This is a genomic window from Bradyrhizobium sp. CSS354 (assembly GCF_029051725.1).
Taxonomy (GTDB): domain Bacteria; phylum Pseudomonadota; class Alphaproteobacteria; order Rhizobiales; family Xanthobacteraceae; genus Bradyrhizobium.
Window position 1 is genome coordinate 1 of sequence record NZ_JAACFU010000007.1, and the last position, 57,671, is coordinate 57,671.

At 63.7% G+C, this 57,671-nt stretch carries 45 protein-coding genes (1 of these 45 running past the window's edge); 20 read left to right on the forward strand and 25 right to left on the reverse strand.

The window, feature by feature from the left end:
• Positions 1–50: 50 nt before the first annotated feature.
• The 6 genes from hemA to GWG67_RS18345 all read right to left on the reverse strand — a co-directional run bounded on the left by hemA (position 51) and on the right by GWG67_RS18345 (position 6,850).
• The gene (gene hemA / locus GWG67_RS18320) at positions 51–1,280 is read right to left on the reverse strand and encodes a 5-aminolevulinate synthase (RefSeq protein WP_018458160.1); all 1,230 of its coding nucleotides are present in this window, start codon (positions 1,278–1,280) and stop codon (positions 51–53) included.
• 189 nt (positions 1,281–1,469) lie between these two features.
• Positions 1,470–2,087, reverse strand: a complete 618-nt coding sequence (locus GWG67_RS18325) for a HEAT repeat domain-containing protein (protein WP_275170714.1) — start codon at positions 2,085–2,087, stop codon at positions 1,470–1,472.
• Between the two features lie 16 nt (positions 2,088–2,103).
• Complete coding sequence (locus GWG67_RS18330) at positions 2,104–3,165, reverse strand: MBL fold metallo-hydrolase (protein ID WP_275170716.1); 1,062 nt, start codon at positions 3,163–3,165, stop codon at positions 2,104–2,106.
• Between the two features lie 95 nt (positions 3,166–3,260).
• Entirely contained in the window at positions 3,261–5,414 is a 2,154-nt protein-coding gene (locus GWG67_RS18335; RefSeq protein ID WP_275170718.1) for a methyl-accepting chemotaxis protein, read from the reverse strand.
• A gap of 165 nt (positions 5,415–5,579) precedes the next feature.
• Positions 5,580–6,305, reverse strand: a complete 726-nt coding sequence (locus GWG67_RS18340) for an outer membrane protein (protein ID WP_275170719.1) — start codon at positions 6,303–6,305, stop codon at positions 5,580–5,582.
• 224 nt (positions 6,306–6,529) lie between these two features.
• On the reverse strand, positions 6,530–6,850 hold the full coding sequence (locus GWG67_RS18345) for a hypothetical protein (protein ID WP_275170721.1): 321 nt from the start codon (positions 6,848–6,850) through the stop codon (positions 6,530–6,532).
• 133 nt (positions 6,851–6,983) lie between these two features.
• Between GWG67_RS18345 and GWG67_RS18350 the strand changes: the two genes are divergently transcribed.
• Both GWG67_RS18350 and GWG67_RS18355 read left to right on the forward strand, forming a co-directional pair.
• Positions 6,984–7,331: a hypothetical protein gene (locus tag GWG67_RS18350; protein ID WP_275170723.1), complete on the forward strand. Its 348-nt coding sequence runs from the start codon at positions 6,984–6,986 to the stop codon at positions 7,329–7,331.
• Between the two features lie 121 nt (positions 7,332–7,452).
• Positions 7,453–7,740, forward strand: coding sequence for a hypothetical protein (locus GWG67_RS18355; protein WP_275170725.1), 288 nt, complete (start codon positions 7,453–7,455; stop codon positions 7,738–7,740).
• Positions 7,741–7,872: 132 nt separating this feature from the next.
• On the opposite strand, the gene GWG67_RS18360 is transcribed toward GWG67_RS18355, so the two are convergent.
• Positions 7,873–8,082 carry a hypothetical protein gene (locus GWG67_RS18360; RefSeq protein ID WP_007605116.1) on the reverse strand — a complete coding sequence of 70 codons (210 nt, stop codon included), beginning with the start codon at positions 8,080–8,082 and terminating at the stop codon, positions 7,873–7,875.
• Positions 8,079–8,243, reverse strand: a complete 165-nt coding sequence (locus GWG67_RS18365) for a hypothetical protein (RefSeq protein WP_275170726.1) — start codon at positions 8,241–8,243, stop codon at positions 8,079–8,081. Before GWG67_RS18365 ends, GWG67_RS18360 begins: the two co-directional genes overlap by 4 nt.
• A gap of 346 nt (positions 8,244–8,589) precedes the next feature.
• On the opposite strand from GWG67_RS18365, the gene GWG67_RS18370 reads away from it, so the two are divergent.
• A complete protein-coding gene (locus GWG67_RS18370; protein ID WP_275170728.1) occupies positions 8,590–8,859 on the forward strand; it encodes a hypothetical protein in 270 nt (89 codons plus the stop codon).
• Positions 8,860–8,874: 15 nt separating this feature from the next.
• Here GWG67_RS18370 and GWG67_RS18375 read toward each other — a convergent pair whose 3' ends face one another.
• From GWG67_RS18375 to GWG67_RS18395, 5 genes are all read right to left on the reverse strand, one after another.
• Entirely contained in the window at positions 8,875–10,494 is a 1,620-nt protein-coding gene (locus GWG67_RS18375; protein WP_275170730.1) for an ABC transporter ATP-binding protein, read from the reverse strand.
• A gap of 2 nt (positions 10,495–10,496) precedes the next feature.
• Positions 10,497–11,336: an ABC transporter permease gene (locus GWG67_RS18380; protein WP_018458168.1), complete on the reverse strand. Its 840-nt coding sequence runs from the start codon at positions 11,334–11,336 to the stop codon at positions 10,497–10,499.
• Positions 11,333–12,304: an ABC transporter permease gene (locus GWG67_RS18385; protein WP_275170732.1), complete on the reverse strand. Its 972-nt coding sequence runs from the start codon at positions 12,302–12,304 to the stop codon at positions 11,333–11,335. The genes GWG67_RS18380 and GWG67_RS18385 overlap by 4 nt, the downstream gene beginning before the upstream one ends.
• A 203-nt stretch (positions 12,305–12,507) precedes the next feature.
• Entirely contained in the window at positions 12,508–14,058 is a 1,551-nt protein-coding gene (locus tag GWG67_RS18390) for an ABC transporter substrate-binding protein (protein WP_275170734.1), read from the reverse strand.
• Positions 14,059–14,277: 219 nt separating this feature from the next.
• On the reverse strand, positions 14,278–14,589 hold the full coding sequence (locus tag GWG67_RS18395; protein WP_275170736.1) for a hypothetical protein: 312 nt from the start codon (positions 14,587–14,589) through the stop codon (positions 14,278–14,280).
• A gap of 178 nt (positions 14,590–14,767) precedes the next feature.
• On the opposite strand from GWG67_RS18395, the gene irrA reads away from it, so the two are divergent.
• A complete protein-coding gene (gene irrA / locus GWG67_RS18400) occupies positions 14,768–15,250 on the forward strand; it encodes an iron response transcriptional regulator IrrA (protein ID WP_275170738.1) in 483 nt (160 codons plus the stop codon).
• Between the two features lie 7 nt (positions 15,251–15,257).
• Here irrA and GWG67_RS18405 read toward each other — a convergent pair whose 3' ends face one another.
• Positions 15,258–16,808 carry a winged helix-turn-helix domain-containing tetratricopeptide repeat protein gene (locus GWG67_RS18405; protein WP_275170740.1) on the reverse strand — a complete coding sequence of 517 codons (1,551 nt, stop codon included), beginning with the start codon at positions 16,806–16,808 and terminating at the stop codon, positions 15,258–15,260.
• Positions 16,809–16,942: 134 nt separating this feature from the next.
• On the opposite strand from GWG67_RS18405, the gene mddA reads away from it, so the two are divergent.
• Entirely contained in the window at positions 16,943–17,728 is a 786-nt protein-coding gene (gene mddA / locus GWG67_RS18410) for a methanethiol S-methyltransferase (protein ID WP_007605132.1), read from the forward strand.
• Between the two features lie 229 nt (positions 17,729–17,957).
• Positions 17,958–18,380: a GFA family protein gene (locus GWG67_RS18415; protein ID WP_275170742.1), complete on the forward strand. Its 423-nt coding sequence runs from the start codon at positions 17,958–17,960 to the stop codon at positions 18,378–18,380.
• Positions 18,381–18,423: 43 nt separating this feature from the next.
• On the opposite strand, the gene GWG67_RS18420 is transcribed toward GWG67_RS18415, so the two are convergent.
• The gene (locus tag GWG67_RS18420; protein ID WP_275170744.1) at positions 18,424–19,983 is read right to left on the reverse strand and encodes a winged helix-turn-helix domain-containing protein; all 1,560 of its coding nucleotides are present in this window, start codon (positions 19,981–19,983) and stop codon (positions 18,424–18,426) included.
• 432 nt (positions 19,984–20,415) lie between these two features.
• Between GWG67_RS18420 and pcaB the strand changes: the two genes are divergently transcribed.
• Entirely contained in the window at positions 20,416–21,777 is a 1,362-nt protein-coding gene (gene pcaB / locus GWG67_RS18425) for a 3-carboxy-cis,cis-muconate cycloisomerase (RefSeq protein ID WP_275170746.1), read from the forward strand.
• A gap of 113 nt (positions 21,778–21,890) precedes the next feature.
• A complete protein-coding gene (locus GWG67_RS18430) occupies positions 21,891–23,147 on the forward strand; it encodes an aminopeptidase (protein WP_275170748.1) in 1,257 nt (418 codons plus the stop codon).
• On the opposite strand, the gene GWG67_RS18435 is transcribed toward GWG67_RS18430, so the two are convergent.
• The gene (locus GWG67_RS18435) at positions 23,148–23,702 is read right to left on the reverse strand and encodes a hypothetical protein (protein WP_275170750.1); all 555 of its coding nucleotides are present in this window, start codon (positions 23,700–23,702) and stop codon (positions 23,148–23,150) included. It abuts the gene before it with no gap.
• A 235-nt stretch (positions 23,703–23,937) separates the two neighbouring features.
• Here GWG67_RS18435 and GWG67_RS18440 point away from each other — a divergent pair, with 235 nt between their 5' ends.
• Positions 23,938–24,393, forward strand: a complete 456-nt coding sequence (locus GWG67_RS18440; RefSeq protein WP_275170752.1) for a cupin domain-containing protein — start codon at positions 23,938–23,940, stop codon at positions 24,391–24,393.
• A gap of 80 nt (positions 24,394–24,473) precedes the next feature.
• On the opposite strand, the gene GWG67_RS18445 is transcribed toward GWG67_RS18440, so the two are convergent.
• On the reverse strand, positions 24,474–25,526 hold the full coding sequence (locus GWG67_RS18445; protein WP_275170754.1) for an amidohydrolase: 1,053 nt from the start codon (positions 25,524–25,526) through the stop codon (positions 24,474–24,476).
• Positions 25,527–25,640: 114 nt separating this feature from the next.
• Positions 25,641–26,600, reverse strand: coding sequence for a Bug family tripartite tricarboxylate transporter substrate binding protein (locus tag GWG67_RS18450; protein ID WP_275170756.1), 960 nt, complete (start codon positions 26,598–26,600; stop codon positions 25,641–25,643).
• A 126-nt stretch (positions 26,601–26,726) separates the two neighbouring features.
• On the opposite strand from GWG67_RS18450, the gene GWG67_RS18455 reads away from it, so the two are divergent.
• Positions 26,727–27,680, forward strand: a complete 954-nt coding sequence (locus GWG67_RS18455; protein ID WP_275170757.1) for a LysR family transcriptional regulator — start codon at positions 26,727–26,729, stop codon at positions 27,678–27,680.
• Here GWG67_RS18455 and GWG67_RS18460 read toward each other — a convergent pair.
• From GWG67_RS18460 to GWG67_RS18475, 4 genes are all read right to left on the reverse strand, one after another.
• Complete coding sequence (locus tag GWG67_RS18460) at positions 27,643–28,194, reverse strand: hypothetical protein (RefSeq protein ID WP_275170759.1); 552 nt, start codon at positions 28,192–28,194, stop codon at positions 27,643–27,645. The two genes, GWG67_RS18455 and GWG67_RS18460, sit on opposite strands and share 38 nt — an antisense overlap.
• A gap of 65 nt (positions 28,195–28,259) precedes the next feature.
• Entirely contained in the window at positions 28,260–29,072 is an 813-nt protein-coding gene (locus GWG67_RS18465; protein ID WP_275170761.1) for an MBL fold metallo-hydrolase, read from the reverse strand.
• Positions 29,073–29,181: 109 nt separating this feature from the next.
• Positions 29,182–30,708, reverse strand: coding sequence for a permease (locus tag GWG67_RS18470; protein ID WP_275170763.1), 1,527 nt, complete (start codon positions 30,706–30,708; stop codon positions 29,182–29,184).
• Positions 30,705–31,454 (reverse strand): ABC transporter ATP-binding protein, encoded by a 750-nt coding sequence (locus GWG67_RS18475; protein WP_275170765.1) that lies wholly within the window; start codon positions 31,452–31,454, stop codon positions 30,705–30,707. Before GWG67_RS18475 ends, GWG67_RS18470 begins: the two co-directional genes overlap by 4 nt.
• A gap of 263 nt (positions 31,455–31,717) precedes the next feature.
• Here GWG67_RS18475 and GWG67_RS18480 point away from each other — a divergent pair, with 263 nt between their 5' ends.
• The 6 genes from GWG67_RS18480 (at position 31,718) to GWG67_RS18505 (ending at position 38,546) form a co-directional block, all read left to right on the forward strand.
• Positions 31,718–32,593 carry a branched-chain amino acid ABC transporter permease gene (locus GWG67_RS18480; RefSeq protein WP_007605146.1) on the forward strand — a complete coding sequence of 292 codons (876 nt, stop codon included), beginning with the start codon at positions 31,718–31,720 and terminating at the stop codon, positions 32,591–32,593.
• Positions 32,594–32,597: 4 nt separating this feature from the next.
• A complete protein-coding gene (locus GWG67_RS18485; protein ID WP_275170767.1) occupies positions 32,598–33,749 on the forward strand; it encodes a branched-chain amino acid ABC transporter permease in 1,152 nt (383 codons plus the stop codon).
• Entirely contained in the window at positions 33,746–34,504 is a 759-nt protein-coding gene (locus GWG67_RS18490; protein ID WP_275170769.1) for an ABC transporter ATP-binding protein, read from the forward strand. Before GWG67_RS18485 ends, GWG67_RS18490 begins: the two co-directional genes overlap by 4 nt.
• Before the next feature lie 4 nt (positions 34,505–34,508).
• Positions 34,509–35,297 carry an ABC transporter ATP-binding protein gene (locus tag GWG67_RS18495; RefSeq protein WP_275171082.1) on the forward strand — a complete coding sequence of 263 codons (789 nt, stop codon included), beginning with the start codon at positions 34,509–34,511 and terminating at the stop codon, positions 35,295–35,297.
• A 131-nt stretch (positions 35,298–35,428) separates the two neighbouring features.
• Entirely contained in the window at positions 35,429–37,267 is a 1,839-nt protein-coding gene (locus GWG67_RS18500) for a long-chain fatty acid--CoA ligase (RefSeq protein WP_275170771.1), read from the forward strand.
• A gap of 79 nt (positions 37,268–37,346) precedes the next feature.
• Complete coding sequence (locus tag GWG67_RS18505; protein ID WP_275170773.1) at positions 37,347–38,546, forward strand: ABC transporter substrate-binding protein; 1,200 nt, start codon at positions 37,347–37,349, stop codon at positions 38,544–38,546.
• Positions 38,547–38,652: 106 nt separating this feature from the next.
• On the opposite strand, the gene GWG67_RS18510 is transcribed toward GWG67_RS18505, so the two are convergent.
• Together GWG67_RS18510 and GWG67_RS18515 are read right to left on the reverse strand one after the other, a co-directional pair.
• Positions 38,653–39,777, reverse strand: a complete 1,125-nt coding sequence (locus GWG67_RS18510; RefSeq protein WP_275170775.1) for a hypothetical protein — start codon at positions 39,775–39,777, stop codon at positions 38,653–38,655.
• A gap of 178 nt (positions 39,778–39,955) precedes the next feature.
• Positions 39,956–40,687, reverse strand: a complete 732-nt coding sequence (locus GWG67_RS18515) for a transglutaminase-like cysteine peptidase (RefSeq protein ID WP_275170777.1) — start codon at positions 40,685–40,687, stop codon at positions 39,956–39,958.
• 727 nt (positions 40,688–41,414) lie between these two features.
• On the opposite strand from GWG67_RS18515, the gene GWG67_RS18520 reads away from it, so the two are divergent.
• Both GWG67_RS18520 and GWG67_RS18525 read left to right on the forward strand, forming a co-directional pair.
• Positions 41,415–50,522 carry a hypothetical protein gene (locus GWG67_RS18520; RefSeq protein WP_342761048.1) on the forward strand — a complete coding sequence of 3,036 codons (9,108 nt, stop codon included), beginning with the start codon at positions 41,415–41,417 and terminating at the stop codon, positions 50,520–50,522.
• 139 nt (positions 50,523–50,661) lie between these two features.
• Positions 50,662–52,893, forward strand: a complete 2,232-nt coding sequence (locus GWG67_RS18525; protein ID WP_275170782.1) for a CHASE2 domain-containing protein — start codon at positions 50,662–50,664, stop codon at positions 52,891–52,893.
• A 275-nt stretch (positions 52,894–53,168) separates the two neighbouring features.
• Here GWG67_RS18525 and GWG67_RS18530 read toward each other — a convergent pair whose 3' ends face one another.
• The gene (locus GWG67_RS18530) at positions 53,169–54,764 is read right to left on the reverse strand and encodes an ABC transporter substrate-binding protein (protein ID WP_275170783.1); all 1,596 of its coding nucleotides are present in this window, start codon (positions 54,762–54,764) and stop codon (positions 53,169–53,171) included.
• Positions 54,765–54,975: 211 nt separating this feature from the next.
• Between GWG67_RS18530 and GWG67_RS18535 the strand changes: the two genes are divergently transcribed.
• Both GWG67_RS18535 and GWG67_RS18540 read left to right on the forward strand, forming a co-directional pair.
• Complete coding sequence (locus GWG67_RS18535) at positions 54,976–56,634, forward strand: ABC transporter substrate-binding protein (protein WP_275170785.1); 1,659 nt, start codon at positions 54,976–54,978, stop codon at positions 56,632–56,634.
• A 195-nt stretch (positions 56,635–56,829) separates the two neighbouring features.
• A protein-coding gene (locus GWG67_RS18540) for an ABC transporter permease (protein WP_247362906.1) crosses the window boundary here: on the forward strand, positions 56,830–57,671 show its 5' portion. 112 nt of this gene lie beyond the right edge of the window; the window shows 842 of its 954 coding nt (coding positions 1–842); the start codon lies at positions 56,830–56,832; its stop codon lies off the right edge, out of view.

The following is a 57,671-nucleotide window of genomic DNA, read 5'->3' on the forward strand; positions in this document are numbered from 1 at the left end:
GGGTAGCTCCGGGGACGGTGAAACTTAGATCGAAGAGAAGGCGAAGAAGCCTACTCCGCCGCCAGCGACTTCTCGCGGAGCGGCAGACCGAGGCGGTCCCACACTTGCAGCAGGGCTTCGGCGAGCTGATCGATCAGGCCGTCGTCGTGATAGGGCGAGGGGGTGATGCGCAGGCGTTCGGAGCCCTTGGCGACCGTCGGATAGTTGATCGGCTGGATGTAGATGCCGTGCTGTTCGAGCAGGAGGTCGGAGGCCTGCTTGCACTTTTCGGCATCGCCGATGAACAACGGGACGATGTGGGTGTCGCTCGACATCACCGGCAGGCCGGCGGCGTTGAGGATCGCCTTGACCCGGGCGGCGCGGTCCTGGTGACGCTCACGCTCCCAGCTCGAGGTCTTCAGATGCTTGATGGCGGCGGTCGCGGCCGAGCAGATCGCCGGCGGCAGCGCGGTGGTGAAGATGAAGCCCGGCGCATAGGAGCGCACGGCGTCGATGATCTGGCCGTTGGCGGCGATGTAGCCGCCGAGGCAGCCGAACGCCTTGGCGAGCGTGCCTTCGAGAATGTCGATGCGATGCATCACGCCATCGCGCTCGGCGATGCCGCCGCCGCGCGGGCCGTACATGCCGACGGCGTGGACCTCGTCGACATAGGTCATCGCGCCGTACTTCTCGGCGAGGTCGCAGATCTTGGCGAGCGGGGCGATGTCGCCGTCCATCGAATAAAGGCTCTCGCAGGCGATCAGCTTGGGCCGGCTCGGGCCCGCAGCCTTCAACAGCGCTTCGAGATCGGCGAGGTCGTTGTGGCGGAACACGACCCGCTCGCAGCCGGACTGGCGGATGCCCTCGATCATCGAATTGTGGTTGAGCTCGTCGGACAGGATCAGGCAGTTCGGAATGAGTTTCGCGATGGTCGCGATGCCGGTCTGGTTCGAGACGTAGCCGGACGTGAAGAGCAGCGAGGCTTCCTTGCCGTGGAGATCGGCGAGCTCGGCCTCGAGCTGCACCAGCGGATGATGCGTGCCGGCGATGTTGCGGGTGCCGCCTGCGCCGGTGCCGACGCGGGTCGCGGTCTCGACCATCGCGCCCACCACCTTCGGGTGCTGGCCCATGCCGAGATAATCGTTGGAGCACCAGATCACGACGTCGCGCTTGCCCTTGGGCGAGTGCCAGAGCGCATGCGGGAACCGGCCGGCAATGCGCTCGAGATCGGCGAACACGCGGTAGCGCCGCTCGGTGTGGAGACGATCAAGGGCGGAATTGAAGAACTGGGCGTAATCCATCGTCAAACCTGCAGCGGAACCGACCAAAGACCCGCATATCCTTAGAGCTATTCCAGCTCCAATGTCTATGCGCTATCCCACATTAGGACCTGCGGGCATTTGGGCAAAATGCCCTATCGTGCGATTTGAAACTTGATCCGGATCAAGTTCGCGCGAGATGCGATGTTGCTCTGCACCCTTGCGCCCGGGCTATCTGCGCGCCCCGATCGCCTGATGTGCGTGCGCGGCGGACTTGCGCACATGTCCGTCGTCGTCGTTCAGCAGCGGGGTCAGCGCGGGTAGGACGTCCGGATCGCCGAAAGTCTCGGCGATCTCGCAGGCCCACAATCGATGCCGGGGAAGCTCATCCCTGGAAAAAGCATCGAACAGCAGCCGCCAATTGCCCGCGGCGGCGCCTCGCCGCAAGGTCCGCGAGGCTTCCTTCCGAACTCCGATTTCCGGATCGCGCCTGTAGAGATCAAAGATCGAATGGAAATCCGCCTCATGCCAGATCGCCGCGAGAGCGCGAAGCGCGCACTCCCGCGTCGATGCTTCGGGCGCCCTCAAAAGGGGCAGCACGAGATCATGAGCTTCGGCAAGCTTCCATTGCTCGACGATGCCGCAGGCGGTGCGCCTGACGTAATCTGACGTGTCGGAAAAGGCAGCGGCAATAATCGTGCGGAGTTCATGCCCCCGCTTGTGTTGTCCGATGACCTCGATTGCGGTTCGCCGCACAAAGGCATCGCTCGCCGTTGACAGTGTCCGAAGCTCGCCCAGCGCTTCGTCGTCGTCCCGTGCTAGCAGGTTGCGGATGGCCTCATGGGTCATCGGCGGCCCCTGAAACTCACGTCGTCCTGAACTGAAGCACGCCGTCTTTCATCTCCGCCGTCAGCCGGCCCTCGACGATCATGTAGTTGACGTGGGCGACCAGTTCGCCGGCGGCGAAACCCATCTGGTGTTCGTCCAGCACGTGCTTGTTGAACACCACGGGCACCAATGCGCGCGAGGTCTGCGGTACCTTGCGGCAGGCTTCCGCGATCAGGCGGCAGCGCTCCTCGTGGTGATCGGCGAGCTGCTTGATGCGGGTCTTCAGCCCGTAGAACGGCACGCCGTGGCCCGGCAGTACCAGCACGTCATAGGGGAGAGTCGTGGTGAGGCTGGCGAGCGAGGCCAGATATTCGCCGAGCGAGTTCTGGTCGGGTTCGACCGCCCACACGCTGACGTTCGGCGAGATCTTGCTCAGTACCTGGTCGGCCGAGAGGAACAGCTTGTCGTCGGCGCAATACAGCATCACCTGGTCGAGCGCGTGACCGCCGCCGGTGATCACCTTGAAGCGGCGCGTGCCGATCACGACGTCCTCGCCATGCGAGATGCGGCGATAGGACGGCGGCAGCACCGAGACGCGCTTGAGATAGTCCTGGCCGCGGCCGAGCAGTTTTTCGGTGAGCGACTCGTCCATGCCGTGGCGGCGGAAGAACAGCCGCTGCGCCTCCTGCCGCTCCTCGGTGCCGCGGTTCTGGTGATAGACCGATTGCAGATATTCGACCTGCGACATCACCAGCGGGCAGTTGAACCGCTCGACGATCCACCCGGCCAGACCGACATGATCGGGATGGGAATGGGTCACGATCAGGCGCGTGATGTTGACACCCTTCAGCGGCCCGTCGAACAGCTTCGTCCAGGCTTCGATCGTCTCCTCATTGCCGAAGCCGGCATCGATCATGGCATAGCCATCGCCGTCGGCGAGCAGATAGATGTTCACATGGTTGAGGCGGAACGGCAGCTTCAGCCGCGCCCACAACACGCCGGGCTTCACCTCGACGACCTCTTCGGGGCCGGGATGCTGTTCCCAGGGATAGCGCAGGGCGTCGGCGGAGGACTGCACGGTGTCGGTCTTTGCGTTCATGCTACCGGCTTAAACCCACCTCTCCCGCCACGCCAGCCGAAAAAGAACGCTGGCGGGGCCCGCATAGCGGTCATTCCGGGTTACGGAACGGCGGCTTACGCTGCCCGCATGTTGTTGAGGAACGCGTCGATCTCTCCGCGCAGCATGTCGGCTTCGCGGCGGAGCGCGTCGGAGGCGCCGAGCACTTCGTTCGCCGCCGCGCCGGCTTCCGCCGAAGCCGTGGAGACGCCGACGATGTTGCTGGAGACCTCGCTGGTGCCGCCGGCTGCGTGCTGGATGTTGCGGGCGATCTCGCGTGTCGCCGCGCCCTGTTCCTCGACCGCGGCGGCGATCGTCGTGGTGACGTCGTTGATCTCGCCGATGATACGGCCGATGCCCTGGATGGCGCCGACCGCCGAAGTCGTCACTGACTGCATGCTGGCGATCTGGCTGCGGATCTCCTCCGTCGCCTTGGCGGTCTGGCTCGCGAGGCTCTTCACCTCGGAGGCGACCACCGCGAAGCCGCGACCGGCTTCGCCCGCGCGCGCGGCCTCGATGGTGGCGTTGAGCGCGAGCAGATTGGTCTGCGAGGCGATGGTCTGGATCAGGTCGACCACCACGCTGATGCGGCTCGCGCTGTCGGCGAGGCTCTGCACCGTGGCGTCAGTCGCGCCGGCTTCGTCGACCGCCTTCCTGGCGATCGCGGCCGAGGTGACGACCTGCTTGCTGATCTCCTCGATCGAGGACGAGAGCTGCTCGGTGCCTGACGACACGGTCTGCACGTTGACCGAGGTCTCTTCGGCTGCGGATGCAACTGCGTTCACCAGCGCATTGGACTGGTCTGCCGTGTTCGACATGCTCTGCGCGGTCGATTGCATCGAATTGGCTGACTGCGCGAGATTGTCGAGTGCGGAGCGGACCGCGCCCTCGAAGTCTGCAATCTTCGCCTCCATCTGCGCCGCACGCTCGGCCTTGGCAACGCGATCCCTGTCCTGCTCGCTCGCAAGCGCCCGGGCTTCGATCATGCTGTCGCGGAACACCGTCAGCGTTTCCTTCATCGCGCCGATCTCGTCGTTCTGCCGGGAGCGGACGATCTCGGTGTCGAGGTCGCCTGCCGAGAGCAACTGCATGGCGCGTTGAAGCTCGCGAATGCGACGCAGGATGTTGCGGCCGACATAGAGCCAGACGAACAGCGCCGAGCCGACCAGCATCAGTGCGCCGAGCGCCAGCATCGCGGTGGTCGCGAGCGAGATCTCATGCCGCGCCTGGAAGGTCGACGCGTTGGTCTCCTTCTGCACACCCTCGACCAGCTGCTGCACGCTGATGCCGAGGCCGACATTGAGCTTGCGGGTCTCGTCCAGGATGGTCTGGCCGTAGTCGATGGCGTCGAGCTCCTTCTGGCGGATCTTGAACACGCCCGTCTTGCCCTCACCGAAGGCGAACAGCTTTTGCACGGTGTCGCGCACCGCTTGCATCGAGGCCATGTTCGGCAGGTCCTCGAGGTTAGACTTGACGCGGTCGCGCGTCGCCTTGAACTCCTTCTCGATCGCCTCCAGCGTATCGCTGTTGTTGGCCGACAGCGCCGCCATCATGTCGGCGGCCATCAGATTGCCGTTGGCGGAGATGGTCGCGACCTGGGAGACTGTGCGGGCGGCTTCGGTGGCATCGTCGGCGGAAACTTCCGCCGCGCCGAGGATCGCGTTCAGGCGCGTTTGCGCATCCAGCATGGCAGGACCGGCCGCACCGACGAATGTGAGCTGCGCCTTGCGGAGTGCTTCATATTGCTTGTCATGCAGCGCGCCGGTATCGAGCCGCTCGCGCGCGGCCGACACCAGGCTCTGGGTCGCCTCGTCGATGCTCTTGGCGGTGTCGCGCAACGCGGTTGCGATCTGCTTGTCGGCGCCGAGCTCGATGATTTCGCCGAGCTTGGCCATGGCGAGTTGCTGGATCTCCTGCACCTTCTTGGTACGTTCGTTCAGCGCCTCATCGGACGGCGACGCCAGGAGGCCCGGCCCCTGCGCCGCGAGCGTTGCGCTTTGCGATGCGAGTTGAAGGCTGGCGGAAAGGCGCGGGATGTCGCGGCCGCTCAGGTCCATCATGGTGCTGCCGAGATGGTTGAAGACGAAGCCGGCGCCGGCTGCAATCACGAGGCCCATGCCCGCGATGACTGCGAAAGCCGTGAACAGGCTGCCGCGCACGCCCCATGTCGGCATTTTGAAACGAGGCCGGATACGACCAAGCAGACGGCCAAGGCCCAGACGGATCGCCATCGAAATTCCCCCACGCGTGATCTTTATGCTTTCGCCGCGCAGTATCCTCGGGCCAGGTTAAAAAATCGCAAGTTGCTCAATCGGTTGAGCGCGTTCCGCACAGCGAAAAAAGAAGGGCCGGCAACGATGCCGGCCCTTCCATCACGATAAGGTCTTGGTAACCGTTCAGTAGCGCGCAACCGCCGAGTTGGCCCAGTTGAAGCGGTAGTTGACGCCCGCCTTGATGGTGTGGTCGTCGGTGGTGAAGTTGCCGGTTCCCGCCAGCGGGCCCGCGGTGAAGTGCGCGTCGCCGAAATTGTAGTACTGGTACTCGGCCTTGGCCGACCAGTTCGGCGCGAACATGTATTCGAGGCCGGCGCCGACGGTGTAGCCGTTGCGGTGGTCACCGCTGATGATGAAGCCGGTCGGCACGCCGCCGACGGTCACCTTCTCGTTGTTGTCCGAATAGGCGTAGCCGCCCTTCACGTAGAGCAGGCCCGGACCCCAGGTGTAGCCGACGCGGCCGGTGATCGAGCCGAGACCGCGCTGGTCGTTGGTGTAGGCGACGCCGCCCGGGAACACCGCGCCGACGCTGCCGGAGAGCCAGGAATACTGGCCTTCGACGCCGACCACGAAGTTCGGGTTGAACTGCCAGTCCGCACCGGCCTGCAGGCCGCCGAGGAAACGGCCGTTGCCGTTATTGCCGGTGGAGAGGCCGCTGAAATTGTTGTCGCTGGAGAACGCGCCGCCGACATGGCCGCCGATATAGAAGCCGGTCCAGTTGTAGATCGGCGCGGCATAGGCGGGCGCGGGCGTCTTGTAGTAGTTGCGGTTACCGAGATCGGCACCGACCGCCGGCGCGGCAGCGCCCACCACGAGCAGCGCGACGGTCGCAAACAGAATCTTCTTCATCGTCCAAACTCCAGCACTTAGGTCCCCGGCAGGCGCGCTTTCCGCGCCGTCGTTGGTTTTGCAGATAGCTCGCTTTTGACGAAAATGCTGTCACATCCGTGGCACAGCGGCAGCCAACCCTAACTTATTGGGCGGTAAATGATTTTCGTGCTTAATGTCGGCTTAAGAAGTGGTGAAGGAAGGCTTAACTCGGCGCTATCAGGGTAACTTGCGCGCGCATCCCATTAACCAAGACGGCGCCGCGCCTCATCGCGCATCTGTTCGCGGAATGCAGCGCGCTTTGCGGGCCGGTCTTCCTCGCGAACGTCATGACGATCGAAGACGTCGAACTTCTCCAGGATCGGATAGCGCTCGCTCGCCATCGCGAGCACGCGCAGCACCTTGGTCGCGGACGGTGTCGGGCCGCTCACTTCCCAGCGCCGGATGGTGTCGGCGCCGCCCTTCTCCGGCAATCCGCAAAGCCGGGCCATGTCGGCCGCGGTGAGCTTGCGGTCGAGGACATCCGAGAGATCGTTGCGGAGTTGCTTCAGTTCGGGACCGGTCATGTCGCCTCAATACGCGAAGTCGATGAGGTGAATGCACTAGCGCTGATTCGGGTCCATCCGAAGGCGAGGCGCGCGTAGCGGGCCAGCATGCTAGTCTCGCGCCCGCCGGGCTCAGCCAGGAAAGGATAACCGCATGCCGGTGTTCAAGCTGCCTCTGTCGGGGGACGTCGTGCAATCCATCAACCCGATCACGTCGTTCTTCAGTCCGGCCAACGGCCAGTTCGGTCTCGTGAACATCACGGTGGGCCAATCCTCGGCGCCCGATGTCGAGAAGGACCTGCTGTCGGATGTCGGCAGTTACGGCAAGCAGATCGGCCAGGTCGCGGATGCGCTGCTCGTGGTCATTGAGCATCTGGAAGCGCTCGGTGACAGCGCACTCGGCGACGACAAGGCCATCGCGGCTTTCAAGGAGCTGATGCACTCGGTCGCGACCGTCAAGGAGCGCCACAACCGCAAAGCCTGTCGTCCGCGGCGGCGCTGATCATGCCGTGCGACCGCTCCGCGGCACCTTCGCCCGCGCACGGAGTTATGAACGGGTGCCTATGGAAATCCGCCGTTGAATGAACAGATGCCAAGGGGGCCGCCGAATGAAGGGATCTGTCATGAGCATCAAATCCGCCGTTGCCGCCCTGGTTACCATCGGGCTGCTTGCCGCGCCGTTCGCGGCTGAAGCCAAAAAGCACCGGTCAAACCGATCTTACAGCACCGGCGTGGTGGCTCCGAGCTATGGAAGCGCAGGATCATTGGCAGCGCAGCCCAGAGCCTACGGGTCGTCTGGACAGTCGGTCGGGACGGTCACGGCGCCGTCGATCGGCGCGTATAATTGGCCGTCGGTCGGCGTGACCAACGCAGTCCCGACCTGGAGCAACACCAACCCGCCCGTCAGGTAGGCGCGCCTGTACTGCGTGCCAATGCCGGTCACCCTGTGCCGGTCGCAACGCCAGCAGATAGAGCGCGACCAGCAATGGTCATGGTGGCGGACCAGGCATTTCGGATCGTTCAGGGACAGCGCGCGCGCGATCCTAAATTCCCCGGCCGGCCTGTTGGCCGATCACGCAGCGCCATCCGGCGAGGCGCTCGGCTGGATGCTGGTTCATCCATTCGGCGAGCTGCGGCGCACCCATCAGGCACGATTGCATCGAGACGTCGGCGAAGTCGGATGTGGTGACGGTTTGCTCATGACAGTTCGCTGGAGAGGCGAGGTTGCAGAGCACGGCGATGATCTTGATCACGCGAGGTTGCCTCCGTCGCTGCGATGCGCAGAGGCTCCGCCCGATCGTTCGCTCACCGGATCAGCCGGCGGGAAAATGCTGTCGTAGATCGCGCGCGCTTCCTGGATGAGGCGAATGCGCTCGCGCTCGGATTTCGAGACAAACTGAATAATCTGGCCCATGTCGGCTCCAATAGATCCTCAATCCATCATCACATGATGGGAATCATTCCATGCGGATGTGGGGTGCCGGCTTCGGCTTTGCAGCCCCGCGGGCGGTCACGAGGGATAAAAAGCCCGTGAGTATTCCGTTCCTGAGGTGGAGCGCGATACCTCTGGGGAGGCGCCGATCTCACCGCGCATCTGTTCGGCCGGGACCGCTTCGCAGCATCGTGATGGAGTGTTGAGCCCGGCGGTGTGATGGCATTGCGGCACATTTTCTCGCGCATGGAGTTGTAAGGTCACTCAGTGCACGGGCGCCTGACAAGCGGCATTGCGATTGAGAGACCGCGCCCCGAAAGGATCAGCCATGACAACAACGAAACGCTCCATTGCCGCACTAATCGCTCTCGGATTGGCCGCAGCGCCACTCGCTGTAAGCGCACAGACGTCGGCGACAGGTACACCAAGCAGCGCGAGCGGACGCTCCGGAGCACCGGTACAGCAAGGGACTATTGGAAGTTCCGGGCAGACTGTCGGGACCGTGACAGCGCCGTCGGTCGGAACCTCCAACCAGCCCTCCGTCGGCGTAACAAACTCAGTCCCCACCTGGAACAACACAAATCCTCGAACGAAGTAGCCGCGATCGGGTGACCTACGCCGCCGGTGCGCGCTCTCTCTGCCCCGGCACCGCCGCGAGTAGCTCGCGCGTATAGGCATGCTCGGGCGCGGCGAACAGCTGCGCGGTGGGCTTCAGCTCGACGATGGCGCCGCGCTGCATCACGGCGATGCGGTCGCAGATTTGCGCCGCAACCCGCAGATCGTGGGTGATGAACAGCATCGAGAGGCCGAGGCGAGCCTTGAGGTCTTCGAGCAACCTCAGGACCTGCGCCTGCACGGAGACGTCGAGCGCGGAGACGGCCTCGTCCGCGACGATGATCTCGGGCTCGAGCGCGAGCGCGCGCGCAATGCCGATGCGCTGGCGCTGGCCGCCGGAGAATTCATGCGGATAGCGCTCGAGCGCGCCGGCATCGAGCCCGACCATCTTGAGGAGATCGCGAGCGCGGTCCAACGCGACTTTGGGATCGGTGCCGGCTGCGATCGGGCCGTCGGCAATGATGTGACCGACCTTGCGGCGCGGATTGAGCGAAGCGAACGGATCCTGGAAGATCATCTGGATGCGATGGCGCTCGGCGCGTAGCGCCTTGCCCGCGAGCTTTGTGAGATCGGTCTCGCCGATCCGCACGGTGCCGCGATCGGCTTCGATCAGCCGCATCACCAGCCGGGCCACCGACGATTTGCCGGAACCGGATTCGCCAACGAGGCCGAGCGTCTCGCCCTTGAGAATCGTGAAGTTGACTTCGCGCGCGGCATCGACGCGGCGGTCCTCGCGAAACCAGCCGCCCGAGGTGACGTAGGTCTTGTCCAGTCCGATCACCTCGACCGCCTTGGCCTGGTCGTCGAGGGGGCTGCGAGCGGGCGGGTCCATCGAGGGCACGGCGGCGAGCAGTGCCTTGGTGTAGTCGTGCTGCGGCGCGTTGAAGACGGCCGAGGCGGGGCCTTCCTCGACCACCTTGCCATGGCGCAACACGACGACCTGGTCGGCGATGTCGGCGACGACGCCGAAATCATGGGTGATGAACATCACCGCCATGTTGCGATTGCGCTGGAGGTTGCGGATCAGTTTCAGGATCTGCGCTTGCGTGGTGACGTCGAGCGCGGTGGTCGGCTCGTCCGCGACCAGCACCGCCGGTTCGAGCGCAAGCGCCATCGCGATCATGGCGCGCTGGCGCTGGCCGCCGGAGAGCTGGTGCGGATAGGCGCGCACGATGCGCTCGGGGTCGGGGAGGCCGACCTCGCGCGCCAGCGACAGCGCCTTGGCGCGCCGCTCCTTCGGCGTGAGCAGGCCGTGCGCCTCGAACATCTCCGCCATCTGATCGCCGATCCGCATCAACGGATTGAGCGCGGTCATCGGCTCCTGAAAGATCATCGCGAACCGGCGGCCGCGCAGATCGCGCCAGCCGTCGTCGTCGAGTTTCAGCAGGTCGCGGCCTTCGAACTGGATCTCGCCGGAGGTGACGGTGACCGTGTCGGGCAACAGTCCCATCAGCGCATGCGCGCACATCGACTTGCCGGAGCCGGATTCGCCGACGACGCAGACGATCTTGCCGGGCCGCAAATCGAGCGAGACGCCGTCGACCGCGTACGGCCGTTCCGCGCCCTTGGGCAATGCGATCCGCAGATTCTTGATGGAGACGGCGGGCGGTGCGGTCATGATCAGCGGCCCTCCCGCGACAGTCGCGGATTGAGCGCGTCGTTGAGGCCTTCGCCGATCAAATTGAGCCCGAGCACCGAAATCAGGATCGCGACCCCGGGAAACACGGTGATCCACCAGGCCTGGCGGATCACGGTGCGGCCGGCGCCGACCATGTAGCCCCAGGAGATCAGATTGGGATCGCCGAGGCCGAGGAACGCCAGCGAGGACTCCAGCAGGATCGCGGTCGCGACCATCAGCGAGGCTAGCACGATCACCGGCGACAGCGTATTCGGCAGGATTTCGCGCAGGATGATCCAGGTGTTGCTCTGGCCCGTGACCACCGCGGCCTGAACGTACTCCCGCGTGCGCAGCGACAGGACCTCGCCACGGACGAGGCGCGCGACCGGCGGCCAGCTCACCAAGGCGATCGAGGCGACGATCGAATAGATCGAGGGCTGCAGGATCGCGACCAGCACGATCGCGAGCGCAAAGCTCGGAATGGTCTGGAAGAACTCGGTGAAGCGCATCAGCGCGTCGTCGACCCTGCCGCCGAAATAGCCGGCCATGGCGCCGATCGGCACGCCCACGACCAGCGCCACCAGGGTGGAGACCATGCCGACGAGCAGCGAGACGCGTGCGCCGAAGATCATGCCGGCGAACACGTCGCGGCCGAGCGCGTCGGTGCCGAGCGGGACGGTCGCGAGCGTGAACGGCGGCAGGAACGGCCGCTGCACCATGCGCCAGGGCGAGTTCGGGAACAGCATCGGACCGAACAAAGCGACCGAGATCGCAAGCAGCAGGATGATGAGCCCGATGACGCCGCTCGGGCTCCTCAGCATCGATTTCCAGAACTGTTTCATGTGGTGAATTCGATGCGCGGGTCGACCAGGCGATAGACCAGGTCGGTGATAAGGTTGAAGGTCAGGACCATGGCGGAACAGATCACGAAGACGCCGAGCAGCAGATTGTAGTCGCGCTGGAGCAGGGCGTCGTACATCAGGCGTCCGATGCCGGGCCAGGCGAACACGGTCTCGGTGATGACGGCGCCGCCGATCAGGGTGCCGGAGTGGACGCCGGCGAGCGTCACGACGGGCAGCAGCGCGTTGCGCAGGACGTGGCGGCGCTGGATCACGGCATCGGACAGGCCCTTGGCGCGCGCGGTCTTGACGAAGTCGAGACGCTTCACCTCCAGCATCGAGGCGCGCGTCATGCGGGTGTAAGTCGCCATGAAGAACAGGCCGAGCGTCATCGCCGGCATGATCAGGTGCCTTGCGACGTCGACCACATGGGCAGGGCCGGAGAGGTTGGCGCCGACCGTCTCGTAGCCGAAGCTCGGCAGCCAATCGACAGTGACCGAGAACAACAGGATGCCCATCAGCGCCACCCAGAAGATGGGCATGGCGTAGAAGATCAGCGCGAAGATCGTGATGGCGGTGTCGAGCCAGGTCCCCGCGAAGCGCGCCGCGAAAGTGCCGAACAGGACGCCGAGCACCAGTGAGATCGCGAACGCCGTCAGCGTGAGTAGAAGCGTCGCCGGAAGCCGTTCCAGGATCAGCTTCGACACCGGCGCCTGCTGGCGGAAGGAGAAGCCGAGGTCGAGCGTCACGACGCCCTTGACGTAGACGAAGAGCTGCTCGGGCAGCGGCTTGTCCAGGCCGAACTTCTCCCGGAGCTGCTGGACGAAGATCTGATCGCTGGCGCCGGCCTCGCCCGCCATCACGACCGCGGGATCGCCGGGCGCGAGCCGGATCAGGAAGAAATTGAGGACGACGATCGCAAGCAGGACGATCACGCCCTTCATGATACGCTGAGCGACGAAAGAGAGCATCTAGAGGGTCATATCTTGTAGCGTGACCTGAATCCACCGAGGCAGTGTGCTCCCTCGCCCCGCTCTTGCGGGGAGAGGGTTGGGGTGAGGGGCCTCTTTCCACGCGCGAGAATGCCGATGGATCTGTACCCCCTCACCCGCCGCGCTCTGCGAGCGCGTCGACCTCTCCCTGCAAGCGGGGAGAGGTGAAGGAAGGCGCGCCCTCACTTGTCGAGCCATGCGTCCTTGAAGCCGTCATTGACCCCGATCCCGGTGGTGATCAGGTTCTTGACCTTGCAGCGCATGATGGTCGGGAATTGCAGCTCGAGCATCCAGGCCACCGGCACGTCCTCGACCAGGATTTTCTGCGCCTTCTCGTAGATCTCCTTGCGCTTGGAGTCGGGCGTCGCCACCGCGCCGTCGGCGAACAGCTTGTCGATTTCCGGGTTGGAGTAACCCTCGACATTGTTGAACACCTGGCCCTTGGCGATGGCGCTGGAAACGTAGTTGCGGCCGACGCCGAGGGCCGGATCGCCGTACTGGTAGAGGTAGGTGAAGGCGATGTCGTAGTCCCAGTCGCCGATCTTCTGGTTGCCGCCGGCAACGTCGGTGGCGATGGTCTCGATGTTCATGCCGACATCCTGGAGGTTCTGCTTCACGGCTTCACCCCAGCGCTGCCAGGTCTCGCCATAGGCGAGCGGCAGAAGGCGGATCTTCTCGCCCTTGTAGCCGGCTTCCTTCAACAGCGCCTTGGCCTTGGCGGGATCGTAGGGGTATTTCGGCACGTCGGCGGTGTAGTACTTGATGGTCGATGCGGACGGGCCGGTCGCGACCTTGCCGAGCCCGTTCCAGATCACGTCCTTGGCGAAGTCGCGGTCGATCGCAAACATGACCGCCTGCCGCACCCGCTTGTCGGCGAGCGGACCCTGGCGGTTGTTGAGCCACAGCCAAGCCAGCGGCGAGAAGAACTCCCAGCCGGCGCCGGTGACGCAGGTGTCCTTCAGCTTGGAGAGCCGCGGCACGTCGAAATTCTCGACCGAGCCGCCGGGCAGCACATCGACCTTGCCGGTCTCATAGGCCACCGAGCGCGCCGCGGCATCGGGAATGATCTGCCAGTAGATCTCGTCGAGATAGGGCTTGCCCTTCTCGTAATAGTTCGGGTTCTTGACCAGGCGGATGAAAGAGCCCTTCTGCCATTCCTTGAACATGAAGGGGCCGGTGCCGACCGGGGCGTTGTTGTAGGGATTGGTCTTCCAGTCGGTGCCTTCATAGAGATGCTTCGGTACCATCGGCATCGAGCCGACCTCGAAGATGCCGAGGAACGGGCCGAACGGCTGCTTCAGCGTGAACACCACGGTGTAGTCGTCGGGAGCCTCGACCTTGTCGACCTGCGCGAGATTGTTGCGGGCACGCGCATGCGTCTGCTTCAGCATCTCGAGCGAGAACAGGACGTCGGCGGCGGTGAAAGGCTTGCCGTCGTGCCAGGTCACGCCCTTCCTGAGCTTGAATGTGTAGGTTTTTGCGTCCTCGCTGACGCTCCAGCTCTCGGCGAGCTCCGGCTGCGGTTCGAGCTTGGGGCTGTAGCGAAGCAGGCCTTCGAAAATGTTGCCCGACACCATCTGCACCGGGCCGTTCTGGACCATCGCCAGCATCAGGCCGGGCGGCTCGGGCTGAATCACGGCATTGATCGCTCCACCCGCTTTCGGCTCTTGCGCCAGCGCCGGGGCCGTGAGGCCGCAAGCCAGGAGGACGCCAAGCAACACTCGTTTTGACATGTCGTATCTTTCTCAAGCGAGACCAGCCGCAGACGCTTCGCACGTCGTCGCGCGCAAAGCTATGGCCAGCCCATCCCAGTCCCCATCCGGGATCGAGGCTCACACAGTCTCATTCGGCGCCGCAAGATGAAAGTCTCGACAGTGTTCGCCCAAAAAATGTACAGCGCGTCCCGTTACGGCATTTTGACGGCCAAGCCGGCGCCGCCGCGCCACACGGCTTCAGGAGGGCCGCAGCACCCGTTGCAACTCGGCAATCGCATCCGCGAGTTGCTCCCGGTGCGCGATGTCGTCCTTGGGGATGGCCGCGACACTGCCCGCGAGCTCGCGCAAGATTCCGGCGAGCAGGCCGAAATTGAGGTGCAGGTGCACCGATTTGCGTTCGTCCGCCGTGCCCGGTTGCTGCAGCACCAGCGCAACGCCGCTGCCGTCAAGGTGTGCCTCGAACCGCGATGAATGCCCGAAGGTGCCGACATAGAACTTGTCGGGATATTCGAGTGCGATCTCTGCCTTGTCGGGAACCGGCTTGGACATGTGAGCCTCATTTGTGCGGGGCTATTCTGGCCGGGAATAAACTCGGCCGACTTGAGATAGGTCAGGGGCGGGCTCGTTCTGGATTTGATCGGGATCAAAGCCGGGCTGCCCCTTCTGCGATCTGATGGCAGGACACGGTGAGGCTCCGCGTGACCGGTCAAATGCGAGTGCATCGACGATGAACGTCCATTCTACCCCACCCGAAGCGGATTCAGACGATATCGCCATCTCACTCGCGGATGAGGCGTCGGCACGTTGCGCGCAATTGCTCGGCGACGCCGACCTCAGGCTGACGCGCCACCGCCTGGCGCTCGGCCAAATGCTGTTCCTCTGCCCCCATCGTCATGTGACAGCGGAGGGGCTTTATGAAGAAGCGACGGCTGCCAATCTGCGGCTGTCGCTTGCGACCGTCTACAACACGCTGAACCAGTTCACCGAAGCCGACCTGTTGCGCCGGATCGCAGCCGACGGCATCAAATCGTTCTTCGACACCGACACGTCCGTGCATCCGCATTTCTACCTCGAAGGCGAGGATGTGCTGGTCGACGTCACCGACGGCCTGACCTTCACCAGGATGCCCGAGGCGCTTCCGGGCCATGAGATCGCGCGGCTCGACGTCGTCGTCCATCTGCGCCGCAAACGCGACGCAGACCCGGCGTGACGATCGTCTAGCGCAAGCCCGCTCGCCGGAATCCTTCCAGATAGTGCTCGCGGTCGGCCTCGTTGGCCCATGGCAATTGTGTCCCGATCCAGTGCAGCGAGATGTTGGGCTGGGTGCGGCGGAGCTCGCCCAGCGCCATCTCCGCAAGCACGCCATCGCCGGTCATGCCGGCAGAAACCGCCAGCACGCGGTAGGCGCCGGTGAGATCGCCGCGGTGGCGGATCGCCTCGCGCGCGAGCGCGATGGCCTCGCCATAGCGCCGCTCGGTGAAGCGGGCATAGCCGGCGATGCCGTGATAGATCGCCAGGGATGGATCGCGCGGCGAGAGCCGCATTGCCCTCTGCGCTGCCTCGAATGAATCCTTCGGCCGCCCGGCGTAGGACAGTGCCAGTGCGCAATAGCCCTGCGCCAGCGAGAAGTTCGGATTGAGCGCGAGCGCCTGTTCGAACTCGGATAGTGCGTCCGCAAGCCTTCGCGTCGAGAAGTAGACGCTTCCGAGCGCTGCATGCGCCCAGGCGTCCTCATGGTCGCAGCGCACCGCGGCGAGCGCGGCGGCTTCCGCCACCGGCGCCACCACGGCCAGCTCGGCCCAGCCGAGATGCACGCCGAACATGTGGTTCGCCGCGAGCACCGACAGCGCCTGGCCGTAGTTCGGGTCGATCCCGACCGCGCGTTCCAGCAGCGCCCGCGCGGTCTCGTGATCCCGCCGCGTCACGCGCCAGTAATGTGACAGCGCCCGCATCAGGAGATCCCAGGCATCCAGGCTCGCAGGGGGCTTGCGACGGGCGCGAAAACTTTCCGCCGCATGAATCTGCGGCTCGATCGCCGCGGCGATCGCGTTGGTGATTTCGTCCTGCACGGCGAACACGTCGACCAGCTCGCGGTCGTAGCGCTCGGCCCAGAGATGGCTGCCGGTTGTGGCGTCGTTGAGCTGTGCGGTGATGCGCACCCTGTTGTCCGACTTGCGCACGCTGCCTTCGACGATGTAGCGGACGCCGAGTTCCTCGGCGATCTGCCGGATGTGGACCGCGCGTCCCTTGTAAGTGAATGACGAGTTGCGGGCGATCACCATGAACCAGCGCTGCTTCGATAGCGCGGTGAGGATGTCCTCGCTGATGCCGTCGCCGAAATAGTCCTGCGCGGGATCGCCGCTCATGTTCTCGAAAGCGAGCACCGCGACCCCGGGACGGTCCGCCAGGACGCGCGGCAGGGCAGGAACGGATTCAGCCGGGGCAGTAGCGACTGCCAGTTCTTCCCGGACTTCGCCGACGAAACGAAAGCCCTTGCGCGGAATGGTCTTGATCAGCCGCTGGCTCGCACCGTCGTCCCCGAGCGCCTTGCGGGCGGCGTTGATCCGGCTGTTCAGGGCGGAATCCGAGATGATCCGATCGCTCCAAATTTCGCTGATCAGGTCATCCTTGCTGACCACCCGCGTGCGCTGCGCCACGAGATAGAGCAGGAGATCGAACACCTGCGGCTGCAACGGCACGGCTGCCCCGCTGCAGGTGAGTTCCCGCAGGTCGCCGTCGAGCACGTTGTTTTCAAAGCGAAATCGCACGTTTCTGTCGTCTCAAGCAAAAATCAAAGTCGTCTCAGGCGAAAATCAACCGTCCGCGAAAGTCTTGGGACCTCCGGTGCGGCATGGTGCAGCGACCAATGAAGTGCCGGCGTTTTGGCACAACGGAGCTGTTTATGACCCAAATTGATCATCAGGTTCATCCTATCGGCCCGGTTGCGGGCTCACGCATTTTCAAGTTCATCGCATTTCTGTACGGAATTGCGGCGTATCTCGTGTTTTTCGTCACCATTCTCTACGCCATCGGCTTCGTCATGGGGCTGGTGGTGCCGAAGACCATCGACACCGGGACCGACACGCCCGTCGCCGAGGCCGTCATCATAAATCTGCTCCTGATGGCCCTGTTTGCGGTCCAGCACAGCGTGATGGCGCGCCGGCAGTTCAAGGCATGGTGGACGCAGTACGTCCCCAAGCCGGTCGAGCGCAGCACCTATGTGCTGTTTGCGAGCCTGTCATTGCTCCTCCTGTTCTGGCAGTGGCGTCCGCTGCCCACGGTCATATGGGAGGTCGCGAACCCGGATCTTGCTGTGACGATCGTCACGCTGTCGTTGGTGGGCTGGGTCCTGGTGTTCACCTCGACCTTCATCATCAATCATTTCGAGTTGTTCGGATTGCATCAGGTCACCAATCATCTCGTCGGCAAGGAAGCGTCGCCGCCGCGCTTCAAGACGCCGCTGCTCTACAAGTTCGTTCGTCATCCGATCTATCTCGGCTTCATCATCGCGTTCTGGGCGGCCCCGGTCATGACCGCTGGTCATCTGCTGTTCGCCGCCGTGACCACGCTCTACATCTTCGTCGGCATCGCGCTGGAGGAGCACGACCTCATCGATCTCTTCGGCGACGAGTACCGGCAGTACAAACAACGGGTCTCGATGCTTATTCCCTGGCGCAAGTCGGTATAGCTTGCGCGGCTTTCCGTCGCGTCCGCCGAAAGGAGGACGCGCGGCGGCGCCGAGCCGCGTATCGGAGCTTGCCGACCCGGCCTTCAACGTTTCTCGGGGTGAATCCCCCTCACCCCGACGCTATCCTTGCGAGCGAAGCTCGTCGCGCCCCCGAATCCGTTTTGCCGAGCTATCGGCAAACGGGCGCAGGGAGAGAGAAATTCAAACCTTCATCAACGGAGACGACCCAATGAAACATGTCGGAAACTGCTTCTGTGGCGCGGTCACGATCGAGGCCACAGGCGCGCCGGAGGCGATGGGCTATTGCCATTGCCGCTCGTGCCGCTCGTGGTCGGGCGGTCCGGTGAACGCGTTCAGCCTGTGGAAGCCCGAAGCCGTGCGCATCACCGAAGGTGCAGAGAATGTCGAGACCTTTACCAAGACGCCGCTCAGCCAGCGCAAATATTGCAAGAAGTGCGGTGGCCATCTCATGACCAACCATCCGCCGCTTGGCCTGGTCGACGTCTTCACCGCCACCATTCCCACGCTCGCCTTCGCGCCCGGCGTCCACGTCAATTACGCCGAGACGGTGCTGCCGATGCGCGATGGCCTGCCCAAGCTCAAGGATTTTCCGGCGGAGTTCGGCGGCAGCGGCGAGATGATGCAGGAGTAGCGACCCTCTTCTCCTCTCCCGCAAGCGGGAGATGAGAAATTCGCTATCTCATCCCCGCGCGCCGCAATCCCTCGAGGTAATGCTCGCGATCCTCGTCCCGCAGCATCGGCAGCTCGCGCGTGATCCAAGCGAGCGAGATGCCCGGTTGGGCGCGGCGCAAGCCTTCCAGGGCGCAAGCCGCGCGCGCGGGATCCCCCGACATGCCGGCGGCGGCGGTCAGCACGCGATGCGCGCCGACGAAATCGGCGCGCTGCCGCATCGACTCGCGCGCCATCTGTGCGGCTCCTTCGTAATCGCGGCCGATGAACCGGGCATAGGCCGCGACGCCGCAATAGATCGCCGCGAGCGGGTCGCGGGGGCTCAGCCGTAGCGCGCGGCGCGCGGCGACATCGCCGTTCTGCCATCGTCCGGCGTAGCACAGCGTCACGCCGTAGAAGGCGTGCGCCATCGCGAAGTTCGGATTGAGGTTCAGCGCCAGTTCGAATTCCGCCAACGCATCGTCGAAGCGGCGGCGGAATAGATAGGTATAAGCGAGGCCATGATGGGCCCAGGCATCCTCCCGATCGGCCTCCACGGCCGCGAGCGCGGCGCGCTCGGCGACCGGCACGGTCGGGGCCATGTCGGACCAGCCCATATGCGCGCCGAAGATGTGGCTGGTCGCGAGCAGGCCGAGCGCCTTGCCATAGGCGGGATCGAGCGCGACGGCCTTTTCGAGCAGTCCCTGCGCGGCGGCGTTGTCGTCGCGGGTGATGCGCCAGTAATGCGACAATGCGCGCATTACGAGGTCCCAGGCATCCAGGCTTCCCGGCGGCTTCTGCTGGGCGCGAAAACTCTCGGCGGTATAGAGCTGCGGCTCGATCGCGGCGACGATCGCCTCGGTGATCTCGTCCTGCACAGCGAAGATGTCGGCAAGCTCGCGGTCGTAGCGTTCAGCCCAGAGATGGCTGCCGGTCGAGACGTCGTTGAGCTGTGCGGAGATACGCACGCGATCGCCGCTCCGCCGCACGCTGCCTTCGAGCACGTAGCGCACGCCGAGCTCTCGCGCGACCTCGTTCATGAGCACCGCGCGGCCCTTGTAGACGAAGGAGGAGTTGCGCGCGACGACGAAGAACCAGCGCAGCTTCGACAGCGCGGTGATGATGTCTTCGCTGATCCCGTCGGAGAAATAATCCTGCTCGCGGTCGCCGCTCATGTTGGTGAAGGGCAGCACCGCGATCGCCGGCCGGTCCGGTAGCGGCAGCGGGGCCTGCAGAAGCTTCGCTCCAAAACCGGATTCCGGCGCGGTCGCCCCACGCTTGGTCTCGACGTCGCCGACAAAACGAAAACCCTTGCGCGAGATGGTGCGGATCAGCGCCTGGCTCGCGCCGCTGTCGCCGACCGCCTTGCGTGCCGCATTGATCCGGCTGGTCAGGGTGGATTCGGAGACGCTGCGCCCGTGCCAGATCTTGTCGATCAGCTCGTCCTTGCTGACCACCCGGTCGCGGTTCTCCATGAGGTGGACGACGAGATCGAAAACCTGCGGCTCCACGGCAACGGGAACCTGCTCGCGGCTCAGCTCGCGCAAGTCGGTATCGAGCAGGTGATCCCGGAACAGAAACTGCACGTCGAAAACTCAGGCCTCAAGACGACATCGGGCAATGATGAAATCAAAATGGATTTCGGCTGATCTCTATAAGTCCGCCGATAGGCCTGTCCGGTTCACCACGATCGCGTGATGGCAGCCATGCGATTTACGGGGAGGAATGCAACCTGGGTTAGAATGTGGCGGTTTCGGCCGGATTGTCGCGGTCTCCTCACGTCATTGCGAGCGCAGCGAGGCAATCCAGCCTGTCGCCGCGGAGACAGCGTGGATTGCTTCGTCGCGAGGGCTCCTCGCAATGACGGTGTTGAGGCAATGGCGTGCGGCAGCTTCCCACGTTGTCATGGCCTTCGCGACGGCATCGAATGTGTGATGAGCGGTGAATGTCCATTTGCCGAACAGCTCCGTGTGCGTAAGCTGCGACCTTCACACGACACAAACCACGAAGAAACGCCCATGCCCGCTTTTCATGCCTCGACCACCGTGCTCGATTCCATGCTGTTCCGCGATGCCTTCGGCACGCCGCAGATGCGGGAGGTATTTTCCGATGTCGCGACTGTCGCGCGCTATGCCGAGGTCGAGGTGGCATTGGCGAAGGCGGAAGCGAAGTGCGGGGTGATTCCGCAGGATGCCGCCGATCAGATCGCGGCGCGGACCGACGTTGCCGCGCTCGATTTCGATCTGTTACGGCAGGAGACTGATGTCGTCGGCTATCCGATCCTGCCGCTCGTGCATCAGATGGTGAAGCAATGCGGCGATGCCGGCCGCTATGTGCATTGGGGTGCGACCACGCAGGACATCATGGACACCGCCGTGGTGCTGCAACTGCGCGCCGGGCTCGAGATTGTCGAGCAGGACATCGCCGCACTGCGCGAGATTCTCGCCGACCTCTCCAGGCGCTACCGCGACACGCCGATGGCGGGCCGCACCCATCTCCAGCAGGCGCTGCCGGTCACCTTCGGCTACAAGACCGCGATCTGGCTCGCGATGTTCGACCGCCACGCCGAGCGGATCAGTGAGTTGAAGCCGCGCGTCCTGGTCGGCCAGTTCGCCGGCGCCGCCGGCACGCTGGCCTCGCTCGGCAACAAGGGCTTCGAGGTGCAGGAGGCGCTCTGCGCCGAACTGAGGCTCGGCGTTCCCGCCTCGACCTGGCACGTCGCACGCGACGGTTTTGCCGAGGCCGTGAATTTCCTGGCGCTCGTCACCGGCTCGCTCGGCAAGATCGCGCTCGACATCATGATCATGGCCTCGACCGAATTCGCCGAGGTCTACGAGCCCTTCGTCAAGGGACGCGGCGCTTCCTCGACCATGCCTCAGAAGCGCAACCCGATCTCCTCGGAACTGATGCTCGCGGCGTCCAAGGCGGTGCGCCAGCACGCCGGCCTCATGCTGGATGCCATGGTGCAGGATTTCGAGCGCGCCACCGGGCCCTGGCACGCCGAATGGATGGCGATCCCCGAGAGCTTCGTGCTGACCGCCGGCGCGTTGCACCAGGCGAAGTTCGCGCTCGCCGGCCTTATCGTCGACGAAAGCAAGATGAACGAGAATCTCGCCGTCAGCCGCGGTCTGATCGTGGCCGAAGCCGTCATGATGGGGCTCGCGCCGCAGATTGGGCGGCAGGAGGCCCATGACGTGGTCTATGACGCCTGCCGGCTCGCCAATGAGAATGGTCTTACACTGGCGGACGCGCTGTCGTCTGACGCCCGCGTCTCTGCCAGAATCGACCGCGCCACGATCGAGGCGCTGACATCACCGAAAAATTACCTCGGCCTTGCTCCCGCCATGGTCGACCGGGTGCTGAAATCGGCAACACGTTGAAAACCAAAATGCGTGAAACTCCGTATCTTTGGGGTGTCGCAAGGCACTCGCGCACTTGTGTCTCGCGATGCTAGACTTAAATTGAGCGAAAGACGTTCGGCAGAGGATCCGGCATGACTGATCAACGCATCACCTCCACTCCCATCGATCCCGTGAAGCTCGACCGGCTGGCCGAGGTGGCGGTGAAGGTGGGCCTGGGCTTGCGGCCGGGCCAGGATCTGCTCTTGACGGCACCTGCGATCGCGTTGCCGCTGGTGCGGCGGATCGCCGTGCATGCCTACAAGGCCGGCGCCGGCATCGTGACGCCCATTCTCTCCGACGAAGAGATGACGCTGGCGCGCTACCGCCACGGCCACGACGACAGCTTCGATCGTGCCGCTAACTGGCTCTACGAGGGCATGGCCAAGGCGTTCTCGAACAACACCGCCCGTCTTGCCATCGTCGGCGACAATCCGATGCTGCTGTCGGGCGAAGATGCTTCCAAGGTCGCGCGCGCCAGCAAGGCCAATTCCATGGCCTATCAGCCGGCGCTGGAAAAGATCGTCAATTTCGACACCAACTGGAACATCATTGCCTATCCGAGCCCGTCCTGGGCGAAGCAAGTCTTTCCGAACGATCCTGAAGAGGTCGCGATCGGCAAGCTCGCGGACGCGATCTTCGCGGCGTCCCGCGTCGATCGCGACGACTCGCCGGCCAATTGGGCGAGCCACAACGCGGTGCTGCGCGAGCGCACCAATTGGCTCAACGGCCAGCGTTTCCGCGCGCTCCAGTATTCAGGGCCGGGGACCGACCTCACGATCGGGCTTGCCGACGGCCATGAATGGGAGGGAGGCGCCTCGCTATCCAAGAACGGCATCAGCTGCAACGCCAATATCCCGACCGAAGAGGTCTTCACCACGCCGCATTGCCGGCGGGTCTACGGCCATGTCGTGAGCTCGAAGCCGCTGTCCTATCAGGGCACGCTGATCGACAACATCGCAGTGCGTTTCGAGGACGGCAGGATCGTCGACGCCAAGGCCTCGCGCGGCGCGGAGGTGCTGAACAAGGTGCTGGATACCGACGAGGGCGCGCGGCGTCTCGGCGAAGTGGCGCTGGTGCCGCATTCCTCGCCAATCTCGCAGAGCGGGCTGCTGTTCTACAACACGCTGTTCGACGAGAACGCGGCCTCGCACATCGCGCTCGGCCAGTGCTATTCGAAGTGCTTCGTCAACGGCGCGCAGCTCACGCCGCAGCAGATCGCGGCGCAAGGCGGCAACCAGAGCCTGATCCATATCGACTGGATGATCGGCTCGGCCGAGACCGACATCGACGGCATTCTGGCCGACGGCAGCAAAGTGCCGGTGTTTCGCAAGGGCGAATGGGCGAAGTAACTACGCCGCCGCGTTGCGCAGCATCGGGCTGTTGTCGATGCTGAAGCGGTTGAACAGCGTCGTGAACGGGCTGCCGTCGGTGGCTCGCACGATGGCGTCGGAGGCCGCCACCGCGTCGTAGAGCGCACCGACCGGATCATTCGCCTCGGATAGGTCGAGACCCCCGCGGATTTCCTCGCGTGCCTCGTTGACGTCGTCCTCGTCCTCGAGTGTCGCCTCCAGCGCGTCGGCCGCCCGCCGCATCTCATGGAGGTCACCGCCGGCGGAAAATTTCAGGATGTCGAGCCAGTAGGGGCGCGCCACGACGAGCCTGACGAAGGCCTCGAAACTCTCCGCGATAATTCCCGCGCGGCCTTCCGATGAGACGTAGAGCACATTCTGAGAAGGCAGCAGCACGAACGCGCCGCCGGAGCCGTCACTGCCGATCTGCCGGGGGCTCTCGATGCCGTCGACGGTGAACCAGGGCTCCTCGTCGGTTGCGAAGGAGACATCGAGACTGCCGAGCCAGGCGACGACCTCGCCTTGGGTTGCGAGAACCTCCGGGGTGAGGGGCATCGGCATGGCTCCTTTCAGATGCTTCGCGCACTTTGTCGCACCCCGGAAAAGAAGGGTTCATGTGCACGAAATTGCAGGGAAATTGCGACGTTAACCGTTTCGCGTCTGCAACTTGCGGCTGATTGTCGGGCCCTGCGTAAGAAAGAATTAAAAACCGGCTACTAGCGTTCCCGGCATCTTTGAACAATTCGGGCCGAGACCCGGGCAGGCCATATTTTATCCCCTGAGGAAACAGATGTCGCGCACATTGATTGAAATCAGTAGTTGCAATGTAGAGCTTGAGCTGCGGCCGATCGAGCCGTCCTGGATTATCGAAGGCAATCCGGTGTCGCGCTCGCACATCCTGTCCACCAGCGCCGACGGCACCGCTTCGACCATCATCTGGGCTTGCACCGAAGGGCGCTTCAACTGGTACTACGATATCGACGAGACGATCATGATCATGGAAGGATCGATCGTGCTCGAAAGCGACGGCATGCCGCCGAAGCGCTACGGCCCGGGCGACGTCATCTTCTTCCGCGACGGCGCGCATGCCAAATGGCATGTCGAAGGCCACGTCAAGAAGATCGCCTTCTGCCGCAAGACCAATCCCGTGATGATCGGCTTCCTGATCCGGGTCGTCAACAAGCTCAAGAAGATCTTCGTCTCCACCGGCGAGCGCCGTCCGGCCTCGCTCATGGGGGCCGGTTAGAGTTCAATCGGTTTCAAGGACGCTTCCCAGCGGTCACGACGGAACAGGGGCCGGGATCAACATCCCGGCCCCTGTTCTCGTCATGACGGCAATTCGAGCCGGTAGACATCGGTCGCGGTTTGCGAGAACAACGCCGTCTTCTCGGTCTCGCTCAAGGGCGCCGCGATGCGCTTGAAGGCGTTGAAGATCACCTGGTAGCTGCACTGGCCCTTGTCCGGCGGGAAATTGCTCTCGAACATCGCGCGCTTGGGTCCAAACGCCTCGATGCAGGTTTCGACATAAGGCCGCCAGGCCGCGGCAAGCTCCTCGGATGAAGGTGGCCTCTCGCGCAAATGGAAGTCGTAGCCGAGCAGGCACATCGCGAGCCCGCCGAGCTTCACCACCACGTTCTCGCATTTGGCGATCTCCTGGATCGAGGCGCGCCATTGCGGAAACACCTCCTCGCGTCGTCCGGCAAAGCGGCCGATTCCGGCCGGGCCGCCGCAATGGTCGAGCACGATCCTGGTGCCGGGAAATGCGCGGGCGAGCTCGGTCAACTCGCCGATCTGTGGATGGAACAGCCAGGCGTCGAAGCTCAGGTTCAGCGGCGCCAGACAGGCGAAGCCCTTGCGGAAGGTCGGGTCCTGCAGCAATCCCTGCGGTCGGCTCGCATACATGCCGGCGACAGCAGGATCCTGGTCCCATGCCGAGGAATGCCGGATGCCGCGGAAGCGGCCGTTGCCCGCCGCGATCTCGGCCTCCAGCACCGGTTTTGCGGCATCGCCGAGCAGCAGATTGACGTGGCTGACGATGCCGGCGCAGATCGCGGCTTTGCCGTAACCGCCGCTCGCGCTCATCGCGGCGACGCCATTGGCGAACTCGACCTCGCCGACCGGCCGGAACGCCTCGGGCCCGTGCGCACGATACATCGAGCGGCAATCGACATAGACGGTGGCGGTGACGTTGTGGCCGGAGGCGATATCGGCCGCCATCTCCTCGATCAGATAGCGGTGCCCGCGATTCCAGAGATGGTGATGGGGATCGACGATCGGACGTAAGGGATCGATGATCTCCTCATGATGCAGCGCGAGCCAGTCCTCGCGCGGTTCGACGAATAGCCCGCTCGTGTTGGCGGGCAGACCGCTTGCAGCCATCGACGTGCGCTCCCCTCATTGGCTTTGGTGCAAGGAGCTTAGCACCGGTTGTCACACGCAGCAGCGCGTTCCGTGCAACGCGCTTCCCGAAGCCACGCGCGCGGCTTGGAACTTCTACTCCGGCTTGAAACCCGAGGCCCTGATCACGGGGCTCCACAAGTCGGAGTCGGATTTTTGGATCCGCGAGAATTCCTGAGCCGAAGTGCCGGTGGGCTGGATCCCAAGAGGCGTTAGCCCCTTGCTAAACTCTGGAGAACGTACAGCTTCGACCACCGCTCCATTCAGCCGTGCGATGACCTCAGGGGGCGTCCTTGAAGGTGCATAGATGCCGTACCAGCCCTCCCCTCGGATGCTATATCCGCTTTCCGAAAACGTAGGCACGTCGGGCAGGGCCGTCGAACGTGCGCGGCCGGACGTAGCGAGAACAGTGATGCGCCCGGCCTTGTGAGCCTCGACGAGATCTTGCGTCGAAGTGAAGAACATCGGCAAGTGACCTCCAATCAAATCGGTGATCGCTTGCGGATTGCCCTTGTAGACGACGTGACGAAGATCGAGGCCGGTGTGGCCTGCAAACAGCAGGGCAAAGAAGTGCGGCAATGATCCTGCGGCCGGAGTTCCGTAGGCGGCTTGATCAGGATGCCCCCTCAACCACTGAACCAGCTCCTTGAGACTTTTGGCAGGCACGTTCGCGCCAATCGCTATGGCGAGATCATAAGTCGCGACCTGGGAGACAGGCTCGAAATCCCGCTCGGGATCGTAAGCGAGCTGGTCATAAACGTGAGGGAAAATGGCCATTGGTGCAATCGGCGTGAACAGCAGGACGCTACCGTCGGCAGGAGCATTTTTGACCAATTGCACGCCGAGGCGCCCCGCCGCGCCCGGCTTGTTCTCAACGATCACCGGCCGATTGAGCCGTGTGCGCATGGACTCGGCGATCATCCTTGCGGCTGCGTCGCCCACGCCTCCGGCCGGATACGGCAAGACAATCTTGATTGTGGACTCACCGTTTTGCGCGTTGGCATTGGGCAGGATCAGGCTGAGAGCTGCTGCCAATGCAATTTGGACTACACGCATGGAGTGCCACCGGTTGATGGAGATGCTGGCTTGGTGCCTTGCCCCATAGACCGTCCGCCAGAATGGTGCATAAATGAACTCTGGTTCTCCTTATGACGCAATAAAATCTATTGATGGGGGTCTTGCGTGGACCGGCCCACCGACAAGCGGATCAAGCTGCGGGACCTTCACGTGTTTCAGGCGGCTGCCGAGACCGGCAGCATGGCCAAGGCGGCCGCGCATCTGGCGATAACCCAGCCTGCGGTTTCGTACGCGATTTCGGAACTCGAGCATGTTGTCGGCGTGCCGCTGCTGGATCGGTCTTCGCAAGGTGTGACGCCGACGGTCTACGGCCGGGCGCTGCTCGAGCGCAGCGCCGTCGTGTTCAACGAGCTGCGGCACGGCATAAGCGAGATCGCATCACTCGCAGATCCCGAAGTGGGTGAGTTGCGGATCGGCACGACGCCGCCGATGTCGGCAGTTGCATCCGCCGTGTTTAACCGGCTCGTGCAGCGCTATCCTCGCATGAGATTCGAGCTGACGGTCGGCCCGACCGACGTTCTGCTACGCCAACTGCGCCAGCGCGATGTAGAGATCGTCATCAGCCGGCTCGCATCGATGGTCGGCAACGACGATCTCAGGGTTGAAACGCTGTTCCACGACGAGCTGGTTGTCCTCTGCAGCAAACGCAGCAAATGGGCTCGGCGGCGCAACGTTGCCTTGGCCGATCTCATCCACGAACCGTGGGTGTTTCCGCCCCCGGCGGGCTTTCTCACCGGAATCATGCGCAGTGCCTTCGAGGAGCAGGGCCTGGAGTTTCCGCGAGCGACTGTGACGACGGCGTGCACCTATTCACTGAGCGTCCTCGTCGGCAACGGCAATTTTCTCGGCATTCATCCCGGCGCGATGTTGACGACACCGAACGAGCACCCGCAATTGACCGCCGTTGATGTCCGGCTGCCGACCACGCGCGGCGCAATCGGCCTGATCGCTCTGAAGGATCGGTCGCTCAGTCCGGTGGCCCAACTGTTCGCACAGTCGGTTGCGCCTGTTGTGCAGAGCATCAAGCCCAATCGAGTATCGCGGTCCGTTCGCAAGTAGTCCGCCGTTTCGCTCTCACGTCCACCACCAGCCGCCAATCGGCTGCCGTGGCCGGCTTGACCTCGCCGAGCCAGTGGAAGAAATCCTCGGTGATCTCCGTAAAACTCCAGCGCGTCAGGTCGCCGGCTTCGGTCGTGCCTTCCTGCACGATGTCGGCATCGCGTGGACGGCCGATCTGCTGGCGGAATATGCAGCGGCCGGGATCGAACCAGGAAATCCGCCATGCATCGATGGTCGGATCGTAGACCCGCAGCGTCGTGCCGTACCAATTGCCGGCGATCGGCAAGGCTGGGCTGCCGGCCGGGCGCGGAATGATCCAGACGTCCTGCACGGCGCGGCCCTCCAGCACCCAGCCGAAATGGATTTCGCCGGGCGCGGTGTGTTTCGTTCCATCGGGTTCATGGGCGGTGATCTCGGCATCCCAATCGCCGACGAAGCGGCCATAAAGCTGGAGCGCCGCCGCGTGCTCGGGGTTCGGTCCGTCCGCGTGCAATAATCTCGCAAGGTCGGTCATGTCGATCTCCTATGCTCAGGAGATCAGCACGACCGGGCGGCAGCCGACTTGGAGAAAATTGCGCGTCACACCCCGTCGAGGATGATCACGGTCGGCTTCGAAGGCAACGCATCCCGGGACATCCGGAAACTTCGCTCCATGCGCTGGTCGATCTCGAACTGCTGGCCAATGAGGCGCATGAACTCGTCGAGCGGGGTGGCGAAGCGGTGCATCGGCAGCACGACCGAGGCGCGCAGCCGCTTGGTGATCTCGGAGACGCCGTCGAGCGACATGGTGTAGGTGCCGTCGATCGGCACCATCACGATGTCGAGCCGCCCGATCTGGGCAAAGTGGCTGTCGTCGAGCTTGTGGTGAAGATGGCCGAGATGGCCGATGCAGAGACCCGCGACCTCGAAGATGAAGATAGAGTTGCCGTCACGGATCATGTCGGAGCCGGAATCGTCGCCGACATAGCGGCGGATGTCGGTGGTGACGTTTCGGATGAAGGTGTCGCCGATGCGCTCCGACACGATGGCCGGCTTGCCGTCCTCGCCCCAGCCATGCAGCACACGAGGAATGCGCTTGTCGGGATATAAAGAGTAATGCGTGCTATGGGCCCGGTTCATGGTGACGACATCGGGCAGACGTCCCACCTGGTAGGCCCCGCTATAGTCGGTGGCGATGCGCAGGCCGCCGGGCGTGTCGATGAAATAGGTCGAATGGCCCGCATAGGTAATCTGGACTTCAGCCGGGGCTGCGGCCTGCCGGAACGCCACCGGCGTCACGCGGGGTGCCGCATTCGCCATCGCTAGGCATTCGCTGCGCTGGGGCTGCTGGGCGAGGGCAGGTGAGAGGAATGCGCCGAACAGCGCCAGAACCGCCGAAACCAGTCGCCGCATGTATCCATCCCCGATGAATTTCAGGGGAAAGTCTAGCGTGCAATGCAGCGCGTGGCCAACAGCGCGCGATCAACAGCGCGCCAGTGTCGCACCCTCACGCCGCCCATTCTTACTCCCGCCGCGGGCTGAACTTCCAGGTGATGGCGACGAGGCTCGCGGTGATCAGGCCGCTGACGAGACCGACGATGGGGAGCGTGAGCACCAGCGCGGCGCTGGCAGCCCAGCCGATCGAGGAGAACGCCTCCGCGACGGTCGCAAGTCGCGACGAAGTCTGGCGGCGGCGGAATTGGCTGCGCCGGGCCTGGACCCGGAACCAGAGCTGGATGGCGGTGGCGGAGGCCGCGCTGACGATGACCGCACCTGCGCTGACCGCGGCCTGGAACGGCGAGGCGAACGCGAGCGCCGCGATCAGCGGGCAGAAGATGACGGCGATCGCGATCAGCACCACCTCGATCTTGGCGCGGATGACGCTGGACGGCGTCAGCGGCGCGGTTGCAACCAGGTCGGGCGCGTCCTCGCCCGAGATCGTCAGCCAGGCAAGCCCGCCGGCGAGTTGACCCGCCGCCATGACGATGACCGGCGTGATCAGCGTCAGCGCCGCGGAGCTGTCGGCAAAGTTGCGCCAGAGCAGCAGCGCCGGCGGCACCAGATAGAGCAGCTGCATCAGCGTCTGCGAGATCAGCCAGGGATCGCGCCAGAGCAGCGAAAATTCCTTGCGCCGCAGGGCATGCTGCCGCGATCCGCCGCGGAACGGGCGCTCCTTCGCGCTGCGACGGCCGGACGTGCCATAGGCGGCGGCATCGATCGCCGTATCTGCAAAGCGGCCCGAGAAGATCGCCATGACGCTTCCGAGCAGCACGAGCCCGAGCGCCAGGAGCAGCATCAGTGCTTCGGCGTCCCCCATCGCCGCCCGCGCCGGCCACCACCAGATGCTCTCGGCATCGGGCGCATAAGTGGCCAAGCTACCCGAGGTCAGGATGGTGAAGCGCGACAGCGTCCCATAGGACATGATCGCCGCGACCTGGAGCGCGATCACGAAGCCGGCGCCGATGATCGCAGCGAGGATCTGTGCGACGAACCGTGTCCGCGCCGGACCGATCAGGCGAAACAGCAGGATCGTGACGGCGATCGCGATCGCTGCGGCCGACAGGCCCATGGCGACGACGACGCCGAACGCTGCAAGCCAGCGCGCGCCGCCTCCGAACACCAGCACGTCGATGAAGGGCGTCGAAAACAGCAGCGCCATCACCGTGACGGTGAGCGCGATCGCGGCGATGCGCACCGAGAACAGATTGGCCAGCGTCGCAGGTGAGGACATGATGAGGTCGAGATCGGCGCGTGCGTAAAACACCCGCGTCACCGATTCGATCGCCTGTGACAGCATCAGCGTCCAGGCGAGAAAAATCGTCGCCGAGATCACGATCAGCGAGGATTTGTCGAGCGGCAATTGCAGGTCGGCGAAGCGGCCGATCACCGCCCAGGCCGGCACGTGCAGCAGCGCCGCGAAGCACAGCAGGCCGATTACCGCGGCACGCGTTCGTTTGCGCCGCCCGCCGGTCATCATGGCGAGCCATTCGCGCCAGGCGAGCCGGAGCTCGTGGCGGGCGAACCAGGACAGCGCAGTGGCCGAGCTCATGCGGCTTCCTGCAGCGTCACCAGCGCGATGAACAGATCTTCCAGGCTGGTATCGGCGTGCCCGTTTTGCTGGCGCAGCTCGGTCAGCGTGCCTTCGGCAACCAGGCGGCCGGCTGCGATCACGCCGATGCGGTCGGCCATGCGTTCGGCGACCTCGAGGATATGCGTGGTCATGATGACGGTGCAGCCGGCGCGGACGCGCTCGCTCAGGAGTCCCTTGACATGGCGGGCGGAGACGGCGTCCAGTCCCGTCAACGGCTCGTCGAGGATGATGAGGCGGGGATCGTGCACCAGTGCGCCGGCGAGCGCGACCTTCTGGCGCATGCCCTTGGAAAAACCCTCGCAGCGTTCGTGCCGGTGCGGCTCGAGCCCGAGCGAGTTCAGGAGCTCGGCGGCGACCGGTTCCGAGCCCGATGGTGCGATGCCCCACAGACCGGCCACGAATTCGAGATATTCGAGCGGCGTGAGCTTGTCGTAGATCATGGGCTCGTCGGAGACCCACGCCATCACCTGCTTGGCGGCGACGGGGTTTTCGAGCGCATCAATGCCGAAGATGGAGACGGCGCCGGCATCGGGCCGCAAAAGGCCTGCAACCATGCGCAAAGTGGTGGTCTTGCCGGCGCCGTTGGGGCCGACCAGCGCATAGAATTCACCGGCATGGATGGTGAGATCGAGGTTATCCACCGCCAGACGGTCAAAACGCTTCGTTAACCCCATGACTTCGAGCGCCGAGTCATCCCGCTTCATCACGGCCACACCTTGCGGTTTTGCATCGCTCGCGACCATGCCCCGAAGATGTTTCGGCACCGTGAATCGCGCTACCGCAAATTCCGTCATCCGGATTGGACTAATGGCAAGTCACCGTTTGTTGACAGCGCTGGGCGGTTCAGGCTGAATTGGCGAAGGGACGAATGGCGCGAACGCAGCGAAACGACTGCGTAGCGACTGAACACAAGATGCGGCAAGGCGGTCTGGAAGAACCGCCGGTTGTATCGGGAGGATGCGCGACGATGCTGGATTTCGTTCAGCAGCTGGTCAGCGGTGTTGCGCTCGGCTGCGTCTACGGCCTGATCGCGCTCGGCTTCGTACTCGTCTACAAGGCCACCGAGGTCGTCAATTTCGCCCAGGGCGATTTGATGATGCTGGGCGGCTTCTTTGCCTTCACCTTCATCGGCATGATGGGGCTGAACTACTGGGTCGGCTTTGCCGGCGCGGTGGCGGCGATGGCGCTGTTCGGCATGCTGGCCGAGCGCGTGGTGGTGCGGCCGATCCTCGGCTATCCGCAATTCTCCATCATCATGGCCACCATCGGGCTCGGCTATTTCCTGCGCTCGGTCTCCGGCATGATCTGGGGCACCGACGATTTCAAGATCGATACGCCGTTCAGCCAGGGCGTGCTGCGGATCGGTTCGCTGGTGCTCGCCCATGACAAGCTCTCGGTGATTGCGGCGACGGTCATCCTCTGCGCGCTGCTCTGGCTGTTCTTCAACAAGACCACGCTCGGCACCGCGATGCGCGCCAGTTCCGAGAACATGCTGGCGGCCTATTACATGGGCATCCCGGTCAAGCGCGTGGTCTCGATCGTCTGGGCGATCAGCGCGGCGGTTGCGACCTGCGCCGGCGTGCTGCTGGCGCCGATCACCTTCATCCATTCCAATGTCGGTCTGGTGCTCGGCCTGAAGGCGTTCCCGGCCGCCGTGCTCGGCGGCTTCGGCTCGATCCCCGGTGCTGTCGTTGGCGGCGTCCTGATCGGCGTCATCGAGAGCATGGCCGGCTTCTATCTGGCCGAGGGCTGGAAGGACGTCGCGCCCTACATCGTGCTGCTCGCCGTGCTCTTGCTCAAGCCCGAAGGCCTGTTCGGCCTTCACGTCCGCAAGAAGGTCTGAACGCATGCGCTTCCTGTTCAAGACCGACTACGAGGACGACATCCGGCTGTTTCCGCATTCGGGCTATTACGTCTCATACGGTCTTCTGCTGGCCGTGCTGCTGATCGCGCCCTATGTGCTCTCCAGCTATCTGATGAGCCAGCTCGTCTTCGTCTGCATCTACGCGACCGTCGGCGTGGCGCTGCTGATCTTGACGGGTTTCACCGGGCAGGCCTCGCTCGGGCATGCGGCGTTTCTCGCGATCGGTGCGTATACGGCGGCCTATTTGCAGAAATATGGTGTGCCGTTCCCGGTCTACTTTCTCGCCGCCGGGCTCCTGACCGGGCTGATCGGTGCGCTGGTCGGCTTCCCCGCGCTGCGGCTGCAAGGCATTTATCTCGTCATCGCCACCATCTCCTTCGCCTTCATCGTCGAGGAGATTCTGGCGCGCTGGGAGAGCGTCACCAACGGCAACGAGGGCATGCGCGTCAAGGCGGTGTCGCTGTTTGGGGTTGCAGTCTCACGCGACAGCCCCACTTTCTATTTCCTCTGCCTCGCAGTGCTGGTGCTGACCATCGTCGGTACGCTCAACCTGTTGCGTTCGCCGACCGGGCGCGCCTTCGTCGCGATCCGCGACAGCGAGACCGCGGCGCGCAGCATGGGCGTCAATGTCGCGCTGTACAAGGTGAAGTCCTTTGCGATCTCCGCGGCGATCACCGGCTTCGCCGGCGTGTTGTTCGCGCACAAGCTCTCCTTCATCTCGCCGGAGATGTTCACGCTGCAGCTCTCGATCGAGTTCATCATCGTGATCCTGATCGGCGGCACCTTCAGCCTGCACGGCGCGGTGCTGGGGGCGATCTTCATCGTGATGATCGATCCGTTCCTGACCTACCTCAAGGACGATATGCCCGGCATCATCGCCGGCATTGCAGCGACCTTCGGAGCGGGCACGCAAGCCGCCGCCAATGTCCAGTCCAAGGTCGCGGCATTTGCCTCGCTCAACGGCCTGAAAGGCGCGATCTACGGTATCATCATCGTATTGTTCGTGCTGTTCGAGCCGCTCGGGCTTTACGGCCGCTGGCTCAAGATCAAACTCTTCTTCCAGCTGTTCCCGCTCTACAAGCGCGCTACCTTCAAGCGGCAGAAGATCTACGTGAAGTCGGAGCGCAACCGATGAGCTATTTTCGCGCCGAGAGTTTGTCGCTGCATTTCGGCGGGTTGAAGGCCGTCGATGCGGTGTCGTTCGCGGTCGAGAAGGGCGAGATCCTCTCGATCATCGGGCCCAACGGCGCCGGCAAGAGCTCGATTTTCAACCTGATTTCGCGGATCTATCGACCGACCTCGGGTCGCATCTTTTTCGAGGATCAGGACATCACGGAACAGCCGCCCCACGACATCGCAAGGCTCGGCATCGCCCGCACGTTCCAGAACATCGAGCTGTTCGAGAATGCAACGGTGTTGTCGAACCTGTTGGTCGGCCGCCACCGGCATTCGACCACGCAGCTCTGGCAGGAGCTGTTGTTCCTGCCGGGCGTACGCGCCGACGAGAAGGTGCATCGCCGCAGGGTCGAGCAGGTCATCGAATTCCTCGATCTCGAGCCCTACCGCGACAAGCTGATCTCGGGGCTGCCTTACGGCGTGCGCAAGGTGATCGAGCTGGCGCGCGCACTATGCTCGGAGCCGAAGCTGATCCTGCTCGACGAACCGTCCTCCGGCCTCAACGTGGAGGAGACCGACGACATGTCCTTCTGGATCCGCGACCTGAAGAGCGAACTCGGCGTCACCGTGCTCATGGTCGAGCACGACATGGCGCTGGTCAACCGCGTCTCCGACCGCGTCATTGCCCTGAACTACGGCCGGGTGCTGGCCATGGGCTCGCCCGCCGAAGTGCAAGAGCATCCCGATGTTGTCGCCGCCTATCTGGGAGCCTGACGCAATGGATGCCGTGGCGACACCAGACATCATCCTGAAACTCTCCAACATCGAGAGCTATTACGGGCCGATCATGGCGATCCGCGGCATCTCGCTCGAAGTGCCGCGCGGCCGCATCGTCACGCTGCTGGGCGCCAACGGCGCCGGCAAGACCACGGTGCTGAAGACGATCTCGGGCATTCTCGATCCGCAGAAGGGCGCCATCGAGTTCATGGGCAAGTCGATCCAGCGCATGGAGGCGGACAGGATCGTGCGGCTGGGCCTCAGCCATGTGCCGGAGGGACGCGAGGTGTTCCCGTTCCTCTCCGTGCGCGAGAACCTGATGATGGGGGCCTATCCGCGCAACGATCGTAACGGCGTCGCGGAAGATCTGGAGCGCGTCTACGGCTATTTCCCGCGGCTGAAGGAGCGCATCAACCAGCCGGCCGGACAGCTCTCCGGCGGCGAGCAGCAGATGCTCGCGATCGGCCGCGCGCTGATGAACCGCCCGACGCTGTTGCTGCTCGATGAGCCCTCGCTCGGGCTGTCGCCGATCCTGGTGAAGGAGATCTTCGCCATCATTCGCCGCGTCAACGAGGAGCAGGGCATGTCGATCCTGCTGGTCGAGCAGAACGCCAAGGTGGCGCTGGAGACGGCGCACTATGGCTATGTGCTGGAGATCGGCCGGATCGTGATGAACGACAGCTGCGACCGCTTGATGCATTCGAAGGACATCCAGGAATTCTACCTTGGCGCCAAGGAAGCGGGCGCACGAGGCGAGCGGCGCTGGAAAAAGAAGAAGACTTGGCGTTAGGAGACTTGGCGTTAGGAGACTTGGCGTTAAGATTTGGCGTCAGAGGAAGCCTTAATACCAGAGTCCATCCGCCAATATAGACCGCCGGCAAGGCAGGCAGCGGAGGGGAACGCGACAAGGAGGAGACGTGCATGGCCCGACCGGCGGTGCTGACGGTCGCTGACACGATCGCGAAAAGCTTTTTGCGCGCCGCGGAGACGCGGGGCGACAGGCCGGCTATACGCGAGAAGAAATTCGGGATCTGGCAGCCGACCAGCTGGCGCGAATGGCTGGAGATCTCGAAGGAGGTCGCCTACGCGCTGCACGCCATCGACTTCTGGCCCGGCGACGTCGCTTCCATCATCGCCAACGCCGTGCCGGAATGGGTCCATGTCGACATGGGCATTCTGTGCGCCGGCGGTGTCTCTTCCGGCATCTATCCGACCGATGCCTCATCCCAGGTCGAATATCTCGTCAACGATTCCCGGACGAAAGTGATCTTCGCCGAGGACGAGGAGCAACTCGACAAGATCCTGGCCTGCCGCGCGCGCTGTCCGTCTCTGCGAAAGGTCATCGTGTTCGACATGGAGGGCCTCAGCGGCTTCTCCGACGACATGGTGATGTCGCTCGACGAGTTCCGTGCGCTCGGGCGCAACCACATGCTCGGCCGCGAGGCGCTGTGGCAGGAGATGGTCGACAGTCGCGGCGCGAGCGATCTCGCTGTCCTCGTCTATACATCCGGCACCACGGGCCCGCCCAAGGGCGCCATGCACGCCAATCGCAGCGTCACGCACCAGATGCGGCACGCCAACGATTTCATTCCGGCGCGCGAGGATGAGGACCGGCTGATCTTCCTGCCGCTCTGCCACGTCGCCGAACGGATCGGCGGCTATTACATCTCGGTCGCGCTCGGCTCGGTGATGAACTTTGCCGAGAGTCCGGAGACCGTGCCGGACAATCTGCGCGAGGTGCAGCCGACCATCTTCCTCGCGGTGCCGCGCATCTGGGAAAAATTCTATTCCGCCATCACCATCGCGCTGAAGGACGCGACGCCGCTGCAGCGATGGGTCTACCGGCGCGCCATCGATATCGGCTATCGCATGGTCGATTGCAGGATCGAAGGGAAACCGCCGCCGCTGTCATTGCGTATAGCGAACGGCATCGCTTATCGGCTCGCATTCCGCAACATTCGGCGCATGATCGGGCTCGACCGTTGCAGCATCGCCTTCACCGGCGCGGCGCCGATCGCACCGGAGCTGATCCGCTGGTTTCTCGCGCTCGGCATCGACATCCACGAGGTGTACGGGCAGACCGAGAATTGCGGGGTCGCCACCATGATGCCAGCGGAGCGGATCAAGCTCGGCTCGGTCGGCAAGGCGGTGTCGTGGGGTGAAGTGGCGCTGTCGCCCGACGGGGAGATCCTGATCAGGGGCGACTTCCTGTTCATGGGCTATCTGAACCAGCCGGAGAGGACAGCTGAGACCATCGATAATCGCGGCTGGCTGCATACCGGCGACGTCGGCACCATCGACAATCAGGGCTTCGTCCGCATCACCGACCGGATGAAGGACATCATCATCACCTCCGGCGGCAAGAACGTCACGCCGTCCGAGATCGAAAACCAGCTGAAATTCTCGCCCTACATCTCGGATTCAGTGGTGATCGGCGACAAGCGGCCATACCTCACCTGCCTCGTGATGATCGACCAGGAGAATGTCGAGAAATTCGCGCAGGACCACGACATTCCCTTCACCAATTATGCCAGCCTGTGCCGCGCGACGGAGATCCAGGACCTGATCTGGCGCGAGATCGAAGCGGTGAATGCCAATTTCGCCCGCGTCGAGACCATCAAGAGATTCTATCTGATCGAACGCCAGCTCACTCCGGAGGACGAGGAGCTGACGCCGACCATGAAGCTGAAGCGCGGCTTCGTGAACAAGCGCTATGCCGCCGAGATCGACGCGATGTATCCGACGCGGGCAGTGGCTTGAACAATCTTGTTTGAATAACAGCGAAGGAGTGATGGCCCCACCCTTCGCATCATAGGGGCCCCAAGGAGAGGAGACGTCAATGTCGAGATCGTTGAGAACGTTCGGCTTTGCGGCAGGCGCGGTGGTGCTCACCTGTTTGCCGGCCGCGGCGCAGACCAAGGTCACCAATGAGGGCATCTCGGCCTCCGAGATCGTCATCGGCACCCATCAGGATCTGTCGGGGCCGATCAAGGGCTGGGGCGTGCCAGTCTCGAACGGCATGAAGATGGCGGTCGAGGAGATCAACGCCGCCGGCGGCGTCCAGGGGCGAAAGATTCGGCTTGTCGTCGAGGACAGCGGCTACGATCCGAAGAAGGCCGTGCTCGCATCGCAGAAGCTGATCGAGCGCGACAAGATTTTCGCGATGGTGGGGGCAATGGGCTCGCCGACTGTCCTGGCGGCGCAGGATATCCTGCTCGACGCCGGCGTGCTTCAGCTCTTCCCGCTGACGGCGGCGGAGTTCACGTTCAAGTTCGATCCCGCCAAGCCGCAGGAGCGGCTGAAGTTCAACAATCTGCTGCCCTATGTCGAGAGCACGCGGGCGGCGCTGAAATACATGATGGAGTGGAAGAATTTCCAGAAGCCCTGCATCATGCACCAGGACGACGAGTACGGAAAGAATGTGCTCGACGGCTTCAATCAGCAACTGGCGGTCATGAAGGTGCAGCCGACCTCGATCACGAGCTACAAGCGCGGCGCGTCCGATTTCAGTGCCCAGATCGCGAAGATGAAGTCCGACGGCTGCGATCTCGTCGTGCTCGGCGCGGTCCTTCGCGAGCCCATCGGCGCCATGACCGAAGCCAGGAAGCTCGGCTGGGACGTCACCTTCCTCGGCGCCACGCCGACCAACGTGATGGAGGTGCCCATGCTCGGCAAGGAAGCCGTGGAAGGCCTCTATGCCGCCGCTCTGTTCGAGATTCCTTACGAGGACACCGCCAAAGGAAAGGTCAAGGACTGGCTCGCCACCTACAAGAAGATGTTCGGCACGGACGCCAACACTCAGGCCATCATCGGCTACAACGCGGTCATGACCTTCGCCTTCTATGCGCAGAAGGCGGGAAATGATCTGACCGGTCAGAAGATGCTCGACGCGCTGGAATCCGGAGACAAGTTCGTCGACATCTTCAACTCGCCTCCGACGAAGTTCTCCAAGACCGACCACCTCGCCAGCACCATCACCCAGGTGCAGCAGGTCAAGGGCGGCCGCTGGGTTCTGGTGAAGGACAATCTGATGTTTTGATCCGAGTGAGGGGGTTCTCCGCGTCTAACTATCACCGGATTCGCTGAGGCAGCCCCTCACCCCAACCCTCTCCCCATAAGAACGGGGAGAGGGAGAGGACACAGCCCTACGATCCCCCGCCCGCGGTGCCTGAATTCACCGGAGCCAGTTCATCTTCCCGGCAGCGCCAGCCATCGGCGGCTTTCACAAACGCAAATGTGCGCTGGATCCTGAGGCGGCGTGTGACGTTGAAGGCGTCTGCGGAGCGCTCCTTGTTGCCGACGCCAGGCTGCGGACGACCCGTTCTGGCGTCCCAGCAGGTGCCCGTGCACGTCGTGGCGACCTTGCTGCAGGTGGCGAAGGGCGCCAGAACGGCCATCTCGATTTCGCCCGTGACTTGCGCCTCCTGCTCGCCCACCTGGCTGTCGAGCGCGTAGACGCGGTTGATGCGGAGGAAGTTGCCGCAGGAATTGGCCGCGTGGATTCGCGCGGCGCAGAAATCGACGGCATCGGTGTCGGGCGCGCGGGCTGTGACCTGCCGGCCAAACACCTTCTTCGGATCGCCTTTCGCCGCGCCAATCTCGTCGGCCTTGTGCTTCAGATAACCGGCGAGACAGTCCTCCGCGGACTCGAGCTCCCCGAGCGGCACGTTCTCCTTGCCGACCAGATTGCATTTGCGATCGCGCTCCCGCGTCCATCGGCCATATTCGGCGTAGGCAAAGCGCGCCGCGGTCGGATCGAGCTTGCCGATCAGGCCGAGGACCTGGCTGTTCAACTCAGTCTCGGCCAGCGCCAGCGACGGGTCTGCACAGATCAGCGCACCCGCGGCGGTGTTGGCGGCGAGACAGTCGAAATCCGGATCGCGTACGATCGCTGCGCGCTCATCGGTCACCTTGAGAAGACATGCCTTCACCCGGGCGAAATCTTCGGCGCGGATCGCGGTCTGGCCGACGATGCCGCAACCGAGGTTGCGCTGGCGGATCCAGATCGCGTTCTCCTCGATCCCAGGCAGGCGATCGGGCAGCCGGGCAAGCCGCGCCTCGATTCCCGTGCTCAGCTTCTCGGCGGCGGCGGCAAGCTCGGCATCACCGCAGAACAATTGATTGCCGGGATCGCGGATCTGCTGGCAGTTGTTCCTAGCGAACAGCGGCAGCCTGTCGGCGACGGAGCGGTCGGACGGGCCGGATTGCGCGAAGCCTGGAGCCGCCGGCAAGGCCAGCAGCGCAAGCACAGTCAGCACGATGAACCGCATTCCAGTCGCCCCCGCATAGCCGCGGCCATGCTAGCGTCCCGGATCGCACTGTGGAATGGCTTTGTGGGTAAGCGTACTTTGTGCTGGTAGCCTGGATGGAGCGCAGCGCAACCCGGGATTCGTGCGACAGGCGGCAGCGGCCCGGATTTCGCTTCGCTCCATCCGGGCTACAAGAAAATCAATGCGCGTCGACGGCGATCATCGAGAACCGTACGGGTTCGTCGACATATTTCATCACGGCCGACCGGTAGAGCACGAACAGCGGCTGGTAGCTCCGTGCAGCGTCGTCCTCGACCATTGCCATGCGGCGGTTGTCGAGCATCAGCCAGTGACCGTCGAGCCGTGCGGCGACAACCGCATGCTCTTCGCCGGCCCTGACGTCGCGCACCACGACGATGCGGAGATCTTCGGTGGCGACGCCCGCGAGCTTAAGGGCGGCGAGCTTGGCAATGGCATAGTCCTCACAATCCCCGGCGCCGCGCGCAAAAGTCGCGAGCGGCGAGCTCCAGACGTCCTCAGAACCGTCATCGGCGGCACGAATGGCGAGGTTGATGGCGCGATTGGTTTCGCCCAGCAGAGCGCGGCCGTCACGGCTGCGGGCCTGGTCGACGATGGCGAGCAGTTTCAGCGCAGCGGGCGAGGCGCAATTGTCCCGGTCGCCGTCGCACAGCGCGAGTTGCACCATGTCATCGTCGAGCCTGGACCTCAGCGCGAGCCATTTCTGTTGCAGGCTACCGGCGGAGATGGCGAAGGCGAACACGCCGAACGGCTCGGCGGATTTGCGCACGAGGACGCTGGCCCCCGGCGACAGCAGCGTGCCAGCGCGAAGCTCGGCGGCCGATCCGAGCAGGATCAATCCGCACAGCACAAGGATTGCGCGCCAAGCGCGCGAACGAGCAGCGGTCTCCATCTGACATCCCCCTCCAGCTTCGCCAGGTCCCCCTCGACCTGTACGTGCCGGGCTTTGTTGCTTTCGGGGAGATAGTGCGAGGCAGGCGGTTTTGTTCTGCTTAACGCGCCCGGCTGGGATCCCAAAACCGGGCAACAGGCTGAAACGGGTCTGCTCAAATTGCGTAAAATTTTACGATTCGCCGGCTAACAGGGCGGCGGTTGCCGCGAAGAGCGACCAATTGCAGGCACAAGTTGTCCTGGAACTGATTCTGCGCCTTATGGCTAACGGCTCGCTATTTCACGAGTTCTGTTAGTTGGATCACAGATTTGGCTCGGTATTTGCCGCAAGGTGGTGCGGGGTACCACGAACAAAAGATGACAAAAGTATCTATTGTAGGATTCTACAATGGAGTACACGGGGTGACTTGAAATGAGCGGAAATAAGCGCTGCTTTACTTATGAATATTTCAAAAATTACTTTGCCTTCTCTGCGGATGCCCCGCCGCGCGGGAGCATCGACCGCTTGGTGATGCGAAATCACACAAGCAATAGGTGGTTTCGCTAAGGACTTGGTAATGATATGCAAGTTTAGGCGAGCGATACTTACTTAGATTTTAACTCCTTTTTTGGTGCCCGGATTGAATTACGCTGGCAAATTTGACGCCGCGATTTCCTTGGACGGCTTGGGTTCCCGATCGCCCGCCGATGGCCATGTCGATTCCTTTATCGCGAAGGCACACGGTCAAGTGCCTGATGGCGCATTCGTGGTTCCCGACCCGAACCTGATCTTCAACGGCGATTTCAAGCGCGCCGGTCTCGACCTTGTGCTGTCCCATGATGGGCACGAATTCGTCGTTCACGATTATTTCAGGGGCGACAAGCGCGCGGCGATCGCCTCACCCGACGGCGCGCACCTCACCGGGGACGTCGTCAACGCACTCACCGGCCATGTGCAATATGCGCAGGCCGCTTCCGGCATTGCCGCCGCCCAGGTCATCGGCCACGTCACGAAGCTCTCCGGCAGCGCGACCGCGGTCCGCAACGGCGTCTCCGTCATCCTGAACAACGGCGACAACGTCGAGAAGGGCGACGTGGTCTCGACCGGTGGCGACTCGACGCTCGGCATCACGTTCATCGACGGCACGGTGTTCGGCCTGTCCTCTAATGCGCGGATGGTGCTGAACGAGATGGTCTACGACCCCAACGGGTCGAGCAACTCCTCGCTGCTGAGCTTGGTCGCCGGCACCATCACCTTCGTCGCCGGCGAGACCGCCAAGCACGGCGACATGAAGATCGACACGCCGGTCGCCACCATGGGCATCCGCGGCACGGCGGTGCTGACCCAGATCAACTTCGTTGTTCCCGCCGGCGGCGGCGATCCGCAGCCGCAGGCGAGCTTCCAGGTGCTGGTCGAGCCGAACGGCACCACGGGCTCCTACATCCTGTTCGACAAGGTCACGCTGCTGCCGATCGCGACAGTCAACCAGGCCGGCCAGATGATCCAGATCAGCGGCGGCAACGTCTCGATCTCCAATGCCCTGATGTCACCGGACATTCAGAAGCTGATCACGGACGTGTTCACGCTGAAGTTCACGGACAACAACAGCAACACCAAGCTGACGCAGAACTTCACGGACTCGATCACGCAGACCGGCAACATTGTCTTCATCAAGACGGACACCGGTGCCACCGCGACCGCGACCTTCACGCATCTCCCTGAGCCGACATCGCTGGGGTCCGGCCATGATCCGTCGACCAGCACCCGCATTCCCGGCCCGCCCCTTGCGCGCAGCCTCGATCTCAACGGCAATGTGCAGAAGGCGTTCGCGCTGACCGAGCGCGCGGACACGACCGGCGACACGACGCATTCCGACACGATCTCCGGCCTGATCACCTTCGACGACCAGAACCTGGGCGACCGGCCTACGGTGAGCGTGAGCGTCGCCGACGCGCCCAACTACGTCTACAAGGACGCCGGACTGCATGATGTCACCGGATCGCTCACTGCGCTCCAGAAGCAGGACATTGCGGCAACGCTGATCCAGATTGACGTGGTCGCCGGTGGCGGCAACACCAACCACGGCTCGGCGGTCTGGACCTACACGATTCCCGACCACGTCTTCGACTTCCTCGCGGCCGGTGAAACGCTGACGCTGACCTACAAGGTTCGCGTCAACAATAATTTCTCGGTCAATCCCGAAACGTCGTTCATCGACATCACCATCACGATCACGGGCACCAACGACAAGCCGGTGATCACCACCAGCGTTCCGGTCATCATCTTCGAAGGCGGCACCAGCGTGCCGGGTGGCCCGCTCACCAGCGATGTTCCGACGACGGGCACGTTGAGCTTCGACGACGTCGATCTCACCGACAAGCATACGGTGTCGGCGGCGTTGACCAGCGCGACCCTGCCGGATGGCACCGTTCCGCCGGGGCCGCTCGCGGCGTTCCAGAGCGCGATGTCAGTCGCGATCGCGGCGGGCGCCGACAGCACCGGGGACGGTACCGGCACCATCAACTGGTCGCTGGCTGACCTGCCGGTCTATCTCGCCGACTTCATCCCCAAGGGTGAGGTGCTGACGCTGGTCTACACCGTGACGCTCAGGGACGCGCAAGGCGCCACCTCGCAGCAGACCATCACCGTTACGATCACCGGCACCGATGCTCCCGCCGTGGTGTGGATCGCGACCGACAAGCCCGGCGCTCCCTCCGGCGGCTTCTGGAAGGACGCCGCGAACTGGGCGACCGGCACGGTCCCGACCATCAATGACGACGTCATCGTCATCACCGATCAATTGCACGGGCTGACGCCGTCCTATCCGGTGACGATCGACACCGCGGCCTACGCCAAGTCGATCACGATGAACGACTACGACACCACGGTCGGCCACACGGCGCCGGAAGTCATCAACAAGAGTGCGTTGACGATTGCGGGCGAGGTCAGCCTCAAGGCCGATTCGAAGCTCACAAATTTCACGGCAAGCACGATCTCGGTTGGTGGCAAGGCCGAGTTCCTGGACAGTAGCGTGCTCACCAATGCCGGCTATCTGACGCTCAAGGGCGGCGGCGATTTCGCCAGCGGTACCACGATAACCAATTCCGGCACGATCGAGCTGTTCGGCGGCACGTTGACGACGCTCGCCACGATCCACAATGCCGGCGGCACGCTGAAGGCCGATGCCGGCACGACGCTGATTGTCGACAGCGCGACGGTCGACGGTGGCACCGTGACGATTCTCGGCACGCTAGAGCTCGACGGCACCAGCCTGATCGAGAACGGCACGCTGAACAATTCAGGGGCAGTCAACGTCAAGGGCACAGCGGAGTTCGCCCACGAGACCGTCTCCAACGCCTCCGGCGGCACGATCAAGGTGCTGGCGAATGGCTGGCTGACGATCGACCAGGGCTCGACAGTCGCCAACAGCGGCAACGTCACGGTCGATGCGACCGGCAAGCTGACGGTGAACGGGGCCACGATCAGCGGCGGCGGCACGGTCACCGATAACGGCGAGATTGATCTCACCGGCGCTGCGGTGCTGAGTGGCGGCACCCTGAACAACAATGCAGTGTTCAAGGTCAGCGGCACCGGCAACGCGCTCCACCACGAGACGATCACGAATGCGACCACTGGCACGATCGAAGTGCTGGCGAACGGCGCGCTGACGATCGACCAGGGTTCGACCGTCGCGAATGCCGGCAACGTCACGGTCGATGCCAACGGCAAGCTGACGGTCAACGGCGCCACCATCAGCGGTGCTGGGACCGTCACCGGCAACGGCGAGATCGACCTGACCGGCGCTGCGGTGCTGAGCGGCGGCATCCTGAACAACAATGCAGTGTTCAAGGTCAGCGGCACCGGCAACGCGCTCCACCACGAGACGATCACGAATGCGACCACTGGCACGATCGAAGTGCTGGCAAACGGCGCGCTGACGATCGACCAGAGTTCGACCGTTGCCAACACCGGCAACATCACGGTCGATGCCAACGGCAAGCTGACGGTGAACGGGGCCACGATCAACGGTGCCGGGACTGTCACCGGCAATGGCGAGATCGACCTCACCGGCGCTGCGGTGCTGAGTGGCGGCACCCTGAACAACAATGCCGCTTTCAAGGTCAGTGGCACCGGCAATGCGCTGGACGGCGAGACTATCACCAATACCGGCACGATCGAGGTGCTTGCCAATGGCGCCTTGACGATCGATCAGGGCTCGACAGTCGATAATTCCGGCGGCAACCTCATCGTCGATGGCAATGCCGCACTGAGGCTGGACGACGCCACGATCAGCGGCGGTGCCGTCAAGGGCGGCGGCACGATCGATGTTACCGGCGCCAGCAAGATCGACGGGGGAGCTATCCTCAGCGTCGCCGCCGTCACCGCCGACGCCGAGTTGACTCTGGATGGCGTCACCGTCTCCACGGTCATCACTGACAAGTCCAGTATTGCGCTCGATAACACCGTCAAACTCAAGGACGGCGCCACGATCAAGGGTGTCTCGACCGCGTCCAAGGGCGCGATCACCAACAACGGCATGCTCGAGATCGCGGGTGCCGCGACGCTGCTCAACGACGTCCTCACCAACACCGGCCACATCGTCAAGATCGACGCCGGCCAGACGCTGACGCTGTCTGGCACCGAGGTATCAGGCGGCACCATCAATAACCACAGCGGTACGATCGACGTCACGGGCGACAGCAAGATCGACGGCAATGCCACGCTGAACCAGGGCGCTGTGACGGTCGGGAGCGGCGTCACGCTGATGCTCGACGATACGACAGTTGCGGGAGCCACGATCAGCAGTGGTGGCACCGTCAAGGTAGATGCGAGCAAAAACCTGACCCTGTCGGGCGCGACCATCGACGGCGGTACGGTGACGATCGCGGGCACGCTGGAATCGACCGGCACGAGCGTTGTCGACAGCGCGGATGTCACCAACAGCGGCACGATCTCCGTCACCAGCGGCGCGCTGACGATCGATCCCGGCATTCTCCACGCCATCACCAATCACGGCCTGATCGAGGCGGTGACCGGCGGCGCGTTGAAGCTGACGACCGCCATAGTCACCAACACCGGCGCAACGATCGCGGTCGACGGCACATCGAAGCTTTATCTGTCGGATGTCTCGATCAACGGCGGCAGCCTGAGCAATTTGGGTAACCTCTACAGCGTCTCCGGCCTCAATACGATCACGGCTGGCGTCACCAACACCGGCGCCATCGAAGTCCAGACCGGCACGCTCAACCTCGCCGGTGGCCTCAGTGGTGTCGGCTCGGTGATCATCGACGATGGTGCGACGCTTGAGCTCGCGGGGGCGACGGCGCAGACCATTGCCTTCGCCGGTGGCGTCGACACGCTGCAACTCGACAAGGTGGCGGGCCAGAGCTTCACTGGCACTATTGCCGGCCAGTCGACGAAAGCCGGCACGTTCACGATCAAGGGCGCGGCCGATATCACGACAGCGAGCGGCGATGCACTCGACTTCACCGCATCGGGCGGCACATCGGCAACGCCCGCCGGCATCGTTCTCACGCCCACCGGCGCACTGACTGGCGCGGCCAACGGCGTCGCGGTCACCCAGAACGGCACCGGCGATATCTCGTTCACGGCTACCGGCGACATCAAGGGCCTCGCCGGCCACGGCATGTGGCTGCGCGACAGCGCGACCGGCGCGGGCGATATCACCGTCAACAATCTCACCGGCAAGGCGACCGGCACCGGCGCGAATTCGGTCGGCGTTCTTGTCGAGAATTTGAACAGCGCCAGCGCCGGCGGCATTTCGATCACCCAGCTCGGCGGCGCTGTTGGTGGCGCATACGGCATCGACGCGGTTACGCAGGGCGGCGGCGACATCACCATCAACGCCGGCGGCGTGATCACCGGCAGCTCGATCTATGGTATCCGGTCGCGCAGTTACGGCGCCGGTGACCAGACCGTCACTACCAAGGTCGGCAGCGTCGTCACCTCGGGCAGTTCCGGTATCGTCGCCGTCAACCGATCAAACGTGCTCGGCGCGGCATCCGCCAGCACCATCACCGTCAGTGCCTACGGCACGATCAATTCCGGCAGCAGCCTGAATCTCGGCGGCAATCCGCCAGGCGGCATCGAGGCCGGCTACACCGGTGCCACCAATGGCACTAACGCCAACACCGCGGTCAACGGCACGGTCGTCGTCAACAACCATGCCAACATCACCGCGTTGGCCGGTCACGGCATCAACGCCTATAATTACGGGAACGGCGACGTCACGGTGATCAGCTTTGCCGAGACGACGATCTCTGCGTCGGGTTCCGAGAGCGTCGGCATCAACGCCGCGGCATTGAGCGGCGGCATCGGCGACGTGACGGTCGTGCTCGGCCAGAATGTCACGATCTCGGGTGCGACGAGCTACGGCATCAGGGCCTACAGCATCGATGCGGGTGACATCAGCGTCACCATGGCGAACGGCGACAGTATCACGTCTGGCAGCACCGGTATCGTGGCGGTCAACTACGCCACTACGATCGCTGCCGGCATCGGGAGCACGATCTCCGTCGAGGCGCATGGCACGATCCACTCCGGCTCGACCTCGAACAACGACGGCACCACTCCCGGCGGGATCATCGCCGGCTATAAGCCCGGCGGGACCGGCACGTTCTCGAATGCGGTCAAGGGCGACGTCACCGTCACGAGCGATGCAACGATTATCGCCGATGCGGGCTACGGCATCGAGGCGTTTACCTGGGGTGCCGGCAACCTCACGGTCACGACTGGCGCGACATCCTCGATTGCCGCCGCGGGTACCGCGATCGGCGCCTTCGATCACGGTGGCGGCGACATCAGCGTCACCAATAATGGCGCCGCTACCGGTGCGGTCGGCGTGCATGCCATCGCCAACGGCAGCGGCGGCGTCACCATCGTCAATCACGGTGGTATCACCAGCACGAGCCTCGCCGGCATCAGCGTGACGCAGAACGAAGTGGGCGCGACCGGCTCGACCCATATCACCAATACGGGATTGATCGTGGCCCCGAGCGCCCATGCGGCGATCTTCATCCAGGAGAACGCGACCGGCATCGCGCAGATCGACAATTCCGCCACCGGAACGATCGGACCTGCCGTCGCCTCGACTGTGACCGCCGCGACCTACGCCATCGTCGAGACCGGCGGTGCCATCACGATCAACAATGCCGGCCACATCAACGGCAATATCTCGGTCGCCAGCGCGACGTTCAATAACGAACTGGGCGGCACCTGGACGGTCGCCGGCTCGGGCGTCTTCGGCAACGCGTCGTCGATCGTCAACCACGGCGCCATCGACCTGCATGGCGCGTCGATCTCCGGGACCGGGCTGAGCGTCGAGAATTGCGCGACCATCGACAGTTGGGGCACGGCGTCGATCACGGGCACAATCGCCAATGCCGGCAGCATCGAGGTCCATAATGGGGCGCTGACGCTGTTCGGCTCGCTGTCCGGTGCCGGCTCGGTCACCGTCGATGTCGGCGCGTGGCTGAAGCTCGAGGGCACGGTGACGGCCACGCAAACGATCACGCTCGACGGCGACGGCGCCCATCTTCAGATCGATGCGTCGACCTTCGGCGGATCGATCGCGGCGTTGTCCGCGAACGACACAATCGACCTGTCGACCATCAAGTATGGGCTCGGCACCAGCGCGGTCTATGTCGCCAATTCCAATCCTGCGACCGGCGGCGTGCTGACGGTAACCGATGCGGACGGCAATCACATCAGCCTGGACCTGGCCGGCGCCGACTACAGCAATGCCCATTTCGCCGGGAGTGACGACGGCACCGGCCACACGCTGATCACGATGACCGATGACCACGCGCCGGCCTTCACCGCCGGCGGCGTGCTGGCGGGGGGCGTGTCCGAGCAGGCGGATGCCACCGGCGACTTCGCCACGTCCGATACGTCAACGCCCGCGACCGGCGCGATCGACTTCACCGACATCGACCTGACCGACCTTCCGACGGCACAGATCACCGGCCAAGCCGTGACCTCGCTTGGCGCCGATCACATCACCAACCTCACCTGTTTGCTCACGCCCGACGATATCGCGGCGCTCAAGAGCGGACTGACGCTTTTGCCGCAGGCTGGGCTGAACAATGGCACCGTCACCTGGAGCTATTCGATCGCCGACGGAGCGCTGGACTTCCTCGGTGAGAACCAGAGCGCCAAGGTAGTCTCCACCGTCACCCTTGATGACCACCAGGGCAAGACCGATACAACCGACGTCACAATCACGATCACCGGCAAGAACGATGCGCCTGCGATCACGGCGGAAACGAACGACCATTCCGGCGCAAACCTGCCCGAGACGAATACGCAACTGGTGAAGCATGGTACGCTGACGGTTTCGGATGCCGATACCACCGATCACGTGACGGTCGTGGTCGATCATCTCGATATCTATTTGGACGATGTGCTCCAGACCGGCTATGTCGGCGAGCCCTCGAGCGCGACGCTGCTCAACTATCTGGCCGTGCAGCCAGGGTACATTCTCGATGGCACCGCCACCCACGCCACGTTTACGTGGGATTTCAATTCAGGCAGCGAGGCCTTCGACTTTCTTGCCGCCGGCCACACGCTGTCGCTGCAGTACACGATCGTGCCCGACGACAGCCACACACCGACCGGCACCGGCAACGGCGTCCTCACCTTCAACATCGCCGGCAGCAACGATGCACCGACTCTGGGTGACGCGACGCTGGCCTCGGTCAGTGGCGATAACGCCGATCCGGGTGGGACCAAGGTCAGCGCTCTCTTCGACGGCAAGTTCGACGACACCGACGACAGCGCGAGCCTCCGAGCCATCGCGGTGACGTCCGATGCCGCGACGGCCGAGCAGGGTGTCTGGCAATACGAGATAGCCTGCACCCATCAATGGGTGGATATTGGGTCGGTCGCCGATGCGACTGCGCTGGTGCTGAGTCCGGATACGCTGATCCGGTTCGTGCCGGCCGATGGCTTCACCGGGACGCCGAATGCGCTGGGCGTCCATGCCCTCGACAACACCTATGTTGGCGACATCACGACGACATCCGCGACGGCGACGACCGATATTACGGCCATGAGTACCGACGGCACCGCGCCGGTGTCGGACAAGCTCACCACCATCAGCACGGAAGTCACGGCTCCATCCGGCGGCTCCGCGTCCGCGACCGGCCCCGTCATCGACACCGAGCACTTCCAGGTCGAACACATCGTCGAAAACAGCAACGAGATCATCACCGATCTGGTGGTCACCGACACCGATTCCGGTGCTGCAACGGATACTTTCACTGTCACGCTGGCGACCGCGAATCCGGATGTCAGCAGCGTCAGTGTTTACCCGGCGACCGGCACGCTCGACCAGATCAACGCCAGCCTCGCGGAAGGCGCCGGCATTACCTACGATCCAACCGGCGCCAGCACCGATGAGTACCCGGTGCCGCCGGACACCGACCAGATCACGGTGACTGTGACGGACACGACCACGAACCTCTCCGACACCGTGAACTTCATCTTCGTCGAGGGCGGCAACAGCCAGGGCGTTATCCTCGAGGGCACCCCCGGCAAGGACGTCATTTTCGCGACCGGGTCGAGTGACACGCTGATCGGTGGCGCTGCCAAGGACCAGTTCGTGTTTGCGCCGGCGTCGTCGCAGGATACGGTCCAGCACACTGTGAACGACTTCCAGGCCGGCCTAGACAAGATCGACCTGCGGCAGTTCGGCAGCATCAGCTCCGTGAGCGATCTCTCCGCGGCCGAGCAGGATGGCGATACCCTTCTCACGCTGGACAATCACGAGACGATCGTGCTGAAGGGCGTGGTTGCTCAAAACCTGCAGGCGAGCGATTTCATCTTCCACGTCTGATCGTCGCCCGGGGCCTTCCGGCCTGCAGCTTGACCGTGGAAAAAAATCCGCAAATCTCAACATCTAAGGAATGGCCAATTGCGGGCCGGCGCTCCATGATCGGCGCACGGCATGATGCGAGGCAGGAAGTCCAGCCACCATGAAACGTCTCAAGATCCTGCGGCGGTGGTTTGCGCGCAAGTTGGGGTTTGCGCGGCTGATGTGCCTTGCGCTGCTGGTGCTGTTCGCCGGCGCTCGCCTCTGGGATCCGCCGCCGATCCAGGAACTGCGGCTGCGCACCTTCGACATGTTTCAGCTGATCGATCCGCGCCACAAGACGGCGCGGCCGGTCACCATCGTCGACATCGACGACAAGAGCCTCGCCAAGCTCGGCCAGTGGCCGTGGCCTCGGACGCGGATCGCCGACCTGATCCAGAGCCTCACCAGTCACGGCGCGGTGGCGATCGGCTTCGACATCGTGTTCTCGGAGGCCGACCGGCTCAATCCGGACCTGGTCGCGAGCCAGATGCGCTACCTGGACGACGCCACCCGCGCCAAGCTGCGCGAGCTGCCGAGCAACGACCAGATACTCTCCGAAGCGATCAAGCGCTCGCGCGTGATCTTGGGCGAGACCGGGCAGCGGGCGATTTCGTCCGAGGTCGACAAGTCGCTGCCCTTTACTGGCGTCGCAACGGTCGGCGAAGAGGGTGCTGAGCGCTTCCTGTTCGAGTTTCCCGGGCTGTTGCGCAACGTGCCCGAGATCGAGAAGGTCGCGGCCGGCCGCGGTCTGTTCTCGATCAAGACCGAGCGCGACGGCCTGATCCGGCGCGTGCCGATGATCATGCGCGCCCAAGGCATGGTCATGCCCTCGCTCAGCCTCGAGATTTTGCGCGTTGTCACGGGCACGCCAACGCTGCTGGTTCGGACCGACAAGACCGGCGTGCGGGCCGTGCGTCTCAAGGGCGTGGAGATCCCAACCGACAGGAACGGTCAGCTCTGGGTGCACTATGCGCGGCAGGATCCCTCGATCTACGTCTCGGCGGCCGACGTGCTCGACAACACCGTTGCGCCGAACAAGATCGCCGGCAAGCTGGTGCTGGTCGGCACCTCCGCGGTCGGGCTCAACGACATCAAGACCACGCCGGTGTCCTCGACCATGCCCGGCGTCGAGATCCACGCCCAGGTGCTGGAGAGTGTGCTGAGCGGCGCGGTGATCTCCCAGCCGAATTATGCGCTCGGCGTCGAGCTGCTCGCCGCGCTCGTCATCGGCTTGCTCGTCATCATCTTCACGCCGAACCTCGGACCGGTCCGCCTCGTGCTTGCCGGCGCGACCTTCGCCGCGATCCTGATCGGAGTGTCCTGGTTCTTCTATGCGCAGCACCGCTATCTCATCGACTTCACTTATCCTCTGCTCTCGACCACGGCGATCTATCTGACGCTGATCTTTGCCAGCTTCGTGCGCGAGCAGCGGCAGCGCGTGCAGATCCGCGGCATGTTCGCGCAATACATGTCGCCGGTGCTGGTCGAGCAGCTCGCGCAGTCGCCGGAAAAGCTGGTGCTCGGCGGCGAGGAGCGCGAGATGACGATCATGTTCTCCGACGTGCGCGGCTTCACCACCATATCGGAAACCTACAAGCACGATCCGCAGGGCCTGATCGCGCTGATGAACCGCTTCCTGACGCCGCTGACCGACGTGATCATCGATCAGAAGGGCTATATCGACAAATATATGGGCGACGCCATCATGGCGTTCTGGAACGCGCCGCTCGACGATGCCGAGCACGAGGTCAACGCCTGTGAAGCGGCGATCCAGATGTTGGAGAAGATCGACGCGGTGAACAAGGACCGCGAGCAGGAAGCCATTGATGGCGGCCACGTCTACATCCCGCTCAATGTCGGTATCGGTCTCAACACCGGCATCGGCGTCGTCGGCAACATGGGCTCCGACCTGAAGAAGAACTATTCGGTGCTCGGCGACAGCGTGAACCTGGCCTCGCGCCTGGAAGGCCAGTCGAAGGAGTACGGCTTTCCCATTATCGTCGGCTCGAGGACCGCGCTCGCCGCCAAGGACAAGTTCGCGATCCTCGAACTCGACTTCATCATGGTCAAGGGCAAGACCGAGCCGGAGGTGATCTACGCCATCGCCGGCCGCGCGGACGTGATGCATTCCGGCGCTTTCCAGCGCCTGCGCAACGTCACCATCGAAATGCTCGCCTGCTATCGCAGCCGCGACTGGCAGGGCGCGCTGGACGCGATCGAACGCGGGCGCAGGAGCGAGGATGCCGACACGCTGGAAAAGCTGTTCAAGCTCTATGAAGTGCGCATCGAGGAATTCCAGGTCAATCCGCCGCCGGAGGGTTGGACCGGAGCCTATGCGCTGCTGACGAAGTGAGGGGGCGTTTGCTAATGGCCAAACCCTCCGTGTCGTCCCGGCGCAGGCCGGGACCCATACGCCGCAGCAGAAGTTGTTACGCCAGATCGGAGTTGGCTGTCGTCGCCGAACTCAACTCGGTGGTTATGGGTCCCGGCCCCCCGTGCGCAATTGCGCACTAGGCCGGACGACAGCGGTGTTCGAACTCGCAGGCCGTCGCCTCAATAAGAGGTGTCGTCCTGGCTTTCGCCAGGACGACGGTGGTGTTTGCGGAAGTTGAGTGCCGGCCTCGGCCCTCACTCCGCCGCGATCGTCGTGAGATCCTGGAACCAGTGCTGCGCCTGCACGAACTGCTTGACCTTGGGCGACAGCGCGTGCGGGTTGGTGTCGTGCACCACCCACACCAGCGTGGCGTCGTCGACGATCAGCGCGTGCGCCTGCGCCAGCAGCTCGTCCTGCTTGGTGCTGTTGAAGGTTTGCTTGGCCTCGTCGATCAGCGCGTCAACCTTCGGGTTCTTGTAGCCGCCCCAGTTGACGCCGACGGGCGCGATCTGGCTCGAATGGAAGAAGCGGACGATGGCGTAGAGCGGGTCGGAGGTGACATAGGCGATGTTGTTGGCGGTGATGCCGGCGTTCATCTCGTCGGCCGCACCCTTGCGCCAGTGCGTATAGAGTGTCTCGAGCTCGACGACCTTGAAATCGATATCAATGCCGATCTCCTTGAAGCTCTGCTGCAAGAATTCGTTCATCGGCAGCGACAGCATCTGGCCGGTGCCGCCCTGTGCGATGATGAAGGTCGCCTTCAGCGGCTTCGCCTTGGAGTAACCGGCTTCCTCGACCAGCTTCTTCGCCGCGGCGACATCGTATTTCAGCTCGAAGCTCGGCTTGCCGAACCAGGGGCTCGACGGATCGACCTGGCCCTTGGCGGGTTTTGCAAGCCCATTCATCAGTCCAACGACTGCCTCACGATCGATCGCGAGGTTCAGCGCCTTGCGCAGGCGGATGTCGGTCCAGGGCGAACCCGGCAGCACGCTCAGATGATAATTCCAGACATGCGGCGTGACGTTGTCGACGAGTTTCATGCCGGCGGCCTTGAGCTGCGGCACGGCATCCGGCGCCGGCGTCTCGATCAGATCGACTTGCCCGGCGAGCAGCGCATTTGTACGCGTCAGCGCTTCCGGCATCGGCACCAGCACGAGCTTGTCGACCTTGGGAATGCGCTTCTTGTTCCAGTAATCCGGGTTCTTGGTGAGCTCGGCGAGCTCGCGCGGCACCAGCTTTGTCAATTTAAACGGGCCGGTCCCCGAGGGCTGACTGGCGAACTTGTCCCAATCCTTGCCGAGCTTTTCGTACTGCGTCGGGCTCGACACCAGGAACCACAACATCTGATAGGGAAAGAAGGAATCGACCGTCTTGGTGGTGATCTCCACCGTGGAGTCGTCGATCTTGGCGTAGCTCGCGACCGACGGCAGGCGGGTCTTGACCTGGGCGCTCTGGCGCTTGTCGAATTGTGGCGCCTTGTCGTTGAGCACCTTGTCCAGATTCCAGATCACGGCATCAGCGTTGAACTCGCTGCCGTCGTGAAACTTCACGCCCTTGCGCAGAGTGAAGCGCCATTTGGTCTTGTTCTCGTCATCGACTTTCCACTCGGTGGCCAGTCCCGGCACCAGCTTTCCCGGGCGGTCGGCGACGTCCATCTCCCACGCCACGAGCGGATCGTAGATGGTGTAGGCCGTGAACTGGTAGGCGCCGGCGCCGCGATCGGGCTGGCCGGTGGTCAGCGGGATGTCCGCCATCGAGATGCCGTAGCGCAGCACCGTTTCGGCGCCCGCCGGAATTGCGGACAACGCCAATGCAAGCACGGCGAAACAGGTCGATAGTCGGATACGCATGGGCCAAAGCTCCGGGGAAGACTTCAAGGACAATCGGAGCCAAACCTGCAATCTTGATGCCAGAATAGGCAGCGAGGCGCTTTTGCCGAGGCGTCATCACAAGGACTTGTCGTCGCAGGGGCAATTTGCAGAAAAAGTTTCCCCATTGGCATAGCCATTGCATACGTTTGCATCAAAATTAGTCATCGAAGCCGGAAAAAGGATTGAGGCAATGCTGATCAATAAAAACAAGACCCGCGCGGCGCTGATCGCGTTGCTGGCGCTCAGTAGCGCGGCTGCGTGGCCGCGCGCGGCCGGTGCCGAAACCGTGCTGCGCATCGCCATGACTGCTGCCGATATTCCGCGCACGCTGGGCCAGCCCGATCAGGGCTTTGAAGGCAACCGCTTCACCGGCCTCACCATGTACGACGCGCTCACCGGCTGGGACCTGTCCTCGGCCGACAAGGCGAGCGTGGTGATCCCGGGCCTTGCCACCGAGTGGAAGGTCGACGATGCCGACAAGACCAAATGGACTTTCAAGCTGCGGCCGGGTGTCACCTTCCATGACGGCTCGCCGTTCAACGCAGACGCCGTGGTGTGGAATGTCGAGAAGGTGCTGAAGCAGGACGCGCCGCAATTCGACGCCAGCCAGGTCGGCGTCACGGCCTCGCGCATGCCGACGCTGGCATCCGCGAAGAAGATCGACGACATGACCGTCGAGCTCACCACCAAGGAGCCCGACAGCTTCCTGCCGATCAACCTCACCAATCTCTTCATGGCGAGCCCGGCGAAGTGGCAGGCTTTCTACGACAAGGCGGAAGGCGCCGACGCCAAGGCGAAGTCGCAGGCCGCATGGACCGCGTTTGCCAAGGACGCTTCGGGCACCGGCCCGTGGAAGATGGCGGGCTTCACCCCGCGCGAACGGCTCGAGCTGGTCAAGAACGCGAGCTACTGGAATAAGGACCGCGTGCCCAAGGTCGACAAGATGGTGCTCTTGCCGATGCCGGAAGCAAATGCGCGCACCGCAGCGCTGCTTTCCGGGCAGGTCGATTGGGTCGAAGCCCCGGCGCCGGACGCGTTGCCCGAGCTCAAGCAGCGCGGCTTCAAGCTCTACGCCAACGAGCAGCCGCATGTCTGGCCGTGGCAGTTCTCGCGCGTCGAGGGCTCGCCCTGGAACGACATCCGCGTCCGCAAGGCCGCAAACCTTTGCGTCGATCGCGAAGGCCTCAAGGACGGTCTGCTCGCGGGGCTGATGGTGCCAGCGACCGGCACGTTCGAACCCGGCCACCCCTGGCGTGGAAAACCGACCTTCGAGATCAAGTACGACAAGGCTGCTGCGCAGAAGCTGATGCAGGAGGCCGGATTTGGCCCGAGCAAGAAGTTGACGGTGAAAACCCAGACTTCGGCGTCCGGCTCGGGCCAGATGCAGCCGCTGCCGATGAACGAATATCTGCAGCAGGCCCTCGCCGAATGCTATTTCGACGTGCAGCTCGATGTCATCGAGTGGAATACGCTGTTCACCAATTGGCGCCGCGGTGCCAAGGATCCCAGCGCCAACGGCTCGAACGCGACCAACGTCACCTATGCGGCGATGGACCCGTTCTTCGCACTGGTGCGCTTCCTGCAATCGGGTATGGCGCCGCCGGTCTCGAACAATTGGGGTTTCATCAACAACCCCAAGTTCGACGAACTGGTGAAGAAGGCGCGGCAGACCTTCGATCCCGGCGCCCGTGACGCCGCGCTCGCCGAACTGCACGCGGCCTCCGTCGACGATGCAGCCTTCCTCTACGTCGCCCACGACGTCGGCCCCCGCGCCATCAGCCCGAAGGTGACAGGCGTCGTGCAGCCAAAGAGCTGGTTCATCGACTTCTCGCTGGTGTCGATGCAGTAGTATTCGCACCACACGCACGCTGCACCCTCTCCCCTTGCGGGAGAGGGTGGCTTCGCAAAGCGAAGCCGGGTGAGGGGTCTCTCTCCGCGAATGCGGACCTCTCAACTGACGCAGTATCATTCGCGGAAACAACCCCTCATCCGGCGCTTCGCGCCACCTTCTCCCGCAAGGGGAGAAGGGAAGAAAAGAAACAACGTGCTCGCCTATATCGCCAGACGCATCGTCTACGTCGTCCCGATCGTCATCAGCGTCGCGCTGGTGTGCTTTCTGCTCGTGCACATCACGCCGGGCGATCCGCTCGTCGCCGTGCTGCCGGCCGATGCCTCGCAGGAGCTCGCCGCGCAGCTCCGTACCGCCTACGGTTTCGACCGCCCGCTGCCGGTGCAGTTCGGGCTTTGGCTGCTCCGTGCGCTTCATGGCGATCTCGGCAATTCCATTGCGACCGGGCGCCCGGTGCTGGCCGAGGTCATGCGCGCGGTCAGCAACACCGTCACGCTGGCGATTGCGGCGGCCATCATCGGCTTCACCATGGGCGTCCTGCTCGGCCTGATCGCCGGCTATTTCCGCGAGACCTGGATCGACAAGCTGGCGACGTCCTTTGCCATCGCCGGCGTTTCGGTGCCGCATTACTGGCTCGGCATGGTGCTCGTCATCATCTTCTCGGTCCAGCTGAACTGGTTGCCCGCCGTCGGCGCCGGACCCGGCGGCTCGGCCGCCTGGGCCTGGGACTGGGCGCATTTGCAATACCTCGTGCTGCCGGCGATCACGACCTCCGTGATCCCGATGGGCATCGTCACCCGCACGGTGCGCGCGCTGACCGGCGACATTCTCAGCCAGGATTTCGTCGAGGCGCTGCGTGCAAAAGGCCTGCATGAGCGCGGCGTGTTCCGTCACGTCATCAAGAACGCCGCGCCCACCGCGCTCGCGGTGATGGGACTTCAGCTCGGTTACATGCTGGGCGGCTCGATCCTGATCGAGACCGTGTTCTCCTGGCCGGGCTCGGGCTTCCTGCTCAACTCGGCGATCTTCCAGCGGGA

Excerpts from the sequence above, each read along its gene's own strand:
- GWG67_RS18500 (WP_275170771.1), top strand. The coding sequence starts at position 35,429 with ATGGCCCGACCGGCGGTGCTGACGGTCGCTGACACGATCGCGAAAAGC.
- GWG67_RS18535 (WP_275170785.1), top strand. The coding sequence starts at position 54,976 with ATGCTGATCAATAAAAACAAGACCCGCGCGGCGCTGATCGCGTTGCTG.
- GWG67_RS18450 (WP_275170756.1), bottom strand. The coding sequence starts at position 26,600 with ATGCGTGTAGTCCAAATTGCATTGGCAGCAGCTCTCAGCCTGATCCTG.
- GWG67_RS18475 (WP_275170765.1), bottom strand. The coding sequence starts at position 31,454 with ATGAAGCGGGATGACTCGGCGCTCGAAGTCATGGGGTTAACGAAGCGT.
- GWG67_RS18510 (WP_275170775.1), bottom strand. The coding sequence starts at position 39,777 with ATGCGGTTCATCGTGCTGACTGTGCTTGCGCTGCTGGCCTTGCCGGCG.
- GWG67_RS18395 (WP_275170736.1), bottom strand. The coding sequence starts at position 14,589 with ATGTCCAAGCCGGTTCCCGACAAGGCAGAGATCGCACTCGAATATCCC.
- GWG67_RS18370 (WP_275170728.1), top strand. The coding sequence starts at position 8,590 with ATGACAACAACGAAACGCTCCATTGCCGCACTAATCGCTCTCGGATTG.
- GWG67_RS18430 (WP_275170748.1), top strand. The coding sequence starts at position 21,891 with ATGACTGATCAACGCATCACCTCCACTCCCATCGATCCCGTGAAGCTC.
- GWG67_RS18515 (WP_275170777.1), bottom strand. The coding sequence starts at position 40,687 with ATGGAGACCGCTGCTCGTTCGCGCGCTTGGCGCGCAATCCTTGTGCTG.
- GWG67_RS18505 (WP_275170773.1), top strand. The coding sequence starts at position 37,347 with ATGTCGAGATCGTTGAGAACGTTCGGCTTTGCGGCAGGCGCGGTGGTG.
- pcaB (WP_275170746.1), top strand. The coding sequence starts at position 20,416 with ATGCCCGCTTTTCATGCCTCGACCACCGTGCTCGATTCCATGCTGTTC.
- GWG67_RS18340 (WP_275170719.1), bottom strand. The coding sequence starts at position 6,305 with ATGAAGAAGATTCTGTTTGCGACCGTCGCGCTGCTCGTGGTGGGCGCT.
- GWG67_RS18380 (WP_018458168.1), bottom strand. The coding sequence starts at position 11,336 with ATGAAACAGTTCTGGAAATCGATGCTGAGGAGCCCGAGCGGCGTCATC.
- GWG67_RS18415 (WP_275170742.1), top strand. The coding sequence starts at position 17,958 with ATGAAACATGTCGGAAACTGCTTCTGTGGCGCGGTCACGATCGAGGCC.
- GWG67_RS18375 (WP_275170730.1), bottom strand. The coding sequence starts at position 10,494 with ATGACCGCACCGCCCGCCGTCTCCATCAAGAATCTGCGGATCGCATTG.
- GWG67_RS18495 (WP_275171082.1), top strand. The coding sequence starts at position 34,509 with ATGGATGCCGTGGCGACACCAGACATCATCCTGAAACTCTCCAACATC.
- GWG67_RS18335 (WP_275170718.1), bottom strand. The coding sequence starts at position 5,414 with ATGGCGATCCGTCTGGGCCTTGGCCGTCTGCTTGGTCGTATCCGGCCT.
- GWG67_RS18350 (WP_275170723.1), top strand. The coding sequence starts at position 6,984 with ATGCCGGTGTTCAAGCTGCCTCTGTCGGGGGACGTCGTGCAATCCATC.
- irrA (WP_275170738.1), top strand. The coding sequence starts at position 14,768 with ATGAACGTCCATTCTACCCCACCCGAAGCGGATTCAGACGATATCGCC.
- GWG67_RS18485 (WP_275170767.1), top strand. The coding sequence starts at position 32,598 with ATGCGCTTCCTGTTCAAGACCGACTACGAGGACGACATCCGGCTGTTT.
- hemA (WP_018458160.1), bottom strand. The coding sequence starts at position 1,280 with ATGGATTACGCCCAGTTCTTCAATTCCGCCCTTGATCGTCTCCACACC.
- GWG67_RS18325 (WP_275170714.1), bottom strand. The coding sequence starts at position 2,087 with ATGACCCATGAGGCCATCCGCAACCTGCTAGCACGGGACGACGACGAA.
- mddA (WP_007605132.1), top strand. The coding sequence starts at position 16,943 with ATGACCCAAATTGATCATCAGGTTCATCCTATCGGCCCGGTTGCGGGC.
- GWG67_RS18330 (WP_275170716.1), bottom strand. The coding sequence starts at position 3,165 with ATGAACGCAAAGACCGACACCGTGCAGTCCTCCGCCGACGCCCTGCGC.
- GWG67_RS18345 (WP_275170721.1), bottom strand. The coding sequence starts at position 6,850 with ATGACCGGTCCCGAACTGAAGCAACTCCGCAACGATCTCTCGGATGTC.
- GWG67_RS18490 (WP_275170769.1), top strand. The coding sequence starts at position 33,746 with ATGAGCTATTTTCGCGCCGAGAGTTTGTCGCTGCATTTCGGCGGGTTG.
- GWG67_RS18390 (WP_275170734.1), bottom strand. The coding sequence starts at position 14,058 with ATGTCAAAACGAGTGTTGCTTGGCGTCCTCCTGGCTTGCGGCCTCACG.
- GWG67_RS18435 (WP_275170750.1), bottom strand. The coding sequence starts at position 23,702 with ATGCCCCTCACCCCGGAGGTTCTCGCAACCCAAGGCGAGGTCGTCGCC.
- GWG67_RS18365 (WP_275170726.1), bottom strand. The coding sequence starts at position 8,243 with ATGGGCCAGATTATTCAGTTTGTCTCGAAATCCGAGCGCGAGCGCATT.
- GWG67_RS18440 (WP_275170752.1), top strand. The coding sequence starts at position 23,938 with ATGTCGCGCACATTGATTGAAATCAGTAGTTGCAATGTAGAGCTTGAG.
- GWG67_RS18465 (WP_275170761.1), bottom strand. The coding sequence starts at position 29,072 with ATGCGGCGACTGGTTTCGGCGGTTCTGGCGCTGTTCGGCGCATTCCTC.
- GWG67_RS18385 (WP_275170732.1), bottom strand. The coding sequence starts at position 12,304 with ATGCTCTCTTTCGTCGCTCAGCGTATCATGAAGGGCGTGATCGTCCTG.
- GWG67_RS18460 (WP_275170759.1), bottom strand. The coding sequence starts at position 28,194 with ATGACCGACCTTGCGAGATTATTGCACGCGGACGGACCGAACCCCGAG.
- GWG67_RS18530 (WP_275170783.1), bottom strand. The coding sequence starts at position 54,764 with ATGCGTATCCGACTATCGACCTGTTTCGCCGTGCTTGCATTGGCGTTG.
- GWG67_RS18470 (WP_275170763.1), bottom strand. The coding sequence starts at position 30,708 with ATGAGCTCGGCCACTGCGCTGTCCTGGTTCGCCCGCCACGAGCTCCGG.
- GWG67_RS18445 (WP_275170754.1), bottom strand. The coding sequence starts at position 25,526 with ATGGCTGCAAGCGGTCTGCCCGCCAACACGAGCGGGCTATTCGTCGAA.
- GWG67_RS18480 (WP_007605146.1), top strand. The coding sequence starts at position 31,718 with ATGCTGGATTTCGTTCAGCAGCTGGTCAGCGGTGTTGCGCTCGGCTGC.
- GWG67_RS18525 (WP_275170782.1), top strand. The coding sequence starts at position 50,662 with ATGAAACGTCTCAAGATCCTGCGGCGGTGGTTTGCGCGCAAGTTGGGG.
- GWG67_RS18355 (WP_275170725.1), top strand. The coding sequence starts at position 7,453 with ATGAGCATCAAATCCGCCGTTGCCGCCCTGGTTACCATCGGGCTGCTT.